This is a genomic window from Pseudanabaena sp. lw0831 (assembly GCF_016584665.1).
GTDB lineage: Bacteria > Cyanobacteriota > Cyanobacteriia > Pseudanabaenales > Pseudanabaenaceae > Pseudanabaena.
In genome coordinates this window covers 1-40732 of sequence record NZ_BBJB01000031.1, presented here as the reverse complement: position 1 = coordinate 40732, position 40732 = coordinate 1, and the positions used below count along the sequence as shown (strand labels likewise).

Here is a 40732-nt window from a genome sequence, read left to right as displayed (position 1 = left end):
GAACTATTAATACGTCAGCAATCTCAATTGAAAATAGCGCAGCAATTGCGACAACAGCAAACCTTAGCGACAATCATCAATAAAATTCGCGAATCACTTAGTCTCAAAGAGATTCTGGCAGTGGTGACTCAACAGGTTAAAGATGTGCTGTCTGGCGATCGCGCGATCGTCTTTCAACTATTTGATAATGGTAACAGCCAAATTGTCGAAGAATCTTTACATAGTAACTTTCCCAATCTCAAAGACCTTAATTGGGAAAACGAAGTTTGGTCACAGGAAATTCTCGATTGCTATTGGCAAGGCAAGCCTCGCATTGTACCCGATGTGATGAATGACATTTGGACAGAATGCCTAGTGGAATACTCGATCGAAGGTCAGATCAAGTCCAAAATTATCGCGCCAATTCTCCTAGAGGCGCACATTAGCGAAAATCATCGCTGGGTAGAAACGGAGGGATCTAAAAAGCTGTGGGGTGTTTTGGTAGTCCATGCCTGTACAGAAGCGCGAGAATGGCAAGATTTAGAAGCTCAACTGCTCCAACAAATTGCGAATCAATTAGCGATCGCCATTCAGCAAGCTAGTCTCTTCGAGCAATCTCAAAAAGAAATTGCGGAACGTAAACAAGCCCAACAACAATTAACAGAAACCAACCAACAACTCGTCCGTGCAACCAGACTCAAAGACGAATTTCTCGCCAATATGAGTCATGAACTGCGGACACCGCTCAATTCAATTTTGGGAATGAATGAAGCTCTACAGGACGAAATATTTGGCAGCATTAAAGAGGGGCAACTTAAAGCATTGCAAATCATTGAGAATAGTAGTAGGCATCTTTTAACATTGATTAATGACATTCTCGATGTTGCCAAAATTGAGTCTGGACAAATCACGCTAGAGCTAACAGCAACAGAGATCGACAGCCTCTGCAAGTCGAGCATGGCATTTATCAAGCAGCAAGCATTAACAAAGCGAATTCAATTAATACCTAGAATTCCTAAGTATTTGCCAGAAATAATGATAGATGAAACGCGGATTCGACAAGTCTTAATCAATCTGCTAAATAATGCTGTTAAATTTACTCTGGAAGGAGGGACAATCACTTTAGAAGTATCGCAAGTTCAAATTGAAAGCAGTACAACCAATCTAACGCCCCTAAATTACTTAAAGATAGCCGTGATTGATACTGGAATAGGCATCTCGGCAGAGAACATACAGAAACTGTTCCAACCCTTTATTCAAATCGATAGTGCGCTGAACCGTCAATATAATGGCACAGGGTTGGGGTTGGCTTTAGTCAAAAGACTTGTAGAAATTCATGGAGGAAACGTAGAACTGACTAGTGAGGTGGGAGTCGGTAGTTGCTTTGCGATTAATCTTCCCATTAATATCGGCTCCCTAGCAATCGAAGAACAAACTGAGCAGGACTTGTCAGGACAGCCTCAGATAGGTCAAAGCCAAACTGAAGGACTAATTTCACCCTTAATTTTGCTGGCAGAAGATGACGCGGCTAATATTGCGACATTCTCCAGTTACCTCGAAGCTAAGGGCTACCGCATTTTATTGGCAACTGATGGACAACATGCGATCGATCTTGCCAAAGCGGAGCATCCCGACTTGATTTTGATGGATATCCAGATGCCAGTTATTGATGGATTAGAGGCTATTAAGCAAATTTGTCTCGATCCTAATCTGGCTGATATTCCAATTATTGCGCTGACGGCTCTAGCAATGGAAGGCGATCGCGAAAAATGCTTGGCAGCAGGAGCTAATGAATATTTGACTAAGCCTGTAAAATTAAGGGATTTATTTCTAAGTATTCAAAAGCTTTTAAGTTGATTGTGCATAGTTAAGCTAGGAGACCAAAGATGAATCAAAATATTCTGGTAAGAAACAATGTAAGGATCTTTGGCGAAGGCGATCGGCCAATGCTCCTTGCGCATGGATTTGGCTGCGATCAAAATATGTGGCGATTTATCACCCCTGAGTTTGCGGCTAATTATAAAATCATTCTTTTTGATTATGTGGGTTCAGGCAAGTCAGATTTGCAAGCCTACAGTCCAGAACGTTACTCAGAACTAAATGGATATGTTCAGGATATTCTCGAGATCTGTGAGTCACTTGCGCTCAAGGATGTGATTTTTGTGGGGCATTCTGTCAGTGGTATTGTTGGAATTCTTGCATCTATTCAAGCGGCACACTTATTTGAGCGATTGGTTTTGATAGGTCCATCGCCCTGCTATATCAACGATTTGCCTAACTACTTTGGTGGATTTGAGCGCAAAGATATTGAAGACTTACTGGATATCATGGAAAAAAATTATATCGGTTGGGCGAACTTCTTGGCACCTGTGATTATGAAAAATGCCGATCGCCCTGAACTAACACAAGAGTTAGAGACGAGCTTTTGTTCGACCGATCCTGTGATTGCCAATCACTTTGCTAGAGCGACTTTTTATTCTGACAATCGAGATGATCTACCCAAAGTTACAGTGCCGTCTCTAATTTTACAATGTGCTGAAGATGCGATCGCGCCTATCGAAGTTGGAGAATATATGCATCGACACCTGCCTAAAAGCACTTTGAAATTCATGAAGGCAACAGGGCATTGTCCACATATGAGTCATCCTGATGAGGTAATCGAGCAGATCAAAGAATACCTATAGCTCCGACGATATGCTCCTCGTCATATCATTACACAGCGCTAATAGATAGCACTATAACTATAATTGCTCTAGTTCTGAAAATCCCTTATATTCATTCATGTGAGCCAACAGATTGACGAAGTATTAAATAATGCCCCATGCGGGTTTCTCTCGTTTACTGACGATGGCTTGATTGTGCTAGCTAATGTCACGCTGGCACAACTACTAGGTTATGAGACTGATAGCCTTCGTGGCAAAAAGTTTGAAATGATTTTACCGATCGCTAGTCGTATTTTTTATCAAACTCATTTCTTTCCACTCTTAAAACTACATGGCAAAATCGAAGAGATCTATTTCTCATTGAGAGCGAAAGAAGGTCATGATATCCCGATGTTGATCAATGCATCGAGGCGCTGTGAGGGAGAAGATTTTGTCTATGATTGTATTTTTATTCCCATTCTTCAACGCATTCAGTACGAAGATGAAATCTTGAAAGCAAAGAAAGCCGCAGAGGTGGCTAAGATTGCTCAACAGCAGGCAGAAACTGCGTTGCGTCAGCAATACGATCGAGCGCTCCTCATTGCAGAAATTACTAACCGCATTAGGCTTCATCTCGATTTGCCTACTGTTTTTGAGATTGCGACAGAGGAGATTCGTAAGTCTATTCGCGCAGATCGCGTTGGCATTTATAAATTTACTCCTGACGCTGATTTTAATGATGGTGAATTTGTCTATGAATCACTCGAAGACAATATTGACTCGATACTCGCTATTAAAATCGGCGATCGCATTTTTGCTGACAAATATGCCGATTTGTATTTGCATGGACGTATTCAAGCAATTGATAATATTAGTCATGCAGATCTAACGGAATGTCATAAAGAATTTTTGCAGCAATTTCAAATCCAAGCTAACTTAGTCGTACCTTTGCTCGAAGGAGAGGCTTTTTTATGGGGATTGCTATGCATTCATCAATGTTCTGCACCGAGACAATGGCAGGAGATTGAGATTGAGTTTGTACAGCAAATTGCAAATCAACTTGCGATCGCCATCCAGCAAGCTAATTTAGTGGAACAGTTACAGTCTGAGCTAGCAGAACGACAGCGAGCCGAAGACAGACTGATCGAGGCTAATGCCCAGCTCTCGATGTCTAATCTCGAACTACGAAAAACCAGTGCTCAACTAGAAGTATCTAACCATGAACTAGAATCTTTTTCCTATTCTGTTTCCCATGACTTACGCGCACCATTACGGGCGATCAATGGGTTCAGTCAAATCTTGCTTGAAGACTATGGCGATCGCTTTGATGATGATTGCAAAGATTACTTTAGTCGCATTCAACGTAACGTCGATCGCATGGGAACGCTGATCGAAGACTTATTGTTGCTATCGCGGATATCTAGATCGGAAATGCGCTATGACAAGGTCAATCTTAGCAAACTAGTCCAAGAGATTTCTGACGATATCCAAGCTTTGCAGCCAGAGAGAATAGTGGAGCTGATCGTTGTGCCAGATGTCATGGTCTACGCCGATCTCAACCTTATGCGCGTAGTCTTAGAGAATCTTTTACAGAATGCTTGGAAATTTACTAGTCGTCATCCTACGGCTCAGATTAGTTTTGGCATTGCCCAAAATCTAGATCAACCGTCAGCACAAACGACTTATTTTATGCGTGATGACGGTGCAGGGTTTAATATGGAGCAAAGCTCTAAACTATTTGGAGTATTTCAACGATTACACAACACCAGTGAATTCACTGGCACGGGGATTGGCTTGGCAACAGTCCAGAGAATAATTCATCGTCATGGAGGCAAAATTTGGGCAGATGGAGCGATCGAACAGGGAGCTACTTTTTACTTCACCTTACCCAATCCACCTTGAAAGCCCAAAATTAGTTTCAGTAAGGTTTTGGAGTTTTCATTTTGCCTACAGCAAAATGAAAACCGCTACAAAAAGAGATCTACCGTTCGTTTCGGAAAGTAATTTCTATTCACACTACGCCGCAAACCGTTATGTCTAAACCCACAACGACACTCACTCAAACCGAACTAAAATCGGCAATCGTGCGTAATCCTTTGGTGGTTACTGCCGAAACTACTGTGATGGAGGCGATCGCTAAAATGAGCGAGACAAGGACGATCTGCGCCGCCGACCATACAGGAGACTCAGATAACGTCCACCTCGAAGCAAGATCGAGTTGTGTATTGGTGATGGAAGGGGAAAAAGTTGTCGGCATTATGACCGAACGCGATGTGGTGCGTCTCAGCGCCCAGCAGCGATCGCTTGACACTGTGACCTTGAGCGAGGTGATGGCATCGCCTGTGGTCACGTTGCGAGAAGCTGACTTTACCGATCTGTTTTCGGCGGTGAATATGCTTCAGCAGCGCCGCATTCGCCATATGCCTGTTTTAGATCGCGACGATCGCCTTTTGGGCATGATTACCCACGAGAGCTTGCGACAACTGGCGCGACCTGTCGATTTATTGCGCTTGCGTTTGGTGTCAGAGGTGATGACAGCAAATGTAGTCTGTGCTGAGCCATCGACATCGATGCTTGCGATCGCCCAAACTATGGCAGATCTTCGAGTGGGTTCAGTCTTGATTGTAGAAACCCAAATCGATCTAGAGAGTAACCCCTTGCAAATCCCCTTGGGCATTATCACTGAACGCGATATTGTTCAGTTTCAATCCCTAGGGCTGCAATTAGAGCGCGTGGAAGTGCAGATGGTGATGAGCGCACCTGTGTTCGCGGTACACCCAAACGATACCCTGATGGTGGTACAGCAAATCATGGAGCAGCGATCAATCCGCCGCTTGGTTGTGACAGGCGATCGGGGAGAACTATTGGGTGTTGTGACTCAGACCAGTTTGTTAAATGCACTCAATCCATTGGAGCTATATACCCTATCCAAGATTTTGGAGCAAAAGGTTTCGCAGCTAGAGGCAGAGAAAATAAAACTGCTGGAAAATTACAATGCTGAACTAGAGCATCAAGTCGAGCAACGCACGGCTGACCTCCATGCTAAGTTCGAGCGGGAGCAGTTGATCGCCAAGATTTCAACAGGTATTGCGGCTTTATTTAGTTTGCCAGAAATCCTCAATGCCGCAGTCCAAGAACTGAGATCGTTCCTTGGTTGCGATCGCATGTTAATTTGGCAGTTTCAGCCCGATGGGAGCGGTGTGATTGTCTCTGAGTCGGTGGGCACTGGTTGGCGAGCATCATTGCATGATGCCATTGACGATCCCTGTTTTCGTGGGGATATTGCTCTAAGGTATGGCGAAGGTCGCACAAGCGCGATCTCCAATATCCATCAGACCAATTATCCCAACTGTTATGTTGAGATGCCAGAGGCATATCAGGTTAAGTCCAATCTTGTTGTTCCTATTCATGTCTCAGGAAAATTATGGGGATTGTTGATTGGACATCAGTGTGACGATTATCGAGTGTGGGAAGATGCGGATTTGATCTTATTAGATGAGATAGCAGTACAGATTGCGATCGCGATCCAGCAAGCTGCCGCCCGTGAGCAAGCCCAAATCGAACAAGCAGAGCGGCAACGCGCTGAAACTGCTCTCAGGGAGAGCGAACAAAAATTTCGCGCCATTTTTGACAATATGTTCCAACTTATCGGTCTGTTGTCACCCGCAGGGATTTTGCTAGAAGCTAATCCAGCTTGGCTAACGGTGGCTGGGGTAGAGCTTGAAGATGTCGTGGGGAAACCCTTTTGGGAAACACATTGGTGGCAGGGTTTGCCAGAGGCACAACTACAGTTGCGACAAGCGATCGCCCGTGCTGCCAAGGGTGAATTTGTGCGCTATGAAGTTGAGGTTTTAGGAACAAATCAAACGATTTTCCCTATTGACTTCTCATTGCGCCCCATCTTTGATGAATCTGGACAAATCGTGTTATTGATTCCTGAAGGGAGAGATCTTAGAGAGGTAAAACGTCGTGAGTTAGAACTTAAACTGAGCGAACAAAGATTTACCTCTTTGGCTGCTGCTGCCCCTGTCGGAATTTTTCGTACGGATACTGAAGGCAACTGTCTCTATGTAAATGAGTGCTGGTGTCAGATTGCGGGACTCAGCGCCTCTGATGCCGCAGGCTTTGGCTGGATCAGTGGTATCCATCCTAGCGATCGCGAACTAGTCTCGGCAGAATGGAATGAGTCTGTGCAAGCTAACCGACCTTTTTATTTAGAATATCGATTTCTAAATGACTTAGAGCAAGTTACTTGGGCACTTGGTCAGTCGCAGGCTGAACGAGATGCGATGGGCGAAATCATTGGCTATGTCGGGACGATTACGGATATTAGCGATCGCAAAGCTACCGAAGAACAAGCCCAGCACCGTCTGGATATCCTAGAAGCTGCAAGGGATATCATTGCCTCTATAGATTTCACAGGAAAAATCACCTATTTCAATCAGGCAGGAAGAGCGCTATTAGGCATTGCCCTAAACGAAGACGTTTCTCAGACCCATAATACCGACTATCATTCGCCCGAAATGGCTGATTTTATTTTGCGAGAAGCGATTCCCCAGTGCTTACAGCAGGGGTTTTGGGCAGGAGAAACCCGATTCCGACGACGGGATGGAAGCGAGTTTCCTGTCCTACAGACCATCGTGTGCCATCGCCAGAAAGATGGTTTTATCAGCCATTTCTCTACGATCGCGAGGGATATCAGCGATCGCAAACAAGCCGAAGCGGCCCTACAGCAGCTCAATCAGGAATTAGAAATAAAAGTAGAGCAACGAACTGCGGCGCTAAAGGCGAGCGAAGCCACCAATCGCGCCACTTTAGAGGCGATTCCCGACCTGTTATTGCGACTGAGGCGCGATGGCACTTGTGCGGAATACATTAGGCCGGGAATACGAGCAGATAATTTTATACCCGTCGAGAAGCATATTTCAGAAGTTCTGCCCCAAGAGTTGTTGCAGACTCAGTTACAAATTATCGAGCAGGCAACACTCACAAAGGAATTGCAGATTTACGAGCATCAATTTCGCAAACGCGATCGCATGGTTTATGAAGAGATTCGGATCGTAGCCATTAACGACCAAGAGGTTTTGGCAATTGTGCGCGATATCAGCGATCGCAAACAGGCTGAGTTAGCTATTCAAGAAAGTGAAGCCAGATTTCGCTATTTGGCAGATAATGCTCCTGTGTTGATTTGGCTGTCGGGCTTAGATACACTTTGTTTCCACTTTAATAAAACTTGGCTAGACTTTACAGGGCGGACGATGGAGCAGGAATTTGGAAATGGCTGGGCTGAAGGCGTTCATCCTGACGATTTGCAATTTTGTTTAGATGTCTATACGACTTCCTTTGAGATGCGTCAATCTTTTGAGATGGAATATCGTCTCAGAAGATTTGATGGTGAGTATCGCTGGCTGCTAGATACGGGAATACCCCGATTTGATGCCGATGGTGAGTTCTTGGGATATATCGGCTCTTGTACTGATATTAGCGATCGCAAGCAACAAGAAGAAGAACTGCGAAACCTCTCTACTCGCCTCACCCTAGCAGCAAAGTCAGCAGCGATCGGCATTTGGGACTGGGATGTCATTCAAAATATCCTCACTTGGGATGACCGCATGTATGAGATGTATGGCATCACACCCAATCAGTTCACGAGCATCTATGAAGCTTGGTCAAACAGCTTACATCCAGACGATCGTAACGTGACTGAATTGGCGATTCAACAAGCACTAACAGGTGAAAAAGACTACGATCCTGAATTTCGGGTCGTACATCCCGACGGAAAAATTCGCTTTATCCAAGGCTATGCAATAGTACAGCGCGACGCACAGGGTGAAGTGCAGCGTATGGTTGGGGTTAACTTTGACATTACCGATCGCAAACAGGCCGAATCTCAAATCTTGCAAACCACTGCTCAGTTGCAATCCTCCAACCAAGAGTTAGAAGCCTTTGCTTATTCTGTTTCCCACGATCTCCGCTCTCCCCTCAGAGCGATCGATGGCTATAGCAATGCATTAATGGAAGATTATAATGACAAATTAGACGATGACGGTCGTGACTACTTCGAGCACATCCGCCGCAATATTAAACGCATGGGAATGTTAATTGATGACCTGTTACGTCTCTCCCGCGTGTCGCGATCGGAAATGCAGTATAGCTATGTTAACCTAAGTGCATTAGTTGAAGAACAAGTAAGTGAATTACAAGCATTAGAGCCTGAAAGAAAGGTAGAAGTAGTCATCCTCCCGAACATATTTGTATCAGCCGATCTCACCTTGATGCGAGTTGTGATCGGGAACTTAGTCCAAAATGCTTGGAAATTCACCAGCCATCACGCAACATCGCGCATTGAATTTGGCGTAATGCATCAGGAAGATCAATTAACCTATTTTATCCGTGATGATGGTGCAGGATTTGATATGGCATTTGCTAAAATGCTATTTGGAGTCTTCCAACGTCTACATAACACTAATGAGTTTGCAGGCACTGGCATCGGGCTGGCAAGCGTACAGAGAGCGATCCATCGACATGGTGGAAAGGTCTGGGCTGAGGGATTTGTCGAAAAAGGTGCGACAATCTATTTTACAGTGCCGCATACATCGTCTAGAACAGGGTTTTAAATCATGGCAACGCAATCGACCATCTTACTAGTTGAAGATAATCCCGATGACGAGCGTTTGGCTGTCAGGGCATTGCGTCGCGCCAAAATCACCGCTGAAATCCTCATCGCTCGCAATGGAGAAGAGGCTCTAACGACACTCTTTAATGCAAATTGCCTTCCCATTGTCATGCTGTTAGACTTAAAATTACCAAAAATTGATGGGCTAGATGTTTTAAAAGCTGTCCGTGCTAATGAAAAAACTCGTCTGTTGCCAGTGGTGATCCTCACCTCATCAAGTGAAGAACGGGATATTATTGCAAGTTATGACCTAGGTGCAAATAGCTATGTTCGGAAACCAATTGAATTTGATCGATTTACCGAAGCTGTGGGTCAATTGGCAATTTACTGGACAGGTATTAATGAACCAATCAATCCAGAGAGATAACACATGGTTGATTTTCTAAATGTTTTAATCGTCGAGGATGTAGAAGATGACGCGATCTTGACAGTCAGAGCACTACGTCAAGCTGGTTTCAATTTTGACTGGGAGCGAGTCGAAACACCTGAAGAACTCCTCAAGGCTTTAGACAGTCGTAATTGGGATGTGGTTATTTCTGATTACTATTTACCAAAAATCCAAGCGCCACAGGTGCTAGAAATCTTTAAACAAAGTCAACTCGATGTGCCCGTCATCGTGATTTCAGGAGCGATTGGAGAATCTTTAGCCGTCGAGCTGATGCGGCAAGGAGCTAATGACTACTTCCTAAAAGGGAACTTGTCGCGACTCGGTGAAGCAGTGCGCCGCGAGATTCGAGATGTCCAAAGCCGAGCCGAACGCCGCAAAGTGGAATTAGAGTTAGATCTTATTAAAGAACGGTTGCAACTTGCGGTTGAATCTTCGGGCATGGGCTTATGGGACTGGGCTATTCCGACAGGAGCCTTGTCGATCAACGATCGCTGGGCGGAGATGATTGGCTATAGTCTTGAAGAATTGGAGCCTCTAAGTATTGAAACATGGTGGCAAAATATCCATCCTGATGATTTGCAAAAAGCTAATTTAGTTCTAGAAAAATATTTTCAAAAAGAAACTGAGACTTACGAATGCGAACTAAGGATGCGCCACAAATTGGGCGGGTGGGTTTGGGTCTTGGTGATTGGGAAGGTGATAAAGTGGGCTGCTGCTGGTAAACCACTGCGGATGACTGGGACACATCTCGATATTAGCGGACGCAAGCAATCTGTCGAGATGTTCTTAGAGCTAAATAAATCCTTAGAAAAAAGAGTGCAGGCTCGTACTGCTGATTTGCAACGAAGTGAGATGCACCTGCGCGAGACTCAACAGATTGCCCATCTTGGTAGTTGGGAATTAGATGTGCAAACTAGAAAAAATTCTTGGTCGATGGAAATTTTCAGGATTTTTAGACTCGATCCCAATTTCCCAGAGCCAAACTCTGAAGATCTGCTAACATATTTCCCAATCGACGATCGCAAGCGATTTCTCCAGCTCATCGATAGAGCAATTCAGCTTGGGGAAACCTTTGAAACAGATTTACAGATTATTCGCGCTGATGGTTCTTTTGGTCATGTGTTTATGAAAGCCGAGGCTGTCTGGAATGCAGACGATATAGTGACGAGATTGTTTGGGATTGCTATGGATATTAGTGATCGCAAACAATCTGAAGCCCAATTGCAACAACAAATAAAGCAGCAAATCTTGATGGCGGAAATCACCAAACGGATAAGGCAATCGTTAGATTTGCAAACTATTTTTGATACAGCCGTGCAGGAAATGCAAAATTTCCTTGATACCGATCGCATCGGTATCTTTAAGTTCTATCCCGAATCTGATTTTGATGATGGTGAAATTGTCTCCGAAGCCCTCGTCGAAGGATTCCCATCAGCTTTGGCTATCAGGGTTCATGACCATACCTTTGGCGAAAACTATGCAGCTCTCTATGCTAATGGGCGAGCTTATATCGTCGATGATATCTATAAAAATGGATCGCAAGTCTGTCACGTTGATATCTTGGCAAGGTTTCAGGTAAAAGCAAATATCGTGATGCCCTTGCTTTGCGGCGAAGAGTTGTGGGGCTTGTTATGCATCCATCAATGTGGGACAACTCGTCATTGGCTCCAACATGAAATTAACTTTTGCTATCAGATCGCCGATCAGTTAGCGATCGCCATCTATCAGGCGAATCTATTGGAACAAGCAAAGCAAGAACTTACAGAAAAGCAGCAAGCAGAAACAATGCTAACTGAGAGCTATCAACAACTCGCCCACACCAATGAAGAACTCATCCGTGCAACAAGGCTCAAGGATGAGTTTCTTGCCAACATGAGTCATGAGCTGCGCACGCCGCTCAATGCTATTTTGGGGATGACCGAAGCAATGCAAGAACGTGTTTTAGGCGCAGTAAGCGATCGCCAAATCAAAGCACTATTAACAATTGAACGCAGTGGTAATCATCTCTTATCATTGATCAATGATATTCTCGATCTCGCAAAAATTGAATCTGGAAAAATCACCCTAGATTTGACGGCTACATCCATTCAAATGCTATGCCAATCAAGCTTGGTATTCATTAGACAGCAGGCTCACCAAAAATCTATTCAATTAATAGAGGAAATTCCTAAGGATTTACCAGATCTAATGGTTGATGAAAGGCGCATCCGTCAAGTGCTGATCAACCTGCTAAATAATGCTGTCAAATTTACGCCTGAAGGTGGGAGCATCACTCTAGAGATATCACGACTTACTCCCGAACAAATGCCCGCAATCGCCACTACATCTACGATGGTATATTTGCGAGTTGCAGTGATTGATACTGGTATTGGCATTTCAGCAGAGAATATCTCGAAGCTATTTCAACCATTTGTGCAAATTGATAGTTCCCTAAATCGCAAATATGAAGGAACGGGATTGGGGCTAGCGCTAGTGAAACGAATTGTGGAACTACATGGGGGGCAAGTGCGGCTAACAAGTGAAAGAGGCGTGGGTAGCTGCTTTGTGTTTGAGCTGCCCTATAATGAGAGCAGCTCATCTTCTCTAAATCTTTCTCTTGAGCCAGTTCTCAAAGCAGAAGATACTCCTGAAAAGAGCGAGCTAGATCCAACATGGTCACCATTGATCTTGATCGCAGAAGACAACGAAGCTAATATCATTACATTCTCTGGTTATCTAGAAGCTAAGGGGTATCGAATGCTCTTGGCAAGGGATGGACAGCAAGCGATCGCTCTCGCCAAAGCCCATCAACCTGATTTGATTTTGATGGATATCCAGATGCCATGCATAGATGGAATAGAGGCAACCCAACAAATTCGTCGCGATCCTAATTTGATTGATATTCCGATTATTGCTCTGACCGCTCTAGCGATGGCAGGCGATCGCGAAAGGTGCTTAGAATCTGGAGCTAATGATTATCTAGCTAAGCCTGTAAAACTTAAAGCTTTAGACCAAATGATTCAAACCTACTTTAAAGATATCTCCTTCCCAGTGAAGAATTAGTGGTGCGCGGCTTTGCCGCGCACCACTAATTCTTCACTGTACAACGTCTATTCTTTCGGTGGAAAGGGAGTATGCGACAACGAGTAGAGAGTGAGAGGCGGCGCAAAGCGCCGCCTCTCACTCTTTTGGCTTTATATAGCTATTGTCTCGTGAAAATAAGTGTAATCTAGATAGCGATGTCCATCATTTCCCATGTGAATCACATCGACAAAACGGCGATCGAACATCAGGTTGCGGGCGGCATACATATGCCGAGCGTGGAGCGTACCTTCAACTGTTTCATCGACACCAGTCAACGATACAAGTACTTGAGCATGTAATCGTTCCATTGTTTCTAAAGTCAAACCATACAAAGGACTGCTTTGATCGATGGTATGCATCACTGTCCATGACAGTAAAAAGACGGGAGAATGATCGCGCACTAATTTTAATTCATGCAATCGCCGCATCATCTGCCCTTCTTCCGTCACTTCATCGATCATCAGATAAACACTCAGTTTGGCTTCGAGAATATTATTACGCCTTTCGTTGGCAGCACGAAACATGAGAGTCGGAATACCATTGTAGTTATGAATCGTGGCAACACGGCTAAACATCACACGGGAAGAAGATTTGGCAAATCTAGTAAAGGCTATTCCCGTGATCACCGCAAATAACATCAAACTTGCGATCGATTCTAACGTAACTATCAGATTTGCATAAAGTGTATGGGGATTCATCACTCCATAGCCTATGGAAGCAAGTGTCTGAACACTAAAGAAGAAAGCTTCCATAAAGCCTACTTTTTCGACACCTGCGATCGCCTTGGCATCGAGTAAATAGAGAACTGCAAAAACCGCATTAAGGAATATATCAAATCCCACTACGATCCCAAAAAATCCGATCCAAGGAATTGTTAACAAGAGATGATAAGGATCGCGAAAATAAGAATGCCAAGAGTTTCCGCCGACAACTTGAAGAACGCCATCACGCTGTTCTAACTTAATTAGAGGACGATGCAGCTTACGTTTGATTCCCATATTACGGCTTGCCTTCACAATGGATTTTTCTTCATGTTAGTATGAGCAGCGCAAAGTGCTGCCTATAAATTCAGCAATTTACAAGTATACAAACCCCAATATTTTGGTTAAAAGTGTTGCAAAGCAACACTTTTAACCAAAATATTGGCTTTTACTTTAGCGCAAAGCGCTGTAAATCTACAATGTCACAAGTCCATACTTATTCCGATCTAATCGCAGGTCATCTGGTCAGCCGCTACAAACGTTTCTTTGCGGATATAGAGCTAGAGAATGGTGAACTAATTACTGCTCATTGTGCTAATACTGGCCCAATGACAGGTGTATGCAAAATTGGTAGTCCTGTTTTGATTTCTCATCACTCCAATCCTAAGCGTAAACTTGCCTATAGTTGGGAAGCTATTTATCTAGATGAACAATGGATTGGGATTAATACGAGTCTTCCCAATCGTGTCATCGGACATATGCTCGATCGCCATTTACTTCCAGCGTTAGAGCCTTATACAGATTTAAAGGGTGAAGTTGGCTATGGTAACGAAAAGAGCCGTATTGATTTCCTCTTGACTGATAGTGCTACCGCTAAAAGAACATATGTGGAAGTTAAAAATACAACTTGGTGTATGGGAAGTTTGGCTTTATTTCCTGACACAGTAACGACAAGAGGACAAAAGCACCTGCGTGAACTAATGTCCGTAATCACAGAAGATACTTCTGCCGCTTTAATTTTCTTTGTCAATCGTGGCGATTGCGATCGCTTTGCCGCAGGAGCACAAGCCGATCCCGAATATGCAAGACTTTTAAAAGAGGCGATCGCTAAAGGCGTGAAGGTATTACCTTGTCGATTTGCGATCGAGCCAACAAAAATTACATACCTAGGTTTAGCAAATCTGGAATATTAGCAAAAAAAATAGAGGGGCTTAAAACGCCCCTCTATTTTTTTTGAGTTGATTCCTTACAGATATGTAAAAGGTTTAACGATTTTCCAGAATGTGTAGGGAACACCAAGACTCAAAACAAAACAAACTGCTATTTCTGCCATAGGTCAAGAGACAAGTTTTGTATAGATAAGTTTTTGATCGATAGCAGAGACTGCTAGATGGATCTTCTATATTACAGCCTTTTCTCTATTTTTGCTATATTCAGTCGGGGGATATAAATATTTTCGCCAAACTCTCCAACTTGTGATAGTCTGTCTCCCTGACGGGGTTACTCCGAAAACTAAGCATAAATCTAAGTAAATAAATCGTTTCTCACACAAGGAAGTGATAGCAATGAAAAATATAACTAACTTAAATAAAATTTTGATTGGCTTGACTGCGTTGGGATGCATGTCAGCGATCGCGGCAGTTCCATCAGCTCAAGCTCAGCCCGCTTATGGTAGCTACGTAGGCGCAGGTGCTAGTTTTGGCTTTACAAGTGGCAATGCTGCCGCAGGTGAAAGCTCTCGCACATCTGGACTAGTTGCTGCTCGCTATAAGTTTCTAGAACTCCCTATTTCGATCAGAACTCAAATTTTGGTTGGCAATAGTACCGCAGTTGTTCCAACAGTTTCCTTTGATGTGCCATTAAACTTTGATACCGATGTATATATTGGTGCAGGTGTAGCGCTTTCTAATACCGTTGATACCACACCTGTAGGCAACAGAAATAGCTTTGTGATTCAACCTGGTATTGATTACACAGTACCTAATAGTAATCTTGTCCTATTTGGCAATGTGATCTTCGCCTTTGATGCCTATCGCAATTCTGGTGGAACATCGGCAACCTCTTTACAAACTGGTTTAGGTTTACGATTCTAAACCCCAAGATGTATACCGCCCGCGTATCTGGCGGTATACATCTTGGGTCTGGGTTTTTAATTATGTCCTCAAAAAACAAACTAAAGGCAGCTCCAAGGGCTGCCTTTAGTTTTAGCAATTTTCATTGTTAAAATCGGTTTTGATGAAAGTCCGCCAACGGCGGACTTTCATCAAAACCGATTTTGGATTTTTCAGCACCTACGGCGCTGAAAAATCCAAAATCGGTTTCATAATGATAGTATTCGTAAAACTGCCATAGGTAAGACGATGAGCGCACCAACAGCAACCAAAATCGGACTCAATACGGCTCTGCCAAGCATTCGCCGCATTCATGCCATTATTCGCGACAAAAACGAAGTCGAAGTCAAACTAATGACAGGAGATCAACTGCGCGGCAGGATTGTTTGGCTTGACGATCAATGCCTTTGTATGGAAGCATCTGGACATAAGATCGTGATTTGGCAACATGCGATCGCCTTTATCAAAGGCTAACTAACTTTTGAGGTCTGCACAAAGCTCGGTGTGATTGTGTAAGGCTCACGCGCAGCGTGAGCCTTAGCTAATGATTTGGTACAGAATAAAGCACTGTATCAACTAGATTTTTTGGAGGATATATGGTTGCGACACCGCCTTCTACTGTGAAATCTCCCCTCGTAATCAAGTGGGAAAAATTGCCAGATGATATGCCTCTAGAGGAAGAACCTGTGGAAAACGAAGGTCAACCGCTTTTGGCAGGGGCTTTGCGCGAAAGCTTAGAATTGGCAGATTTTATTCAGCCTGAGATGTTGATTGTGTCTAACTTTGGCTTATGTGCTACGGTCAACGATACGCTCTCGGTCAAGGCTCCTGATTGGTTATATGTCTCGTCTGTGCAAAAGTATGAGACGATTCGCGATCGCCGTAGCTATACACCCACGCTCGAAGGGGCGACCCCGACTGTAGTGATGGAATTTTTGTCCCATAGTGATAGTGGCGAATATTCAGTCAAGCGAACTTTTCCCCTTGGCAAATGGTTTTTTTACGAGCAAATTTTGCATGTGCCTGTATATGTGATTTTTGAACCAGTTACAGGTGAGTTAGAGGTCTACTATCTGCAAGGCGATCGCTATGAACTCGCTCAACCAAATGCGGAAGGACATTTCTGGATTGAGTCGATGAAGTTGTACTTGGGCGTATGGCAGGGCAACAAAGAACAGCGTGATGGCTATTGGTTGCGCTGGTGGGATGAGCTAGGCAATATTTTGCCTTGGGCTGTTGAGCTAGTTGCGCAGGAGCGTCAAATTGCAGAGCAGGAACGTTTACGGGCTGAGCTAGCAAATGAACGGGCTGAAAAATTGGCTAACTATTTGCGATCGCAAGGGATTAATCCCGATCAATTACCTCAAGCTGAAATCTAATAAGGGCTGAGCGAAGCGCTGCTCTTATTAACGAGTAAATCATGAAAGTAGAATTTTATTACAGTCAGCGTAAGTATGAATGCATGGTTGTGTTGCTGCCTGATGATCAGGGGGAGAAAAAGGAGTTACGCATCCGCAATCACGAAGGTGAAATATTAGCTATAAGGCAAGGACAAAAGACTGCTTTGCGAGGTAAAAGTCGGGCTACTTCACAGGAAGTAGATATTTTAAAAAATAATTACTACAACTTAATCAAAGCCGCTGTCAATGCTCTCGATCTGGCAGAAAAGTACAAACTCCTCAAGGATAAAGATGAGGAAATTCGCTTACTTAATGCAGAGATCGCTATTTTCAGGGAAAAGGCTAATCTTACAGATACAGAAAGAGGAGAGATATTACAACTCAGAGATCAACTCAAAACTTTAGCCGATCAGCAAAACATTGCCACCTTTAATTATGACGAACAAGAGACTGAATCAAAACTAATTAAAAGGCTTGGAGTTAAAGCTTGGGAAAACATTGAAATATCTAGTAAAAATGATTTATTTAGTGCCTATAAACATAAGTATTTAGTTGAGTCTGACATTTTTACAGAAGATTTTTCAGACTACAAACCCTCCTGTTTATATATTGCCAGCGTTGTTGAAAGAGAAATTGTGCAGTCTTTTTTTAAGAGCTTCTATCACTTTCTTTGCAAACAAAATCCAATGCAAAAAGATTTTGCGATCGCTGGAGTGATTCTCAAAAACAGAGGGAAATATACCATTGGGAGTTTGCCTTACTTGATTGCAAAGGAATGGGATACTTTTAGTGATGAAATTTTAAATAGAGATAGTTTATCTAATACTGATCGAGATCGTCTTTACTATCACAAAGTTAATGATCAGAAAATATCAACCAGCGATCGCCAATTAGTAAATGAATTTTTAGAGCAGTGGGATCATCCAGTCTCTGGTTGGCTCTCAGGCAATCAAAAAGCCGCTAGTAAAATCGACCAAATCGCAAAATTACGCAACTTGACGGCGCATCCTATGCCAATATACAAATGGCAATTTACAGAATTATGGCTTCTAGTTATTGGTGGTAAAACTAAAAGCGGTCGTAACCAGAAGGGGTTGCTCAAGGAAATATATGAGAAATCAAATGCAATCCATTGAAAATAACCAATGGTTTTAGAAATAATCCAATTCTTAAGTTAATGCTTATTTTTTAACTACAATTCCTAGTAATCAAAAATAATTAAACATTAGTGAGTCCGCCCCTAAATTATGGCTATATCCTTTCCTCCTTCGCAAGCCTCTAGCCTCTGGCAACTCTGGCAACAGGGTGCAAAAAATCATCCCGATGCGATCGCACTTTATGATCCCCATGCTAAGCCCCCTGTCAGAATTTCTTACAAAGATACCTTTGAGCAAATTAATGCCTTTGGTGCTGGTTTGCGATCGCTGGGTATCCAGTTTGGCGAAAAAGTTGCCCTAATTGCCGATAACTCACCGCGTTGGTTGATTGCCGATCAAGGAATTTTAGCGATCGGGGCAGCTAATGCCACCCGTAGCTCTCAAGCTGAACGGAGCGAATTGCTCTACATCATCGAGCATAGTGATAGCGTTGCGATCGTCGTTGAGAATCTCGCCACCCTCAAAAAACTCGAACCTGAACTACATACATTACCTGTCAAGCAAATTATTTTGCTCTCAGACGAAACGCCACCCGAAGGCGCGTTTAACTTTCAGCAACTACTGACAAGAGGCAGTAGCAAAGACCTAGGCATAGGCAATGTAGACATAAAGCGCGACACGCTGGCGACGCTGATCTATACCTCAGGCACAACTGCCAAGCCTAAAGGAGTAATGCTAACTCACGGTAATTTCTTGTTTGAAGTTGAAGCTGCCCAATCAGTATTAAAACTGAATGTTAACGAAAAAGTATTAAATATTTTACCAACATGGCATTCCTACGAACGTACCTTTGAGTATTTCGCTTTTTCGCAAGGTTGCACCGAGATTTACACCAATCTCCGCATGATCAAAAAAGATCTCAAGGAGCAGAAACCTCATTACATGGTTGCTGTACCGCGTCTGTGGGAATCGATCTATGAAGGTGTACAGAAAAATTTTCGCGATCAACCTGCGAACAAACAGCGTTTAGTCAATTTCTTTTTCAAAGTTAGCCACAAATATATAGTTGCTAAGCGGATTTTCCAGGGGTTAAATGTCGAAAATCTTTATCCTTCTTTAGTTGATAAATTAGTTGCATTGCCTTCAGTTTTAGCGCTGTGGGGGCTTCACAAACTTGGCGATAAATTGGTTTATCAAAAAGTGCGCGAAGCAACTGGCGGACAACTCAAATATGTTGTCAGTGGCGGCGGCTCGATCGCCGAACACCTTGAAGACTTTTATGAAATTGTTGGCATCGAAATTTTGGGTGGCTACGGCTTGACCGAAACCTCACCAATTACCCATGTGCGTTGTCCAAATCGTAATATTCGCGGTGGCGATGGACAGCCCGTACTCAATACCGAAACTCGCATTGTCGATATGTCTACAAGAGTCGATGTGCCAATCGGTCAGCAAGGGCTAGTTTTAATTCGAGGGCCACAAGTGATGCAGGGATATTACAAAAATCCTGAAGCCACGGCAAAAGCGATCGATCCGCAGGGCTGGTTTGATACAGGGGATTTGGGCTATGTCAGTAAATGGGATGATTTGGTCATCACAGGTCGCGCCAAGGATACGATCGTCTTAACTAATGGCGAGAATATTGAGCCACAGCCGATCGAAGATGCTTGTATACGTAGTGCCTATATCGATCAGGTGGTGTTAGTGGGGCAAGACCAAAAGCAGTTGGGTGTGTTGATTGTTCCTAATCTCTCAGCACTTGAAGCCGCAAGTTTAGTTCCTGCTGATTCTATTTTGGCGGATATTTTGCCATTGTTAAATAATCCCAAAATTCGGAATCTCTATCGCGAAGAACTCAACCGTGAAGTCCAAAACCGCCCTGGATATAGCATTAACGATCGCATCGGTGTTTTCGAGTTCTTGCCTGAACCATTTACCATCGATAATGGGTTTCTGACGCAAACATTCAAGATCCGACGTAACATCGTATTTGAGCGTTATCAAGATATTATTGTCAAAATGTTTACTTCCTAAAAGTGAAAGCAGCAAAGCTGCTTTCACTTTTAGGACTTAGGCAAAAGGACGCAATGTAGGGGCAATTCATGAATTGCCCCTACGCTGGAATGAGGGTTTCAATGTAGTTTTGCATAAGCCCTAACATTAAAAACTACTAAATTTGGAGACAAGTGTGAATTCGATGGATTTTTCTAATCAGCTTTTATTGCGTCGCACCGCCAATATTCAAGTAATTGTGACGCAGCGCTGGAAAGAGGAAATGCAGCAACAACTGCAACAACAAATTGCCCAACTGGATGGTCAAGTGCAGCAAGTCGATGCTCAAGGCTCACGTCAGATTAACGAAATTGAACGCCAAAGCATCAAGCCATTTTCTGCCGAAGTTTCCAATGCGATCGAAGGCATTCGCGCAGAAATGAATCGGGTCAAGGCAGAATTATTAGAACAAAAGAATCAATTGTTGACCCAATTGACCCAAGTCCAAAATCTGGAACTGGAGCAAGAAGTTTCTCAAGGACAGCTTGACAGCTACTTCCCCGCTGGTAAAGGCGATAATTTGATTGCCCAAATGCGCGTCGAAATTGTCCTCCGCGACGGCATCATCGAAGATATCCGTACTGGTTTTCCTGCTGTCTAAAGACCCTCACCCCCAGCCCCTTCTCCCTCAGGGAGAAGGGGCTGGGGGATGAGGGTAATTCCCGCCCACTTACCCCTAAACACATGAACGTTCTGCTGGTTTATCCACTTTTTCCAAAAACATTTTGGTCTTATGAAAAAATCTTGGAGCTAGTAAATCGGAAAGTGTTACTACCGCCTCTAGGTTTGATCACGGTTGCAGCCATCTTGCCCCAAGAATGGAACTTTAAACTAGTCGATCGCAATGTGCGCTCAATCACAGAGGCGGAGTGGCAATGGGCGGATTTAGTAATTCTGTCGGCAATGATCGTCCAAAAAGATGACCTTTTATCTTTAATCAAAGAAGCAAAGCAACGTGGTAAAAAAGTTGCTTGTGGTGGGCCTTATCCTACTTCGATGCCTGAAGACCCTCAAGGTGCAGGTGTTGATTACCTGATTTTGGATGAGGGTGAAATTACTTTGCCAATGTTTGTGGAGGCGATCGCGAAAGGTGAAACCAGTGGCACGTTCCGCACTACCGAAAAGCCAGATATCACGGGTACTCCTGTTCCGCGTTTTGACCTTTTAGAACTAGATGCTTATGACTCGATGTCGATCCAGTTCTCGCGGGGATGCCCCTTCCAATGCGAATTCTGCGACATCATTGTACTTTATGGACGCAAACCCCGTACTAAGACTCCCGCCCAACTACTTGCAGAACTCGATTGTCTCAATGAGCTAGGTTGGCGACGTAGCGTATTTATGGTTGATGACAATTTTATTGGTAACAAGCGTAACGTCAGGTTGTTGTTGCAAGAGTTAAAAACTTGGCAGCTAAATCATCAATATCCTTTTAGTTTTATCACCGAAGCATCTGTAGATCTAGCGGCTGACCAAGAACTGATGGATCTGATGATGGAATGTCGTTTTGACGCTGTGTTCGTTGGTATTGAAACTCCTGACGAAGAAAGCTTGCAACTTACTCAAAAGTTCCAAAATACCCGCTCTTCTTTGTTTGAAGCTGTCGAAACAATCACCAAGACAGGATTGCGGGTAATGGCTGGGTTTATCATTGGGTTTGATGGCGAAAAATCTGGAGCAGGCGATCGCATTGTCCAATTTGTTAAGCAGACTGGCATTCCTGCCACCACTTTTGCGATGTTGCAAGCACTACCGCATACTGCGCTCTCACATCGTCTCGAAAAAGAAGGACGCTTGCGGAGTGGGAATGGCAATATTAACCAGACCACACTGTTGAATTTTGTGCCGACTCGCCCAATCGAAGAGATCGCTCATGAATATGTTGAAGCCTTTTGCGCGCTCTACGAGCCAAATGCCTATCTTGATCGTGTTTATAGTTACTACCTTAAGATGGGTGCACCTAGAGTTAAACCTCCAGCTCAGTCCCCTAGCTGGATCGATCTCAAGGCTCTTGCGATCGTTGTTTGGAGGCAAGGATTTAAACGCAATACTCGTTGGAAGTTCTGGCATCATTTGTTTAGCATGATCAAGAAAAACCCTGCGGTTTGGGAGCAATACCTGACTGTCTGCGCGCACAATGAACATTTTATGGAGTACCGCGACATCGTGCGCAATGAAATCGAAGGACAATTGGCTACTTATTGGGTAGAAGAAGAGCGGTTGCAAAAACTTCAGACTGTTCCTGAAAAAGAGTTTGATCTAGCAAGCTAGGCTTATAAAGGGCGGTGCTTCGCGCCGCCCACTATAATATTCACAGTACAAATACTTAAGAACAACCCCCCAATTATAAATAATGCGCGTTTTACTCGTCTATCCCTTATTCCCCAAAAGCTTCTGGTCGTTTGAAAAAACTCTAGAATTAGTTGGTTATAAGGCTCAACTACCACCTCTTGGCATGGTCACTGTGGCAGCGATCTTGCCACAAACTTGGGAATTTAAGCTAGTCGATCGCAATATTCGTGATATCACTGAAGCCGAGTGGCAATGGGCGGAAGTAGTTATCCTCTCGGCGATGATCGTCCAAAAGGAAGATTTCTTAGCCCAAATTCAAGAAGCCAAGAAACGCGGTAAATTAGTTGCTGTGGGTGGACCCTACCCCACCGCTTTACCTGAAGAAGCGAAAGTTTCGGGTGCAGATTTCTTAATCCTTGATGAAGGCGAAATTACATTGCCGATGTTTGTCGAAGCAATTGAAAGAGGCGATCGCTCAGGTATTCTCAGAGCCAACGGTGAAAGACCTGCGGTAACCGAAACGCCGATCCCTCGTTTCGAGCTACTCGAAATGAACCGCTATGCCGAAATGTCAGTACAGTTTTCTCGCGGTTGTCCTTTCCAATGCGAATTTTGTGACATCATTGTTCTTTATGGTCGCAAGCCCCGCACAAAGACCCCTGCGCAAATTATTGCCGAATTGCAATATCTCTACGATCTTGGCTGGCGGCGCAGTATCTTTATGGTTGATGACAACTTCATTGGCAATAAGCGCAACGTCAAAGTCATGCTCCAAGAGTTAAAACCTTGGATGAAGGAGCGCAATTATCCGTTCTCCTTTGCCACAGAAGCATCGGTCGATCTTGCCCAAGACCCTGAAATGATGCAGATGATGGTGGAATGTAATTTTGGTTCCGTCTTCCTCGGTATCGAAACCCCTGACACTGATAGTTTGGCGCTCACTAAAAAGTTCCAAAACAATCGCGATCCTCTCTCGGAATCAGTGATTAACATCGCCAAAGCAGGAATCCGTGTCATGGCTGGATTTATCATCGGCTTTGATGGTGAGAAAAAAGGTGCAGGCGATCGCATTGTCCAATTTGTCGAAGAAACCGCCGTTCCCACAGCGCTGTTCAGTATGCTGCAAGCTTTGCCTGATACGGGCTTATGGCATCGCTTGAATAAAGAAGGGAGGATGATTAAGCAAAACAGCAATGGACATCAAGCAACTTTGATGAACTTCGTACCTACCCGTCCACTCGAAGACATTGCGAATGAATATGTTCATGCCTTCTGGACTCTTTATGATCCAATGGTTTTTCTCAATCGCACCTACCGCCATTTCCTGATTTTGGGCGAATCACCCTATAAAAGCCTCAAGCGAGAAAAGACTGATAAAAAGAAAAAGACGGAATGGACAGCCATTCGCGCATTGTTAATCTTGGCATGGCGACAAGGTTTTGTCCGCAAAACGCGCTTCCAATTCTGGATTAATCTCTTTGACTTGATGAAGCGTTATCCTAACGTGGTCATTAGTTATCTATCAGTTTGTTCTCAAGCAGAACATTTTCTCGAATATCGCTTGATCGTCCGTCAACAGATTGAAGCGCAACTTGCTGATTATCTTGCTAATCCTCCTATAGTTCAACCGAAGGTTCTACCAAAGGAGCAGCCAGTGGAGCAAATGCAAGATTTGCAAGAAGTTAAGTAGCAATAGGCAAAAGCGGCGCGAAGCGCCGCTTTTACTTTATTCAAAAATCTGGGCTAGGGGACAAGAGAATTCTGGCAATAATGGTGAGGTGAGTGTATCACTTACAAATAGAGTCATGGTTAGTTTGAGAATGCCATTCTCGCGGCGATATACTTGGATTTGCTTAGCTCTCCAATCAGCGATCCAATATTCCAATACACCCTGAGATGAATAGAGCTTTAACTTAACTTCGCGATCGCGTCTTTCATTTTCTTTGCCTGATGACAGGATCTCGATCGCAAGATCGGGCGCACCAAGTAAATGTCCAGACTCATCAATCAAAGCTTCATATTTTTCTTTGCTGACCCATACCACATCAGGAATAACATCATCTTTATCACCAAAGATCACGCCTGCACCGATTGCTGCATATCCTAATTTGGTTTGATCTGACCATACTTTGATCTTGGCATAGAAGTTACCACAGGTGGTTTGATGCTTCCAGTGAGGCGCTCTAGTCACGCAAAGTTCTCCATTAATAATTTCATAACGGTTGCCGTTGTCGGGTAGTAGCTCTAGGTCAGCACTTGTCCATAGAAGTTGATCTTCCGTGACATTGGTTGAGGCTACTGGGGAAATGATCGCTTGAGTCATGATAGTTTTTCCTTTGGCAGAGCGATAAAGCAATTATAACAAGCCAGCCCCATTAAGCAGCTTGGATTTTAAGGGAATAGTGATTACACAGGTTGTTCCTCGTCCAACTTCGCTACTGACGGAAATATGTCCTTGATGTAAATCCACACATTTTTTGACGACAACTAGACCTAAGCCAGTACCAGAGATAATTTTGACATTCTTACCTCGATGAAATGGTTCAAACAATTGCTTTTGATCTTCCAACAAAATACCAATCCCTTGATCTTGAACTTTAATTATGAGATTGTCTGAGAGGAACTCTAGAGAAAGAGATATATTCCCACCCTGTGGAGAATATTTAATAGCGTTAGAAAGTAAATTAGAGAGCATCGATCGCAATAACTTTTCATCCAGACAAACATGCTGAGACTTGCCTTGACAACTAAAAGTGAGTTGGTGCAGATTTCCCGCACTGAGTTGCATCTCTTCAACAAAATGACGACAATAAGCCTCTAACGCTAAAGATTTAGGATTAAATGCGAGTTTCCCTGTCTCAGCACGATTGATTGTCAAAATGTCATCGAGTAACTGCACCATATTCCTGACTGAATCTTGGATACGATGTAAGTTACGCAATCTTTTTTCAGTATTATCCCATTCATGTTGAGAGTTTTCGAGAACCTGTGCAGCTGCTAGAGCTGTACTTAATGGCGTGCGAAACTCATGGGATGCCATTGAAAAAAAGCGCGTTTTTAAAGCACTTAGTTCTTTCTCTCGTTCAAGGGCTAGCCAAGTTTCATTATGGCGGTTGCGCTCAGTGGTGTCGCGCTGGACGGCAATCCAATGGGTGTAACAGCCTTTGGCATTAGCGACAGGCACTAGACTAAATTCATTCCAAAATTCAGTTCCATCTTTGCGATAGTTAATCACTTCGACGGTGACAGATTCCCATAGGGCGAGCGCATTGCGAACTTTCTGTAGTTGGGCTGGATCGGTTTTTGCCCCCTGTAAAATCCTTGGTGTTTGTCCTAATACTTCTTCGGGTTGGTAGCCAGAAATTCTTGTAAATGCTTCATTCACGTAGAGAATTCTGGGGCCAGGAGCGTCGATAGGTTCTGCTTCTGTAATTATAACCGCGTCATTGGTATTGACTACGACAGATTGCAATAGCCGCACCTGTTCTGCTTGTCTTTTTTGTTCGGAAATATCTGCGATCACTGCGACGAGTCCGCTAATATGTCCATTTGTGTCGGGTAAAGGGGCTGCCGAAAAAATGATGTCGATCGCCGATCCATCTTTTTTGCAGCGAGACATTTCCAATCTAGTATAGGTTCTGCCTTGAAGAACGCTATTTTGGAGGGTCGTACAATCTTCTAATTGATCGTCTAGTAAAATTGGACTAGGATGATTGATCACCTCATCTTCTTTCCAACCAAACATCTGCTCAGCGGCAGGGTTCCAGATTTTAACTCTTCCTTCCAAATCTAGCATAAAAATTGCACGGGGAGATGCGCTGACGAGAGCTTGCAGGGTCTCATTGGTATGACGCAGGGCAATTTCAGTACGCTGCCGTTCTGAAATCTCATCTCGTAGGGAAGCATTAACATTAGCAAGTTCGACGGTACGCTTTTGGACTCGCTGTTCGAGTTGAGTATTAAGATGTTGAAGTTGTTTATATAGCTCTGATTGTTGAATGGCGATCGCTACTTGAGTGGCTAGCTGTTTCATTAGTTCCACTTCCCAGTCTTGCCATTGACGCGGACGAATGCATTGATGAGCAATTAATAATCCCCAGAGATAAGGCTGAGAAGTCTCTGAATCATTACTTTCATTGCTTTTGCGATTTTCTTGAATAATTGGTACTACTAATTTAGCCTGAACCCCAAACTGCTTCACAAAATCGGCAAGACAGGATTCTACATCTGCCTGTTCAACGTTGGCAATGGATCGGGTTTTACCCAAAGAGTAAGCCTGATGATACTGTTGAGGGAAAACTTCTTCGGGAAATATTTGACCCAAAATGCTGGAATGTGGCGGTAAGACTGTTTCGTGAATGGCGCTACCAGTGCCATCGTCCCATAGGCGATAGATCAAGACGCGATCGGCTTGTAGGAATAGTTGAACTTCTTTGACTGTGGTGGCGAGGACTTCATCAAGATTAAGAGATTCCCGAATTTGATGTGCAATTTGCGTAACCAGTCTTTCGCGATCGCTTTGCTGTCGCAATAATTTTTCGGTGCGGCGGCGGCGATTTCCTTCTCTTGCAAATAAAAAGAAGCCTACTAGCAGTATTAAAAGGCTAATGCAAATTGCGATCGCATAAAAACTGGTCATACTCCCAACCATCCTGAAAAGGACTTTAAAAAAGCCTTGCAAAGCAAGGCTTTTTTAAAATTGTTTATAAATTATCAGGTTTACAACCCGATTAAAACTCCTAATAGCAATAAACCAACGAAACCAGCACCAGCATAGGTAAGGCCTGCACCAATTTTGCTGACAATTGCAGGTGGGTTCTTTTGCCATTCCCAACGTACATAATCCAATTTCGCCGCGCCTTTATTGCCTTTAAAGACTTGTTTGGGTAAGCGATCGCGATAGTCAGCACCATATCTTGCCATGTGAGCAAAGGTAACTTCGCCCTTAGTGCGCTGAGGCAGGATACGACGACGTTGATAAGGAACGATACTATCGCCAAAGTTCCTTAGATATTCTTCGCTATTCAGTAAATCGTCAACAAAAGCTTGGAGGCCCTTAGTCGCAATCACAATCGACCATGCAATCTTTTCGCGATCGCTATAGACATTACGACCAAGAATTCGCTGGATACAAATCTCTGCAAAGCGATAGTTGTTATTACTATCAAAGGTCAATCTTCTGAAGGAATCAGATAATACCAAGCCGCGAATGAATCCTTTCACCGTAATCTGTCCTGATCGCAACTGAGACTCTAAGTTTACTTGGCGATGGCTCTCTAGCATCTGTTGTTCGTTGCAGATTTGACGATAGGCGGCGCTGATCAAGAGATCTAGCTCAAAGCCAGATAGCAGATTGTCGGTGTTATAAATCCGAGGTTGCTCATCACCTGCGACTTCAAATCCAGCCACGCGCTGATTTTGGGATAAGGGTTTGTACGCTAATAATGGAATTGACATAAATATTCTCCTAAAAAACTTTAAATTGAGTAGGACTTACGCAAAAGAGCGAAATGTAGGGGCAATTCATGAATTGCCCCTACACAGAAATGAGCATTTCAAGTCATTTTTGCGTAAATCACTAGATTTGGTAGAACTTGACGCAAAGCGCCAAGTTCTACTTTGCGCGTTAACTATTGAAAACGCGGCTGCGCCATTTGTTCAATCGCGCATCACCGATCGCGGCATATCTCCGCGCATCAGCAATTTGAGATTGCAGGTTTGCAATCTGTTCAATCTGGTTATCTGACTGTTGTAACAACGAGTCAGAAGCATCTCCTTGAACAAAGACAACTGTGGGATGCCAAGCAGTTTTGATATAGGAGGCTCCAATTGAAGCTGATGGACGCAGATCAGCTAGCTGTTTTTGCAAACTTTCAATGATGAGATCTTGATCGAGTAGAGTTTGTCGTAATGCTTGTTCGGCAGCAAAGTTTGCCGATGTCGCCCAAGATTGAGTTTGCCCGACACCCGATGTTTTGGGCTTAAAGACTTCCGCAAGGATGGCAGCAGTATCACTAACCTTGAGCTTGCCGTAGGGCGAATGAGCTGCGCCTTTGAGTGGTGCGATCGCGCTTGGACGATTTCGGAAAATACAACTATTTAGTCGGGAGCGATTTTGATGACTTGGATCTTTATCGCTGCTAGCTGATCCGCGCAAAAGTTGAAACATATGCGTAAATCCCACCATTTTCTTCCCAATCTGGGATTTATGCCCACGATAGTAAGGGACGGTATCTTCGCCAAAAGCATCATGATATTCATCACTATCGATGTAGTTATTGATCTCCATCTCAAACCCGCCGCGATCGAGTAACTGAGCATGATCGGCCATCTCTTCAGCACTTTCAGGAGCACGACCGAGCAAATGTTTGAAGTTGAGTTCAATTAATCGCATTCGTGGACATGGCTCAAAAAATCTAGCGCGATATTGCTCTGACAGGGCAATCTGACGCACAAATTCACGTACAGAGAGGTTTCCCTGTTTAAGTTGAGATTCGGCGACAATCAACCGTTCGCTTTCCATTACATAGGCATTGCCAAGTACTTGGCGATAGGCGGCGCGAATGACTAAATCGACATCAGATTCAGAGTGATTTCGCCAAAGTTGGAGCGGCGCTGTTTCATCGAATTGGCTAACCCCAAGGTTTGCCTCTGGATTAACCAGTGGATTGATAAAAGTACTGACCATGTTAAAGATCTCTTTGATGTAAAAATAGATTCTGAATTAAAAGAATATAATTAAAAGGAATAGAAAAATTAAACCTGTCCATCAAGGTTTGTGCAAAAATCGAAGCGATCCTGACAATCACAGTTTTCTCACGATGAACCTAGATAGTCCCATACCAAAAGTAAGGAAACTGGTTAGGGAATTGTAAAGAAAACGGAAAGATTGATCATGGGCAATAAATCTTGATGTTCTGTTACATTTATTTGGGTTCGCAAGTGTCAATCTGTGATACATATCTGTCGCCACTCTCCAAAAACCAAGAAATAATGGCGGCGCTTCGCGCCGCCATTATTTCTTGGTTTTTGGAATCGTAATTTTGGCAACAAATTTTTGTAGAATTAGAGAAGTTTGATCGCATCTCCCAAAAATTCCATCCTATGAGGATTCTTCTAGTTGAAGATGATATTCGCCTTGCCGAAACCTTGGCAGAAGCGCTAACCGACGAGCGTTATGTTGTGGATATTGCCACTGACGGCGAAATGGGTTGGCATCGAGCAAAGTCGCTAGATTACGATCTGATGCTGTTGGATTTGATGTTGCCAGAATTAGATGGTATTAGTCTCTGCCATAGGTTGCGATCGCATGGCTACAGCTTACCAATCTTGATGCTTACCGCTTGCGACACGATCGATCATGAAATTAACGGTTTAGATGTAGGAGCCGATGATTATATTGTCAAACCTGTTGATTTACAAAAGCTATTTGCAAGGATTCGTGCACTCTTACGTCGGGGTAGTCAAATCGCATCACCAGTTTTGGAATGGGGTGAATTGTATCTTAATCCAAGTACTTGCGAAGTTGGCTATGGTGAAAATCCTATCCATTTAACTCCCAAGGAATATGCTCTCTTGGAATTGCTACTTCGTAATGGAAGACGGGTATTGAGCCGTAGTGTGATGATTGAGCATGTGTGGTCTTTGGAGTCACCTCCAGAGGAGCATACTGTGAAGGTTCATATTCGTGGATTGCGTCAAAAAATGAAAGCGGCAGGAGCTAACGAAGATTTGATCGAGACTGTTCACAGTATGGGCTATCGGCTCAATCGGACTTACAGTAAACTTCGATGAAAAGAAGGAATTCGCAAGCTTGGATTTTTAAGCAGCGATCGCACAGTTTTATGAGGATATTCTGTACCTTTCCAAGTTGTGTTGTATGATTTTTTTAGGTCAGCTGCTAAAAATTTCATTTGTGCGCTTCTATGGCTATTCAAAAAGTCTTGATTCTGGCGGCGAATCCTCTGGAGACAGCTAGGTTGCGAGTAGAAAAAGAGGTAGAAGAAATTCGCAAAGACTCTCATAGCGATCGCCTTGCGAGATCCCACATTCTGCTCTCACATGAGAATATTCTGCTTGATATAGTTTGATATAATGAGCTGCTAGAGTCACCTTGTTAGCTTAGGTATAGATCAAATGACCAGTCTGTTTCTGGAACGTCTTCACAGCAGCGATCGCCCTGTCATTGTATTTGATGGTGCGATGGGTACAAACTTGCAGGTACAAAACCTCACCGCCGAGGACTTCGGTGGCGCGGAGTATGAGGGTTGCAACGAGTATCTGGTGATGACAAAACCTGAAGCAGTCGCTACAGTCCATCGTGATTTTTTGGCAGCGGGAGCCGATGTGATCGAGACTGACACCTTTGGTGGGACATCGATCGTTTTGAATGAATACGATCTTGGGCATATGGCGTATGAACTCAGCAAAAAGGCGACTGAGTTAGCCAAATCCGTAGCGGCTGAATTTTCAACACCAGAAAAACCGCGTTTTGTGGCGGGTTCGATTGGACCAACGACCAAGTTGCCGACCCTACTGCATATTGATTTCGATACAATGAAACAGTCATTTATCGAGCAGATCGAGGGGCTGTACGATGGCGGTGCTGATTTACTGCTAGTTGAAACTTGTCAGGATATTCTGCAAATCAAAGTTACATTAAGTGCGATCGAAGAATTTTTTGCAAACCGTGGAGTGCGTCTGCCTGTGATGGTTTCGGTGACAATGGAAACCACAGGGACAATGCTGGTTGGCTCTGATATCTCCGCAGTAGTCACGATTCTGGAACCTTACAACATTGATGTATTGGGGCTTAACTGTGCTACGGGACCCGATCAAATGACCGAGCATATGCGTTATTTGAGCGCCCATTCTCCCTTTATCGTGTCTTGTGTCCCCAATGCAGGTTTACCAGAAAACGTTGGTGGACAAGCATTTTATCGCCTCACACCTGACGATCTGCGCGATCATCTCAAACATTTTGTGGAAGACTTAGGCATTCAAATCATTGGTGGTTGTTGCGGAACTACACCTGCTCATATTAAAGCTCTGGCTGATGCAGCGAAGACACTCAAACCTAAACACCGCGAGCCTCTAGTCGTGCCTTCGGCGGCTTCTATTTATAGCTCTCAGCCCTATATTCAAGACAATTCTTTCTTGATTGTCGGTGAGCGACTTAATGCTAGTGGATCGAAGAAGACTCGCGATTTATTAAATGCTGAAGATTGGGATGGATTGGTGGCGATCGCAAGGTCACAAGTCAAAGAAGGCGCACATATTCTCGATGTGAATGTGGATTATGTGGGACGTGACGGCGTGCGCGATATGCATGAACTGGTTTCGCGCTTAGTAACTAACGTGACTTTGCCCCTGATGCTGGACTCGACCGAATGGGAAAAGATGGAATCGGGGCTGAAAGTTGCGGGGGGTAAATGTATTCTCAATTCCACTAACTATGAAGATGGTGAAGAGCGCTTCTGCAAGGTGGTTAGTCTCGCTAAGCAATATGGCGCTGGTATCGTCATCGGTACAATTGATGAAGATGGCATGGCGCGGACAGCCGACAAGAAGTTTGAGATTGCCTCCCGTGCTTACAAACAAGCCACGGAAGAACTGGGTATGCCCGCTAGTGAAATCTTTTTTGACACTCTGGCGCTACCTATTTCCACAGGTATTGCGGAAGATCGTCAAAATGCTTCTGCTACAATCGAATCAGTTCGCCGCATTAAAGAAGCAATGCCTGAAACCCATGTATTACTTGGTGTTTCCAATGTTTCCTTTGGTTTAAATCCTGCCTCGCGAGTAGTTCTCAATTCGGTATTTCTGCATGAAGCAATGAAGGTGGGCATGGATTCCTCCATTGTGAATGCCAGTAAAATCGTACCGCTTAATCGCATTGGCGATCGCGAAAAAGAAGTAGCGCGGCAACTGATTTATGATGAGCGTCAGTTTGATGGTGATATATGCACTTACGACCCATTGGGCGAGTTCACGACATTATTTGAAGGTGTATCAAATAAGCGCGTAAAAGTTGACAAAGCGGACACTCCCATCGAAGAGCAACTCAAAAATCATATTATTGACGGCGATCGCATTGGTTTAGATGATGCACTCACGGAAGCCATGAAAAACTATGATCCGCTTGTGATCATCAATCAATTTCTCCTTGATGGCATGAAGGTAGTCGGCGAATTGTTTGGCTCTGGACAAATGCAACTTCCATTTGTACTGCAATCCGCCGAAACTATGAAATCTGCTGTTGCGTTTTTAGAACAGTTCATGGAGAAGGTCGAAGGCTCCAATAAAGGCGTGTTTTTGATTGCGACCGTTAAAGGCGATGTCCATGACATTGGTAAAAATCTAGTTGATATCATTCTCTCGAACAATGGCTACAAAGTCGTGAATATCGGCATCAAACAGCCCGTTGAGAATATTATCAAAGCCTATGAAGAACACCAAGCTGACTGCATTGCCATGAGTGGATTGCTGGTTAAATCCACTGCTTTCATGAAAGATAATCTCCAAGAATTTAACCGCCGAGGTATTACTGTGCCTGTGATTCTCGGTGGAGCGGCGCTGACACCAAAGTTTGTTTATCAAGACTGTCAGAACAACTATAACGGGCGCGTGGTATACGGTAAAGATGCCTTCTCTGACCTCAACTTTATGGACAAGTATATGCCCGCAAAGCTGGAAGGTAAATGGGAAGATGCCAAAGGCTTTTTGGATGAAGATCTAGCCGTTGGAGATATGTCAGCAGATGTTATTGACAGCATTTCTAGTGAAGAGGAAAAAGCTAAAAAAGAAGCTGCTTTAGTAGAACGCTATCTCGACATTGTGCGTTCTGAAGCCGTAGATACAAATATCCCACGCCCCACGCCTCCTTTCTGGGGAACCAAGATTTTCCAAGGTGATGATATTCCCTTTGAGGAGCTATTCTGGAACTTGGATATGCAAGCTTTAATTGCAGGTCAATGGCAATTCCGCAAACCGCAGGATCAATCTCGCGAAGAATATGATGCATTTTTGCAAGAGACAGTTTACCCGATCCTAGAAACATGGAAAGAACGGGTCATCAATGAGAAGTTGCTAGCTCCGACTTCTGTGTATGGCTATTTCCCTGTGTTAGCTGAAGGGAATACGGTCTATTTCTATGATCCCAAAGATATTGATAATATTGCCGCCGCCAAACCCATCAACTCGTTTGTCTTCCCTCGCCAAAAGTCGCTGCGTCGTCTCTGCATCGCTGATTTCTTTTCACCCAAGGAGTCAGGAATTATAGATGTGATGCCATTGCAAGCGGTCACGGTTGGGCATATTGCCACCGAGTTTGCACAGGGACTATTCAAGGCTAATCAATACACCGATTATCTCTATTTCCACGGGCTAGCCGTACAGATGGCGGAAGCGATCGCGGAATGGACTCATACTCGTATCCGTAGCGAGTTAGGTTTTGCGGCAGAAGATCCCGATAATATCCGCGATATTCTTGCACAGCGTTATCATGGCTCTCGCTATAGTTTTGGCTATCCCGCCTGTCCGAATATGCAGGATCAGTTCAAGCTCTTAGATTTGCTTGATGCGAAGCGTGTTGATCTAGTCATGGATGAGAGCGAGCAACTCTATCCCGAACAGTCAACCACGGCGTTAATCGTGCATCATGCGATCGCTAAGTATTTCAGTGCTTAATAAACTAGTATTCACTTATGTTGAAATCCATCAAAATTGAAAACTTCCGTTGCTTCCCATCCTTTGAAATGCAACAACTTGGCAGGTTAAACCTCATCGTTGGTACTAACAACAGTGGTAAAACATCAATTTTAGAAGCCGTTCAACTTCTTACTTCTCAGTTTAATCTTGAATTATTGCGAGACTTAATGATCAGTCGCGGCGAATATATTTTAAATGATGAACGTAATCCTGAAATGGCTGTTCGTCGTAATGTCCGTGAACTAAACATTTGCCATCTTTTTTTTGGTCACGAAATTAATGTAAGTAGTAGATTTTCTATCTCAGGAGATAATTTAGGTAGGAAAGAGGCAGTATTTGTATCTATAGAAAACACAGGTCAGCTTAGTTTGTTTGAAGATATAAGAGAGTTTGCCTTGTCTATTGAGTGGTCTGGCAAAGAGGGCGAAAAAATCAAGCTGCCATTGTCACCTGAAGAAAGTCTTTCGCTAGATTATGTTAGACGTATCCGTAGAGATAACAATCTGGGACTAAAGACCCAATTAGTAACATCTTCTTCTATCAAGCCAGAAGAAATGGTTAACTTGTTCAACAAATTTGTTCTAACTGCTGAAGAGGATTTTGTTATAGAAGCTCTCCGAACAATCGAGCCAAAAATTGAACGAATTGCACCAAGTGATATTAAATATAGAGAACCTAGTTCTCGCATTGGCTTTCGATTACGTCTATCAGATAGCGATAAACCTATACCAATTGGTAGTATGGGAGATGGAATGTGGCGGATGTTAGGACTTGCTTTAGCAATCGTTAATGCAAAAAATGGAGTTTTATTGGTTGATGAAATTGATGCTGGGCTGCATTTTACGGTGATGTCCGACATGTGGAAAATGGTTTGGGAAACAGCTAAACGTCTTAATGTACAAGTGTTTGCAACAACTCATAGCAATGATTGCTGGCAGAGTTTAGCGGATATTGCCAATGCTGAAAATCCTAGTGAAGATGGGATTACAATCCATCGAATTGAAAAAGGGAAACCTCATAGTATTGTCTTTACTGAAGATGAAATTGCGATCGCTGCTGAAGAAGGGATTGAGGTGCGCTAAGCCATGAGTACGAAAATAAAACTACTGCTCGTAGAAGGAGATGACGATAAGCGCGTAATCCCTTATTTAATTGAAAAAAATGGTGTGGTGTGGAATCAAGAAGATCCTCTCATTCCTGATATTCACTCATGTGGAGGATATCCCAAATTATTAAATCAGATTAAAACCCGCTTAAAAGAATCTTCTTTATCTCAACTTGGAGTAATTATTGATGCGGATGACAATCCTCTTGGTCGCTGGGAAAGTATCAAAAATCGTTGTCAAGCAAGTATTCCAAATTTGCCCGATGAATTACCTGAAAATGGCTTAATTTGTGAAGTTACAAAAGATCTTAAATTTGGGGTTTGGCTGATGCCTGACAATTTTCAGCGCGGGATGTTGGAGACTTTTCTAGCATATATGATTCCTAATGGAACCGAACCGCTATGGCAATTTGCCCAGTCGTCAGTTCAAGAAGCTGTAAGTAGAGGCTCTAAATTAACAGAAGTACAGTACGACAAAGCCAATATTTACACTTGGCTTGCTTGGCAAGATCCCCCAGGACGGCAGTTACATCAAGCCGTTAAAGAGACAGTTCTCGATCCTAAGCATCTACGCGCTCAGAAATTTGTGACTTGGTTTAAGGAATTGTATGGGTTGTAAGCGATCGCAAAAAAGCATCTACAATTCATGAATTGTATAGATGCTCTTTTGCATTAAACTGATCGCGTCATTTGCACCCGATAACGTTCTTTCTTAGTAATCATAATTTCGCCAATAGTGACTCGTCCTTTGCCACGAATTGCGATGAGGTCACCTGCTTTGAGTTGGAAATTGGGCTGGGATATGGTCTTCCAATTGACGCGCACATCTTCACCGTTGATCAAGTCCACCATCTTGCTGCGAGACATTCCGAAACCAAAAGAGGCGATCGCATCTAGTCTCAATGAAGCTTCAGTGGAAGTGAGTTCTTTAGTTACAGGTATGCGGATTTTGAGTTCTTCCCAAGCGATCGCATTTACCTTAACGGGAACTGTGCGGACTTGAGTGAAATGGAGTTGCAAATATTCCATCAATTCAGGTACAACGATCGCCTGTGCGCCTTTTTCACCCAAGACATTCACATCACCGACCTTTTGGCGCTCGATGCCACAGCCCAGCAAAGCGCCTAAAAAATCGCGATGGGTAGCGGTATCAAACAAAAAATTACCAGAAATCGATATCGGTGTGAGGCTGACCATTGATACATCAAGGGGCAACTCACTACGGGCGATTGCTAATCTTTGGCGTTCCGCTTGTTCGTAACCGCCCCATGCTATGCATTGGATCTCGGTCATTTTGCCAAATACTCGCAGTGCCTCAGCAACTTCGGGCGGCGACAAAAAATCGCTGCACACGACTTCCCAAGTTTGGATAGCGCGATCGCCTAAATCCAATAGTCGGCTAATCGTTTCTCTGTTTTCAACATGATTAAGCAGGTCACGGGGTAGCATTAGATCTCGTCAAATTCCTCTTCGGGAATGCGTTGTTTGGACTTGTCAGGAATCTTGGTTTCACCCCAAGCGTCACGGATTTGTTGTTGGGTTTCGTTACGAAAATTAGGCTTAGAGTCTAGATAATCATCTTCAAAATCATCGTAATCGTCATCATAGTTGTTGCTCGACGCTGGTGGTGGTGCGATCGGGCGTGATGGCTCAGGACGAGCTTCGGCTCTGGCTTGACGACGTTGCGGTGGGTTAGCAGGGACACGCTCCTCTGCCCAATTGTCGCCATCATCCCAAGATTGCTCTTGGCGATAGACGGGGCGTTGTTGCTGTGGTGGAGGAGAATAGGTGCTTCTTGTACCTGACGACAGGGCATTGTCACGAACTGTTGTCGATGGTGGCATGTAATCATCATCAAAGTCGTCTTCCCAAGGTGCTTTGCCTAGTCCTAGACGCTCTAGCAAGCCCTTGCTAAGTTGGGTCATGCGATCTTCCATGCCCTCGGTGACGATGATGCGATCGCGGCCTACGGCGATGATTTCATTCACATCAAGCTCATAGGTACTGATTAGACTCGCTGGAATAATCGGATTACCGATCGAGGCAACGATTAAAAACTGTAAACTACCTGTCTCAGGCTCAAATTTAAAGTCTCTGACTTTCCCCAGCAATTCGCCAGACTCAGTGACGACCTCGTTATTAATTAGGCTGGTGTAGCGCTCGGTAATCAAGATGTCTTCGAGGATCGACTCGTCATCTACCAAAATCGCATCTGGCCCCAGTAGGTCAATGTTATCGAGGGACATGAAAAATGTGTCACCAATGCCAATCGGTGTCCCTGGAATAAAGCGCTCGGCGACGGTCATACCGACGACCCGCCTCTGATCGACATCTAGCCAGATTTGGGTGACGATGCCAAGCCGCACGGCTGAGCGCTTGCTAAAGACTTGCAAACCCAATACGGCGGCACGTTGACGAAGATTTTCCGATTGCATCATGGCGGTGACGTGGCTCTAAAAAGATTCCCAAACGATCCCCAACGAGTGGGGCATGAACTAAGCAGGAGGGTAAATACCTAGCCCTGATTCTAGCAGACTAGATCCCCGTCGGTATCTTAACGTTTGTTCGGTCGTTTGTTCGGGCGATCGTATTTTCTAATAAGTAGTTCAGCATCATTAAAAACTAAAACCAGAGAGCGTACCGCCCGCTCAGCGGGCGGTACGCTCTTCTAGGTTTTAAGTTTACTTATGCTTTGCTACTTATTTAGTCTTCAGGTATAAGTTGCTAATATGTATGGGAGTGTCACCTAAATCAAGATATGACTACTACAGAACGAGAGCAATATATTGTGGATGAAAACGGTACTAAAACAGCCGTGATTTTGAGTATTGAGCAATATGAGCAAATGCTAGAAGACATTCATGATTTAGCGAGCGTTGCTGAGCGTCGAGTAGAACAGCCGATTAGTTTTGCTGAGATGAAAAAAAGACTAAATCTCAATGGAAGTCTATAAAATCAATTTTCAGTAGCCCTGCACTCAAGTGCGGGCTAAAAGCTCAAACCCGTTGAAACGGGTTAATTAACGGTATTCTGTAGTCCACTTCAGTGGACTTGAGCTTTTAGCCAAGAACTTGAGTTCTTGGTTTATTTATGTCCTATGGGGTTGATTTACGGCATGGGTGAAGAGATTTGTTTTGATGATTATTTGCGATCGCTGGTAAGCGCTTATCAGCAGTGGTGGCGCTTGTATACGCTGACGGATGCGACGGGACGGGAATCGCAACGGGTAGAAGGCGATCGCATTGCACCTGCTTTTTTTGATTTTGGATCTGCTTTAGAACTAATGGTGCAGACAGTCGAGCCGCCAAAGGTTGAGCAGGAAAGAGAATCAGAAAGCGATCGCGAAAAGAAAGAAAAAATCGAGCGGTTGCCTGTATTAGAGGGGATCTGTAAGTATGCGGCGGAGCATGTGTTGCTGGTGGGTAGACCAGGGTCGGGGAAGTCTACGGCTTTGGCGCGGTTGTTGTTGCAGGAGGCGGAAAAAGCGTTAAAGGATCAGCAAGCAAAAATTCCTGTGTTGGTAGAGTTGCGGTATTTGCCCTCGGAGGCGAATGAGTCGTCTGTATGCGATCGCATTCTTGCCTTTATACACAAACACGATCCTGCTTTGGATATTAATGAGGCTGGGATTAAGCAGCTATTGCGTCAGGGGCGGTTGTTGCTGTTGGTGGATGGGGTGAATGAGTTGCCTTCGGATCGCGGTCGCGTCATGGTAAATCAATTTCGGGAGCTTTATCAAAAAACTTGCCCGATGATCTTTACGACGCGGGAGTTGAGTGCGGGTGGGGATTTGGGGATTGCGAAGCGGTTAGAGATGCAGCATTTGTCGGAGCCGCAGATGCAGCAGTTTGTGATGGCGTATTTGCCGACGCAGGGGGAGATGTTGTTGCGGCAGTTGTCGGGACGGTTGCGGGAGTTTGGGCAAACGCCTTTGTTGTTGTGGATGCTTTGTTCGTTGTTTCAGCAGTCTGAACAGATTCCACCAAATTTGGGTATGGTGTTTCGGGCGTTTACGGTGGGCTATGGAGACAGGATTAAGCAGGATGTGACGCTATCGAAGGATTCGCGGGCATGGTGGGGGCGATTGTTGCAGTATCTAGCTTTTAAGATGACCTGTGGCGAAAGTCTGACGGAATTGCAGGTGGCGATTTCGCGGCGGGAGGCGGAGCAGATTTTGGTGGAGTTTTTGCGGGGGAAGGTGGAGTTTGCGGATGATTGTGCGGTGCGGTGGTTGGAGGATTTGCTGAAGCATCATTTGATTCAGATTAGCAATGACCGCATTGAGTTTCGGCATCAGTTGATTCAGGAATATTATGCGGCGGAGTGGTTGTTGGGGTTATTGCCGAGTTTGAGTGATGCGCGGTTGCAGCAGGGCTATCTCAATTATTTGAAATGGACGGAACCTTTGGCGTTGATGTTGGAGTTGGTAGAGGGTGAGGAGCAAGCAGTGCGGGTGGTAAGGCTGGCGCTGGAGGTGGATTTGCGGTTGGGGGCGAGGTTGGCTGGGGCGGTGAAGTATGGGTTTCAAGAGAAGACGGTTGGGTTGTTGATGAGGCAAATAGTAGATCGGAAAGTTGCGAAGTTATATGCGATCAGTCTTTTAGGGGAAACTGTTTCTGATAAAGCAGTTGACACTCTCATTCCTGTTCTCAAAGATTCAAGTGCTTATTTTCGTATGTGCGCAGCAAATGCATTGCGTAAAATTGGCAGTGAAAAAGCATTTTACGCTCTCATTCTAGCTCTCAAAGATTCAGACGATGATGTTCGTATGTATGCAGCAGAGGAATTAGGAAAAATTGGCAGTGATAGAGCATTTTATGCTCTCATTCTAGCTCTCAAAAATCCAGATTACGGTGTGCGGTGGAGAGCAGCAGAGGTATTAGGGAAAATTGGCAGTGACATGGCAATTAAGCTTCTCATAATTGCTCTCAAAGATCCAAATACATATGTTCGTATATATGCAGCAAATGGATTAATCAAAATCGGCAGTAACAAAGCAGTTGAACCTCTCATACTTGCTCTCAAAGATCCAAATGAATATGTTCGTAGAGACGCTGCAAAGGTATTGCTCCAACTTGGCAGTGACAAAGCAGTTGAACCTCTCATAAGTAGATATGCAGAATTATTTACACATATTCATAGTAATGGGAAGATTCTAAGGATTACTTAATTGTGATCTAATTACTGTGAGATTAATTGCTCCACTTTCCCCTGAAACGACAAAGCTACTGTGGAGAATCTATCGTCAAAGTCACCGCTTTGCAATCCGTCAACGAGCACACTGTATTCTTTTGAGCGCTCAAGGGATAAGGATAGCGCAACTGATGCAAATTTTTGGGGTGAGTCGCAAAACGATTCATAACTGGTTTGTGGCTTGGGAAAGGCTCAAGTTGGTGGGATTATGTGACCGAGCAGGGCGAGGTCGTAAATCCACGTTTACCCTTGAGCAGCAAGAACAAATAAAACAATGGGTGAATCAATCACCGAAACAACTCAAGCGAGTGCTGCAAAATATTG

The 40732-nt window shown here is 44.0% G+C and carries 30 protein-coding genes; 23 read left to right on the top strand and 7 right to left on the bottom strand.

Going from position 1 to position 40732, the window contains the following annotated elements; all coding sequences use genetic code 11:
* The 6 genes from APA_RS06225 to APA_RS06200 form a co-directional block, all read left to right on the top strand.
* Positions 1-1836 (top strand): ATP-binding protein (locus APA_RS06225; protein WP_201321443.1); only part of this gene is annotated, 1836 nt, incomplete at its 5' end.
* A 29-nt stretch (positions 1837-1865) separates the two neighbouring features.
* Entirely contained in the window at positions 1866-2663 is a 798-nt protein-coding gene (locus APA_RS06220; RefSeq protein ID WP_201321442.1) for an alpha/beta fold hydrolase, read from the top strand.
* A 99-nt stretch (positions 2664-2762) separates the two neighbouring features.
* Positions 2763-4523 carry a GAF domain-containing protein gene (locus APA_RS06215; protein WP_201321441.1) on the top strand — a complete coding sequence of 587 codons (1761 nt, stop codon included), beginning with the start codon at positions 2763-2765 and terminating at the stop codon, positions 4521-4523.
* A 131-nt stretch (positions 4524-4654) separates the two neighbouring features.
* Positions 4655-9238, top strand: a complete 4584-nt coding sequence (locus APA_RS06210) for a PAS domain S-box protein (RefSeq protein WP_201321440.1) — start codon at positions 4655-4657, stop codon at positions 9236-9238.
* A 3-nt stretch (positions 9239-9241) separates the two neighbouring features.
* On the top strand, positions 9242-9664 hold the full coding sequence (locus tag APA_RS06205; protein WP_201321439.1) for a response regulator: 423 nt from the start codon (positions 9242-9244) through the stop codon (positions 9662-9664).
* 3 nt (positions 9665-9667) lie between these two features.
* On the top strand, positions 9668-12727 hold the full coding sequence (locus tag APA_RS06200; protein WP_201321438.1) for a response regulator: 3060 nt from the start codon (positions 9668-9670) through the stop codon (positions 12725-12727).
* A gap of 131 nt (positions 12728-12858) precedes the next feature.
* Here APA_RS06200 and APA_RS06195 read toward each other — a convergent pair whose 3' ends face one another.
* The gene (locus APA_RS06195) at positions 12859-13746 is read right to left on the bottom strand and encodes an ion channel (protein WP_201321437.1); all 888 of its coding nucleotides are present in this window, start codon (positions 13744-13746) and stop codon (positions 12859-12861) included.
* Between the two features lie 182 nt (positions 13747-13928).
* On the opposite strand from APA_RS06195, the gene sfsA reads away from it, so the two are divergent.
* The 9 genes from sfsA to APA_RS06150 all read left to right on the top strand — a co-directional run bounded on the left by sfsA (position 13929) and on the right by APA_RS06150 (position 24091).
* Positions 13929-14642, top strand: a complete 714-nt coding sequence (gene sfsA / locus APA_RS06190) for a DNA/RNA nuclease SfsA (RefSeq protein WP_201321436.1) — start codon at positions 13929-13931, stop codon at positions 14640-14642.
* A 372-nt stretch (positions 14643-15014) separates the two neighbouring features.
* Positions 15015-15542 carry a hypothetical protein gene (locus tag APA_RS06185; RefSeq protein ID WP_201321435.1) on the top strand — a complete coding sequence of 176 codons (528 nt, stop codon included), beginning with the start codon at positions 15015-15017 and terminating at the stop codon, positions 15540-15542.
* Positions 15543-15809: 267 nt separating this feature from the next.
* Positions 15810-16034: an RNA chaperone Hfq gene (locus APA_RS06180; RefSeq protein ID WP_201321434.1), complete on the top strand. Its 225-nt coding sequence runs from the start codon at positions 15810-15812 to the stop codon at positions 16032-16034.
* Between the two features lie 122 nt (positions 16035-16156).
* Positions 16157-16939 carry a Uma2 family endonuclease gene (locus APA_RS06175; protein WP_201321433.1) on the top strand — a complete coding sequence of 261 codons (783 nt, stop codon included), beginning with the start codon at positions 16157-16159 and terminating at the stop codon, positions 16937-16939.
* 41 nt (positions 16940-16980) lie between these two features.
* Complete coding sequence (locus APA_RS06170) at positions 16981-18096, top strand: hypothetical protein (RefSeq protein ID WP_201321432.1); 1116 nt, start codon at positions 16981-16983, stop codon at positions 18094-18096.
* Positions 18097-18207: 111 nt separating this feature from the next.
* Positions 18208-20091, top strand: coding sequence for a long-chain fatty acid--CoA ligase (locus APA_RS06165; protein ID WP_201321431.1), 1884 nt, complete (start codon positions 18208-18210; stop codon positions 20089-20091).
* Between the two features lie 163 nt (positions 20092-20254).
* Positions 20255-20710, top strand: coding sequence for a YlqD family protein (locus APA_RS06160; RefSeq protein WP_103666990.1), 456 nt, complete (start codon positions 20255-20257; stop codon positions 20708-20710).
* 83 nt (positions 20711-20793) lie between these two features.
* The gene (locus APA_RS06155; RefSeq protein ID WP_201321430.1) at positions 20794-22380 is read left to right on the top strand and encodes a B12-binding domain-containing radical SAM protein; all 1587 of its coding nucleotides are present in this window, start codon (positions 20794-20796) and stop codon (positions 22378-22380) included.
* An 82-nt stretch (positions 22381-22462) separates the two neighbouring features.
* Positions 22463-24091: a B12-binding domain-containing radical SAM protein gene (locus tag APA_RS06150; RefSeq protein ID WP_201321429.1), complete on the top strand. Its 1629-nt coding sequence runs from the start codon at positions 22463-22465 to the stop codon at positions 24089-24091.
* Positions 24092-24127: 36 nt separating this feature from the next.
* On the opposite strand, the gene APA_RS06145 is transcribed toward APA_RS06150, so the two are convergent.
* The 4 genes from APA_RS06145 to APA_RS06130 form a co-directional block, all read right to left on the bottom strand.
* Positions 24128-24724, bottom strand: coding sequence for a Uma2 family endonuclease (locus tag APA_RS06145; protein WP_201321428.1), 597 nt, complete (start codon positions 24722-24724; stop codon positions 24128-24130).
* 33 nt (positions 24725-24757) lie between these two features.
* Positions 24758-27040, bottom strand: coding sequence for a PAS domain S-box protein (locus tag APA_RS06140; protein WP_201321427.1), 2283 nt, complete (start codon positions 27038-27040; stop codon positions 24758-24760).
* Between the two features lie 80 nt (positions 27041-27120).
* Complete coding sequence (locus APA_RS06135; RefSeq protein ID WP_201321426.1) at positions 27121-27858, bottom strand: phycobilisome rod-core linker polypeptide; 738 nt, start codon at positions 27856-27858, stop codon at positions 27121-27123.
* 169 nt (positions 27859-28027) lie between these two features.
* The gene (locus APA_RS06130; RefSeq protein ID WP_201321425.1) at positions 28028-29089 is read right to left on the bottom strand and encodes a phycobilisome rod-core linker polypeptide; all 1062 of its coding nucleotides are present in this window, start codon (positions 29087-29089) and stop codon (positions 28028-28030) included.
* A gap of 416 nt (positions 29090-29505) precedes the next feature.
* Between APA_RS06130 and APA_RS06125 the strand changes: the two genes are divergently transcribed.
* From APA_RS06125 to APA_RS06105, 5 genes are all read left to right on the top strand, one after another.
* Positions 29506-30195 carry a response regulator transcription factor gene (locus tag APA_RS06125; protein ID WP_201321424.1) on the top strand — a complete coding sequence of 230 codons (690 nt, stop codon included), beginning with the start codon at positions 29506-29508 and terminating at the stop codon, positions 30193-30195.
* A gap of 131 nt (positions 30196-30326) precedes the next feature.
* Positions 30327-30491, top strand: coding sequence for a hypothetical protein (locus APA_RS06120; RefSeq protein WP_201321423.1), 165 nt, complete (start codon positions 30327-30329; stop codon positions 30489-30491).
* Positions 30492-30537: 46 nt separating this feature from the next.
* Complete coding sequence (gene metH, locus APA_RS06115) at positions 30538-34089, top strand: methionine synthase (protein ID WP_201321422.1); 3552 nt, start codon at positions 30538-30540, stop codon at positions 34087-34089.
* A gap of 17 nt (positions 34090-34106) precedes the next feature.
* Entirely contained in the window at positions 34107-35192 is a 1086-nt protein-coding gene (locus APA_RS06110; RefSeq protein WP_201321421.1) for an ATP/GTP-binding protein, read from the top strand.
* A 3-nt stretch (positions 35193-35195) separates the two neighbouring features.
* A complete protein-coding gene (locus APA_RS06105) occupies positions 35196-35834 on the top strand; it encodes a DUF3226 domain-containing protein (protein ID WP_201321420.1) in 639 nt (212 codons plus the stop codon).
* 53 nt (positions 35835-35887) lie between these two features.
* Here the strand turns inward: APA_RS06105 and APA_RS06100 are convergent, their stop codons facing one another.
* A complete protein-coding gene (locus tag APA_RS06100; RefSeq protein ID WP_201321419.1) occupies positions 35888-36664 on the bottom strand; it encodes a photosystem II S4 domain protein in 777 nt (258 codons plus the stop codon).
* Positions 36664-37653, bottom strand: coding sequence for a PRC-barrel domain-containing protein (locus tag APA_RS06095; RefSeq protein WP_201321418.1), 990 nt, complete (start codon positions 37651-37653; stop codon positions 36664-36666). Before APA_RS06095 ends, APA_RS06100 begins: the two co-directional genes overlap by 1 nt.
* 320 nt (positions 37654-37973) lie before the next feature.
* Between APA_RS06095 and APA_RS06090 the strand changes: the two genes are divergently transcribed.
* From APA_RS06090 to APA_RS25695, 3 genes are all read left to right on the top strand, one after another.
* Entirely contained in the window at positions 37974-38168 is a 195-nt protein-coding gene (locus APA_RS06090) for a type II toxin-antitoxin system Phd/YefM family antitoxin (protein ID WP_201321417.1), read from the top strand.
* Positions 38169-38312: 144 nt separating this feature from the next.
* Positions 38313-40385 carry a HEAT repeat domain-containing protein gene (locus APA_RS06085; protein ID WP_201321416.1) on the top strand — a complete coding sequence of 691 codons (2073 nt, stop codon included), beginning with the start codon at positions 38313-38315 and terminating at the stop codon, positions 40383-40385.
* A gap of 16 nt (positions 40386-40401) precedes the next feature.
* Positions 40402-40732, top strand: a 331-nt coding sequence (locus tag APA_RS25695; protein ID WP_201321415.1) for a helix-turn-helix domain-containing protein, incomplete at its 3' end; no start/stop codon positions are given.

Coding starts and splice junctions, on each gene's coding strand:
- APA_RS06110 (WP_201321421.1), top strand. CDS start 34,107: ATGTTGAAATCCATCAAAATTGAAAACTTCCGTTGCTTCCCATCCTTT.
- metH (WP_201321422.1), top strand. CDS start 30,538: ATGACCAGTCTGTTTCTGGAACGTCTTCACAGCAGCGATCGCCCTGTC.
- APA_RS06150 (WP_201321429.1), top strand. CDS start 22,463: ATGCGCGTTTTACTCGTCTATCCCTTATTCCCCAAAAGCTTCTGGTCG.
- APA_RS06120 (WP_201321423.1), top strand. CDS start 30,327: ATGGCTATTCAAAAAGTCTTGATTCTGGCGGCGAATCCTCTGGAGACA.
- APA_RS06090 (WP_201321417.1), top strand. CDS start 37,974: ATGACTACTACAGAACGAGAGCAATATATTGTGGATGAAAACGGTACT.
- APA_RS06185 (WP_201321435.1), top strand. CDS start 15,015: ATGAAAAATATAACTAACTTAAATAAAATTTTGATTGGCTTGACTGCG.
- APA_RS06145 (WP_201321428.1), bottom strand. CDS start 24,724: ATGACTCAAGCGATCATTTCCCCAGTAGCCTCAACCAATGTCACGGAA.
- APA_RS06205 (WP_201321439.1), top strand. CDS start 9,242: ATGGCAACGCAATCGACCATCTTACTAGTTGAAGATAATCCCGATGAC.
- APA_RS06200 (WP_201321438.1), top strand. CDS start 9,668: ATGGTTGATTTTCTAAATGTTTTAATCGTCGAGGATGTAGAAGATGAC.
- sfsA (WP_201321436.1), top strand. CDS start 13,929: ATGTCACAAGTCCATACTTATTCCGATCTAATCGCAGGTCATCTGGTC.
- APA_RS06175 (WP_201321433.1), top strand. CDS start 16,157: ATGGTTGCGACACCGCCTTCTACTGTGAAATCTCCCCTCGTAATCAAG.
- APA_RS06165 (WP_201321431.1), top strand. CDS start 18,208: ATGGCTATATCCTTTCCTCCTTCGCAAGCCTCTAGCCTCTGGCAACTC.
- APA_RS06140 (WP_201321427.1), bottom strand. CDS start 27,040: ATGACCAGTTTTTATGCGATCGCAATTTGCATTAGCCTTTTAATACTG.
- APA_RS06130 (WP_201321425.1), bottom strand. CDS start 29,089: ATGGTCAGTACTTTTATCAATCCACTGGTTAATCCAGAGGCAAACCTT.
- APA_RS06195 (WP_201321437.1), bottom strand. CDS start 13,746: ATGGGAATCAAACGTAAGCTGCATCGTCCTCTAATTAAGTTAGAACAG.
- APA_RS06180 (WP_201321434.1), top strand. CDS start 15,810: ATGAGCGCACCAACAGCAACCAAAATCGGACTCAATACGGCTCTGCCA.
- APA_RS06220 (WP_201321442.1), top strand. CDS start 1,866: ATGAATCAAAATATTCTGGTAAGAAACAATGTAAGGATCTTTGGCGAA.
- APA_RS06105 (WP_201321420.1), top strand. CDS start 35,196: ATGAGTACGAAAATAAAACTACTGCTCGTAGAAGGAGATGACGATAAG.
- APA_RS06170 (WP_201321432.1), top strand. CDS start 16,981: ATGAAAGTAGAATTTTATTACAGTCAGCGTAAGTATGAATGCATGGTT.
- APA_RS06085 (WP_201321416.1), top strand. CDS start 38,313: ATGGGGTTGATTTACGGCATGGGTGAAGAGATTTGTTTTGATGATTAT.
- APA_RS06160 (WP_103666990.1), top strand. CDS start 20,255: ATGGATTTTTCTAATCAGCTTTTATTGCGTCGCACCGCCAATATTCAA.
- APA_RS06155 (WP_201321430.1), top strand. CDS start 20,794: ATGAACGTTCTGCTGGTTTATCCACTTTTTCCAAAAACATTTTGGTCT.
- APA_RS06100 (WP_201321419.1), bottom strand. CDS start 36,664: ATGCTACCCCGTGACCTGCTTAATCATGTTGAAAACAGAGAAACGATT.
- APA_RS06125 (WP_201321424.1), top strand. CDS start 29,506: ATGAGGATTCTTCTAGTTGAAGATGATATTCGCCTTGCCGAAACCTTG.
- APA_RS06095 (WP_201321418.1), bottom strand. CDS start 37,653: ATGATGCAATCGGAAAATCTTCGTCAACGTGCCGCCGTATTGGGTTTG.
- APA_RS06135 (WP_201321426.1), bottom strand. CDS start 27,858: ATGTCAATTCCATTATTAGCGTACAAACCCTTATCCCAAAATCAGCGC.
- APA_RS06210 (WP_201321440.1), top strand. CDS start 4,655: ATGTCTAAACCCACAACGACACTCACTCAAACCGAACTAAAATCGGCA.